48 protein-coding genes and 1 riboswitch (2 of these 49 cut by a window edge) are annotated in these 57,098 nt (G+C 72.0%); of the genes, 23 read left to right on the forward strand and 25 right to left on the reverse strand.

From position 1 onward, the window contains the following. Positions 1–368, forward strand: partial view of a glutathione S-transferase C-terminal domain-containing protein gene (locus ACZ5VC_RS11675; protein ID WP_469119879.1) — the final stretch only. It extends 484 nt beyond the left edge of the window; only the last 368 of its 852 coding nucleotides appear in the window; the start codon falls outside the window, past its left edge; it ends in the stop codon at positions 366–368. A gap of 186 nt (positions 369–554) precedes the next feature. Beyond that, entirely contained in the window at positions 555–1,226 is a 672-nt protein-coding gene (locus ACZ5VC_RS11680; RefSeq protein ID WP_469119880.1) for a transcriptional regulator, read from the forward strand. Positions 1,227–1,283: 57 nt separating this feature from the next. Here ACZ5VC_RS11680 and ACZ5VC_RS11685 read toward each other — a convergent pair whose 3' ends face one another. From ACZ5VC_RS11685 to ACZ5VC_RS11700, 4 genes are all read right to left on the reverse strand, one after another. After that, complete coding sequence (locus tag ACZ5VC_RS11685; RefSeq protein WP_469119881.1) at positions 1,284–2,750, reverse strand: nucleobase:cation symporter-2 family protein; 1,467 nt, start codon at positions 2,748–2,750, stop codon at positions 1,284–1,286. 327 nt (positions 2,751–3,077) lie between these two features. Then, a complete protein-coding gene (locus ACZ5VC_RS11690; protein ID WP_469119882.1) occupies positions 3,078–3,992 on the reverse strand; it encodes a glutaminase in 915 nt (304 codons plus the stop codon). Positions 3,993–4,006: 14 nt separating this feature from the next. After that, positions 4,007–5,428 (reverse strand): aspartate ammonia-lyase, encoded by a 1,422-nt coding sequence (aspA, locus tag ACZ5VC_RS11695; protein WP_469119883.1) that lies wholly within the window; start codon positions 5,426–5,428, stop codon positions 4,007–4,009. Positions 5,429–5,514: 86 nt separating this feature from the next. After that, on the reverse strand, positions 5,515–6,585 hold the full coding sequence (locus ACZ5VC_RS11700; protein ID WP_469119884.1) for an asparaginase: 1,071 nt from the start codon (positions 6,583–6,585) through the stop codon (positions 5,515–5,517). A 179-nt stretch (positions 6,586–6,764) separates the two neighbouring features. Here ACZ5VC_RS11700 and ACZ5VC_RS11705 point away from each other — a divergent pair, with 179 nt between their 5' ends. From ACZ5VC_RS11705 to ACZ5VC_RS11745, 9 genes are all read left to right on the forward strand, one after another. After that, positions 6,765–7,220 (forward strand): Lrp/AsnC family transcriptional regulator, encoded by a 456-nt coding sequence (locus tag ACZ5VC_RS11705; RefSeq protein WP_469119885.1) that lies wholly within the window; start codon positions 6,765–6,767, stop codon positions 7,218–7,220. A 102-nt stretch (positions 7,221–7,322) separates the two neighbouring features. After that, positions 7,323–7,721 carry a TOBE domain-containing protein gene (locus tag ACZ5VC_RS11710; protein WP_469119886.1) on the forward strand — a complete coding sequence of 133 codons (399 nt, stop codon included), beginning with the start codon at positions 7,323–7,325 and terminating at the stop codon, positions 7,719–7,721. 110 nt (positions 7,722–7,831) lie between these two features. Further along, the gene (gene modA / locus ACZ5VC_RS11715) at positions 7,832–8,647 is read left to right on the forward strand and encodes a molybdate ABC transporter substrate-binding protein (protein WP_469119887.1); all 816 of its coding nucleotides are present in this window, start codon (positions 7,832–7,834) and stop codon (positions 8,645–8,647) included. Positions 8,648–8,859: 212 nt separating this feature from the next. Next, on the forward strand, positions 8,860–10,821 hold the full coding sequence (locus tag ACZ5VC_RS11720) for an ABC transporter permease (RefSeq protein ID WP_469119888.1): 1,962 nt from the start codon (positions 8,860–8,862) through the stop codon (positions 10,819–10,821). A 707-nt stretch (positions 10,822–11,528) separates the two neighbouring features. Beyond that, positions 11,529–12,485, forward strand: a complete 957-nt coding sequence (gene ligD, locus ACZ5VC_RS11725; protein WP_469119889.1) for a non-homologous end-joining DNA ligase — start codon at positions 11,529–11,531, stop codon at positions 12,483–12,485. A 76-nt stretch (positions 12,486–12,561) separates the two neighbouring features. Next, positions 12,562–12,750, forward strand: coding sequence for a DUF6381 family protein (locus ACZ5VC_RS11730; protein WP_468707758.1), 189 nt, complete (start codon positions 12,562–12,564; stop codon positions 12,748–12,750). Positions 12,751–12,911: 161 nt separating this feature from the next. Next, complete coding sequence (locus ACZ5VC_RS11735) at positions 12,912–13,169, forward strand: DUF5133 domain-containing protein (RefSeq protein WP_468707938.1); 258 nt, start codon at positions 12,912–12,914, stop codon at positions 13,167–13,169. 121 nt (positions 13,170–13,290) lie between these two features. Further along, positions 13,291–13,677 carry an STAS domain-containing protein gene (locus ACZ5VC_RS11740; protein WP_469120212.1) on the forward strand — a complete coding sequence of 129 codons (387 nt, stop codon included), beginning with the start codon at positions 13,291–13,293 and terminating at the stop codon, positions 13,675–13,677. 12 nt (positions 13,678–13,689) lie between these two features. Beyond that, entirely contained in the window at positions 13,690–14,157 is a 468-nt protein-coding gene (locus ACZ5VC_RS11745; RefSeq protein ID WP_469119890.1) for an ATP-binding protein, read from the forward strand. Between the two features lie 81 nt (positions 14,158–14,238). On the opposite strand, the gene ACZ5VC_RS11750 is transcribed toward ACZ5VC_RS11745, so the two are convergent. Next, complete coding sequence (locus tag ACZ5VC_RS11750) at positions 14,239–15,123, reverse strand: SigB/SigF/SigG family RNA polymerase sigma factor (RefSeq protein ID WP_469119891.1); 885 nt, start codon at positions 15,121–15,123, stop codon at positions 14,239–14,241. 134 nt (positions 15,124–15,257) lie between these two features. Between ACZ5VC_RS11750 and ACZ5VC_RS11755 the strand changes: the two genes are divergently transcribed. Further along, positions 15,258–15,692 carry an ATP-binding protein gene (locus ACZ5VC_RS11755; RefSeq protein WP_469119892.1) on the forward strand — a complete coding sequence of 145 codons (435 nt, stop codon included), beginning with the start codon at positions 15,258–15,260 and terminating at the stop codon, positions 15,690–15,692. A gap of 174 nt (positions 15,693–15,866) precedes the next feature. Continuing rightward, entirely contained in the window at positions 15,867–18,809 is a 2,943-nt protein-coding gene (locus tag ACZ5VC_RS11760; protein WP_469119893.1) for a hybrid sensor histidine kinase/response regulator, read from the forward strand. A 101-nt stretch (positions 18,810–18,910) separates the two neighbouring features. Here the strand turns inward: ACZ5VC_RS11760 and ACZ5VC_RS11765 are convergent, their stop codons facing one another. Beyond that, positions 18,911–21,178, reverse strand: coding sequence for a SpoIIE family protein phosphatase (locus ACZ5VC_RS11765; protein WP_469119894.1), 2,268 nt, complete (start codon positions 21,176–21,178; stop codon positions 18,911–18,913). Between the two features lie 237 nt (positions 21,179–21,415). Next, a complete protein-coding gene (locus ACZ5VC_RS11770; protein ID WP_469119895.1) occupies positions 21,416–22,642 on the reverse strand; it encodes a D-alanyl-D-alanine carboxypeptidase family protein in 1,227 nt (408 codons plus the stop codon). Between the two features lie 217 nt (positions 22,643–22,859). Here ACZ5VC_RS11770 and ACZ5VC_RS11775 point away from each other — a divergent pair, with 217 nt between their 5' ends. The 5 genes from ACZ5VC_RS11775 to fxsT all read left to right on the forward strand — a co-directional run bounded on the left by ACZ5VC_RS11775 (position 22,860) and on the right by fxsT (position 34,714). Beyond that, positions 22,860–24,782 carry an NAD-binding protein gene (locus ACZ5VC_RS11775; protein WP_469120213.1) on the forward strand — a complete coding sequence of 641 codons (1,923 nt, stop codon included), beginning with the start codon at positions 22,860–22,862 and terminating at the stop codon, positions 24,780–24,782. 355 nt (positions 24,783–25,137) lie between these two features. Beyond that, entirely contained in the window at positions 25,138–26,355 is a 1,218-nt protein-coding gene (locus tag ACZ5VC_RS11780; RefSeq protein ID WP_469120214.1) for a cytochrome P450 family protein, read from the forward strand. Between the two features lie 632 nt (positions 26,356–26,987). Further along, entirely contained in the window at positions 26,988–29,294 is a 2,307-nt protein-coding gene (locus ACZ5VC_RS11785) for an FxsB family cyclophane-forming radical SAM/SPASM peptide maturase (RefSeq protein ID WP_469119896.1), read from the forward strand. Between the two features lie 112 nt (positions 29,295–29,406). After that, positions 29,407–30,738 carry a TIR-like protein FxsC gene (locus ACZ5VC_RS11790; protein WP_469119897.1) on the forward strand — a complete coding sequence of 444 codons (1,332 nt, stop codon included), beginning with the start codon at positions 29,407–29,409 and terminating at the stop codon, positions 30,736–30,738. 1 nt (position 30,739) lies between these two features. Continuing rightward, positions 30,740–34,714 (forward strand): FxSxx-COOH system tetratricopeptide repeat protein, encoded by a 3,975-nt coding sequence (gene fxsT / locus ACZ5VC_RS11795; RefSeq protein ID WP_469119898.1) that lies wholly within the window; start codon positions 30,740–30,742, stop codon positions 34,712–34,714. 126 nt (positions 34,715–34,840) lie between these two features. On the opposite strand, the gene ACZ5VC_RS11800 is transcribed toward fxsT, so the two are convergent. The 6 genes from ACZ5VC_RS11800 to ACZ5VC_RS11825 all read right to left on the reverse strand — a co-directional run bounded on the left by ACZ5VC_RS11800 (position 34,841) and on the right by ACZ5VC_RS11825 (position 40,738). Further along, positions 34,841–35,704, reverse strand: a complete 864-nt coding sequence (locus ACZ5VC_RS11800) for an alpha/beta fold hydrolase (protein ID WP_469120215.1) — start codon at positions 35,702–35,704, stop codon at positions 34,841–34,843. 109 nt (positions 35,705–35,813) lie between these two features. Then, positions 35,814–36,047 (reverse strand): hypothetical protein, encoded by a 234-nt coding sequence (locus ACZ5VC_RS11805; protein ID WP_469119899.1) that lies wholly within the window; start codon positions 36,045–36,047, stop codon positions 35,814–35,816. Between the two features lie 56 nt (positions 36,048–36,103). After that, on the reverse strand, positions 36,104–36,583 hold the full coding sequence (locus tag ACZ5VC_RS11810) for an NUDIX hydrolase (protein WP_469119900.1): 480 nt from the start codon (positions 36,581–36,583) through the stop codon (positions 36,104–36,106). A 92-nt stretch (positions 36,584–36,675) separates the two neighbouring features. After that, positions 36,676–37,881 carry an FAD-dependent oxidoreductase gene (locus ACZ5VC_RS11815; protein ID WP_469119901.1) on the reverse strand — a complete coding sequence of 402 codons (1,206 nt, stop codon included), beginning with the start codon at positions 37,879–37,881 and terminating at the stop codon, positions 36,676–36,678. Beyond that, the gene (locus tag ACZ5VC_RS11820) at positions 37,878–39,275 is read right to left on the reverse strand and encodes an FAD-dependent oxidoreductase (RefSeq protein WP_469119902.1); all 1,398 of its coding nucleotides are present in this window, start codon (positions 39,273–39,275) and stop codon (positions 37,878–37,880) included. Before ACZ5VC_RS11820 ends, ACZ5VC_RS11815 begins: the two co-directional genes overlap by 4 nt. After that, positions 39,272–40,738 carry an FGGY family carbohydrate kinase gene (locus tag ACZ5VC_RS11825; protein ID WP_469120216.1) on the reverse strand — a complete coding sequence of 489 codons (1,467 nt, stop codon included), beginning with the start codon at positions 40,736–40,738 and terminating at the stop codon, positions 39,272–39,274. The genes ACZ5VC_RS11820 and ACZ5VC_RS11825 overlap by 4 nt, the downstream gene beginning before the upstream one ends. Before the next feature lie 354 nt (positions 40,739–41,092). On the opposite strand from ACZ5VC_RS11825, the gene ACZ5VC_RS11830 reads away from it, so the two are divergent. Beyond that, positions 41,093–42,079 (forward strand): hypothetical protein, encoded by a 987-nt coding sequence (locus ACZ5VC_RS11830; protein ID WP_469119903.1) that lies wholly within the window; start codon positions 41,093–41,095, stop codon positions 42,077–42,079. Positions 42,080–42,263: 184 nt separating this feature from the next. Continuing rightward, positions 42,264–43,688, forward strand: a complete 1,425-nt coding sequence (locus tag ACZ5VC_RS11835) for an amino acid permease (RefSeq protein WP_469120217.1) — start codon at positions 42,264–42,266, stop codon at positions 43,686–43,688. A gap of 25 nt (positions 43,689–43,713) precedes the next feature. Here ACZ5VC_RS11835 and ACZ5VC_RS11840 read toward each other — a convergent pair whose 3' ends face one another. The 11 genes from ACZ5VC_RS11840 to dhaK all read right to left on the reverse strand — a co-directional run bounded on the left by ACZ5VC_RS11840 (position 43,714) and on the right by dhaK (position 54,190). Then, positions 43,714–44,460: a GntR family transcriptional regulator gene (locus ACZ5VC_RS11840; protein ID WP_469119904.1), complete on the reverse strand. Its 747-nt coding sequence runs from the start codon at positions 44,458–44,460 to the stop codon at positions 43,714–43,716. Between the two features lie 211 nt (positions 44,461–44,671). Continuing rightward, positions 44,672–46,093: an FAD-dependent oxidoreductase gene (locus tag ACZ5VC_RS11845; RefSeq protein ID WP_469119905.1), complete on the reverse strand. Its 1,422-nt coding sequence runs from the start codon at positions 46,091–46,093 to the stop codon at positions 44,672–44,674. A 242-nt stretch (positions 46,094–46,335) separates the two neighbouring features. Further along, positions 46,336–46,881: a PadR family transcriptional regulator gene (locus ACZ5VC_RS11850; protein ID WP_469119906.1), complete on the reverse strand. Its 546-nt coding sequence runs from the start codon at positions 46,879–46,881 to the stop codon at positions 46,336–46,338. Between the two features lie 24 nt (positions 46,882–46,905). Further along, the gene (locus ACZ5VC_RS11855) at positions 46,906–48,921 is read right to left on the reverse strand and encodes an NADPH-dependent 2,4-dienoyl-CoA reductase (protein WP_469119907.1); all 2,016 of its coding nucleotides are present in this window, start codon (positions 48,919–48,921) and stop codon (positions 46,906–46,908) included. Between the two features lie 100 nt (positions 48,922–49,021). Next, complete coding sequence (locus ACZ5VC_RS11860) at positions 49,022–49,915, reverse strand: energy-coupling factor ABC transporter ATP-binding protein (protein ID WP_469120218.1); 894 nt, start codon at positions 49,913–49,915, stop codon at positions 49,022–49,024. Positions 49,916–49,923: 8 nt separating this feature from the next. Then, on the reverse strand, positions 49,924–50,673 hold the full coding sequence (cbiQ, locus tag ACZ5VC_RS11865) for a cobalt ECF transporter T component CbiQ (RefSeq protein ID WP_469119908.1): 750 nt from the start codon (positions 50,671–50,673) through the stop codon (positions 49,924–49,926). A gap of 6 nt (positions 50,674–50,679) precedes the next feature. Next, positions 50,680–51,147, reverse strand: a complete 468-nt coding sequence (locus tag ACZ5VC_RS11870; protein WP_469119909.1) for an energy-coupling factor ABC transporter substrate-binding protein — start codon at positions 51,145–51,147, stop codon at positions 50,680–50,682. Then, positions 51,147–51,857: an energy-coupling factor ABC transporter permease gene (locus ACZ5VC_RS11875; protein WP_469119910.1), complete on the reverse strand. Its 711-nt coding sequence runs from the start codon at positions 51,855–51,857 to the stop codon at positions 51,147–51,149. Before ACZ5VC_RS11875 ends, ACZ5VC_RS11870 begins: the two co-directional genes overlap by 1 nt. A 29-nt stretch (positions 51,858–51,886) precedes the next feature. Continuing rightward, positions 51,887–52,096, reverse strand: a riboswitch (cobalamin riboswitch). A gap of 65 nt (positions 52,097–52,161) precedes the next feature. Further along, entirely contained in the window at positions 52,162–52,563 is a 402-nt protein-coding gene (locus ACZ5VC_RS11880; RefSeq protein WP_469119911.1) for a PTS-dependent dihydroxyacetone kinase phosphotransferase subunit DhaM, read from the reverse strand. Then, entirely contained in the window at positions 52,560–53,174 is a 615-nt protein-coding gene (dhaL, locus tag ACZ5VC_RS11885) for a dihydroxyacetone kinase subunit DhaL (protein WP_469120219.1), read from the reverse strand. Before dhaL ends, ACZ5VC_RS11880 begins: the two co-directional genes overlap by 4 nt. 23 nt (positions 53,175–53,197) lie before the next feature. Then, a complete protein-coding gene (gene dhaK, locus ACZ5VC_RS11890) occupies positions 53,198–54,190 on the reverse strand; it encodes a dihydroxyacetone kinase subunit DhaK (protein ID WP_469120220.1) in 993 nt (330 codons plus the stop codon). A 266-nt stretch (positions 54,191–54,456) separates the two neighbouring features. On the opposite strand from dhaK, the gene ACZ5VC_RS11895 reads away from it, so the two are divergent. Continuing rightward, complete coding sequence (locus ACZ5VC_RS11895; RefSeq protein ID WP_469119912.1) at positions 54,457–54,732, forward strand: isoamylase early set domain-containing protein; 276 nt, start codon at positions 54,457–54,459, stop codon at positions 54,730–54,732. Positions 54,733–54,961: 229 nt separating this feature from the next. Continuing rightward, positions 54,962–56,146: a zinc-dependent alcohol dehydrogenase gene (locus ACZ5VC_RS11900; protein WP_469119913.1), complete on the forward strand. Its 1,185-nt coding sequence runs from the start codon at positions 54,962–54,964 to the stop codon at positions 56,144–56,146. Positions 56,147–56,159: 13 nt separating this feature from the next. Here the strand turns inward: ACZ5VC_RS11900 and ACZ5VC_RS11905 are convergent, their stop codons facing one another. Next, complete coding sequence (locus ACZ5VC_RS11905) at positions 56,160–56,759, reverse strand: TetR/AcrR family transcriptional regulator (RefSeq protein WP_469119914.1); 600 nt, start codon at positions 56,757–56,759, stop codon at positions 56,160–56,162. Positions 56,760–56,891: 132 nt separating this feature from the next. Here ACZ5VC_RS11905 and ACZ5VC_RS11910 point away from each other — a divergent pair, with 132 nt between their 5' ends. Next, positions 56,892–57,098, forward strand: partial view of a class I SAM-dependent methyltransferase gene (locus ACZ5VC_RS11910; RefSeq protein WP_469119915.1) — the beginning only. 639 nt of this gene lie beyond the right edge of the window; only the first 207 of its 846 coding nucleotides appear in the window; the start codon lies at positions 56,892–56,894; its stop codon lies off the right edge, out of view.

Consider the following 57,098-nt stretch of genomic DNA (forward strand, 5'->3'; position numbering starts at 1 on the left):
GCGCCGGCCACCGGGCCCATCTCACCACCCTGCTGGACGCGTTGGGCTCCTTGGAGAAACGGCTCGGGCGCGACGCATACGTGCTCGGCCCGGAGCTCACCGCCGCCGACGTCCATGTCTGGGTCGCCCTGGTCCAGCTGGACACGGTGCACCGCCTGCACCTCGACGCCGCCGCGGTCCAGCAGGTCGCCGCCCATCCCGCCCTCTGGGGGTACGTCCGCCGGCTCGCCGCGCACCCCGCCTTCGGCCCCCTTCTCGACCCCGAGGGCATCGCCCGCCGGCACCACGCCGACTGCCGGGGAGTCGAGGCGGCCGGGGCGGCGCTGCCGATCGTCGACTGGAACGCCTGCCGCCTCGATCGCCGATGACGCCTTCGGATCAAAGGGACGTTGGCGCTTACACCAACTGAACATCTGTTAATGTGCCCGCTCCTGGATGTTCATCCACCAATCCGTCTCCCTCGGGCGCCGTGCGGCCGAGGGGTGCTGCGAGGTGTCTTGTACGTGTACAGCACTCCGTTCTCCCCGGCAGAAGCCAGGTCCGCGCGAGCCCGTATGGGTTTGAGCACGGCCCAGGTCGCCCACTCCATGGCGGCGTGCGGCGCACCGGTCCACCCCGACCTGGTCGCCGCCTGGGAGCAGGGCTCCCATGTGCCGACGGAGCAGCAACTCTTCTCGCTCGCCGATGTCCTGTGGTGCGACGCGACCACCCTGATGGGCGTGGAGCCGCGCACGCTGGCCGAGTACCGACTGGCGCGTCAGCTCAGCGTGGAGCGGCTCGCGTACCGCATCGGCATGGACGCGGGCGAGTACCGCGCGGCCGAGGCCGCGCAGACCTGGCACGGCGACTCGTGGCAGACCAGGGCGCTGGTGGATGCCCTGGGGCTGTCCCTGCGCAAGCTCATCGGAATCATGGGACGCGTCGACGAGTTGGCCGGCCATCTGCGCGCGGCCATCGACGGGCGCTGGAAGACGCATGTGGAACCGGTCGCGGAGATCGTCGTCGTCGACGAGACCAGCGTGAGCGACGCGCTGCGCACCATGCACGCGGAGTTCCAGGAGTTCTCCGAGCGGTACATGGGGCACCTGGTCGCCCGCAACGACGACGCGCGGCTCAAGGAGGTCACGGCGGAGCGGGCCGCCTATCTGCGCCGACTCGTCGACCACTTCTGGGAGCTGATCGGCGAGGTCGGCGAAGCGCCGCCCTCCCACACCGCCCACCCCTGACGCGGTACCCGAGGGCCGGGAAGGCACTGAGCCCTTCCCGGCCCTCGGCCGTCCCGGTCAGCGGGCGGCCGCACCCGCCTCGGAAGCCGCGGAGCCGTCCTCCTCCAGGACGTCCCAGTCGATCTCCACCGCGGCGCGCCTGGTGAAGACGTTGAACAGCAGATTCAGCGTGATGGCGGTGAGCCCGCCGAGGGTGATCCCGCTGTCCAGTACGGCTCGCACATCGTCCGGCATCCGGTCGAAGAACGGCTCGACGGCCGTCGGCAGCATCGCGGCGCCGAGACTGACCGCGAGGATCAGGGCGTTGCGCTCCTCGCGCAGATCCACCTTGCCCAGGATCTGGATGCCCACCGCGGCTACCATGCCGAACATCGAGATCGCCGCACCGCCGAGCACCGGATGCGGGATGGCGGCCACCAGGCTGCCCGCCTTCGGCAGCAGCCCCAGCAGGATCATGAAGACACCCGCGGCGACGACCACGAACCGGCTCATCACCCTCGACATCCGCACCAGGCCGATGTTCTCGGCGAAGGCCACGTACGGGAACGAGTTGAGGATTCCGCCCAGAACCGTCGCCGCGCCGTCGGCGCGCAGTGCCCGCGCGACCGTGTCGCTGTCGACTCTTCTGCGGGTGATCTCCCCGATGGCGTACACATCACCGGTGGTCTCGACCATGGTGATCAGCATGACGACGAGCATGGCGATGACGGGGAGCAGCTCGAACTTCGGCATGCCGTAGTGGAACGGCGTGCTGATCCCGAACCAGTCGGCGTCCTTCACCGCGTCGAACCGCGCGTCCCCGAAGAGCCAGGCGACCGCCGTGCCGACGACGAGACCGAGGAGGACGGCGAGGCTGCTGAGGAACGGCTTGCCGATCCTCACGACGGCCAGGATGAAGAGCAGCGTGCCGCCCGCGTAGGCGAGGTTCTTGGGGTCGCCGTATGAGGGGCCGCCCATCAGGTGCGCACCACCGGCCGCGTCCTGCAGGGCCACGGGTATCAACGTCATGCCGATGATGGTGAGCATCGTGCCGATGACGATCGGCGGGAAGTACTTCACGAGCTTGCTGAAGAAGGGCGCCAGCAGGAACGTCGCGATACCGGCGGTGATCACCGCGCCGTAGACCACGAGCAGGCCGGCGGTGCCGCCGCCCGCTCCCAGGCCGATGGCGACCATGGGGGAGACGGCGGTGAAGGTCACGCCCTGAACCAGCGGTAGCCGGGCGCCGATCTTCCAGATGCCGAGAGCCTGGATGATCGAGGCGATACCGCAGGTCAGGAGGTCCGCGTTGATGAGATGGACCAGATCCTGATCGGAGAGCCCCAGGGCGTTTCCGAGCAGGATCGGGACGATCACCGCGGCCGCGTAGAACGCGAGAATGTGCTGGAAACCGAAGAGGGCGAGCTGGGGGAGCGGCAGCAGCTCGTCGACCGGGTGGCGCTGGGAGCGCGAGGGCTGCCGGGAGGGTTGGGGGGACGGCTGCTGAGGGTGCTGCCAGGAGGGCTGTCGGGGGACCCGAGTCATCTCTGCCTTGCCTTCGCGAGGTAGGTGAATGAGAGAACGCCGCCGTCCTCGAGTCCCGGATGACAGGACGAGGCTGATCGGCTCATGCGGAGCCGACGTCGGGCGGTGTTGCCGTCACCACGTCGCTCTGTGCTACGGATTGCGCCCCGGATTGACAGGGCGTCCTTCGATCGATACAGCGAAGCCCGGATTGTTCATGGGATCCGAAGGGGGAGTCGATCGGGAGCGCTCACCATAGCCAAACGCCGTGTTTCCTCGCGAGTAACCGGACGGCCGGAAGCCGGACGGTGGAGAGGCCGGACGTCAGAAGACGGAAGGGCCGGACGGTCAGAAGATGGACAGGCCGGTCAGCGTCGTGAACCGGTCCAGTGCCTCCACCCCGGCCACCGAATTGCCCCGGGCGTCGAGCCCGGGACTCCAGACGCACAGCGTGCATCGTCCGGGCACCACGGCGATGATGCCTCCGCCGACACCGCTCTTGCCAGGCAGACCCACCCGGTACGCGAACTCCCCCGCCGCGTCGTAGGTGCCGCAGGTCAGCATCACCGCGTTGATCTGCTTCGCCTGGCTGCGGGTGAGCAGCCGCGACCCGTCGGCCCGCAGCCCGTGCCGTGCCAGAAAACCGGTGGCCCGGGCCAGATCGGCGCAGGACGCCTCGACCGAGCACTGGCGGAAGTACTGGGCCAGCAGCACGGGCACCGGGTTGGTGATGTTGCCGTACGAGGCCATGAAGTGCGCCAGCGCCGCGTTGCGGTCGCCATGCGCGGACTCCGAGTGGGCCACCTCCTCGTCGAAGGTGAGCAGGGGGTTGCCCGACTCGGCGCGCAGGAACTCCCGCAGCGTGTCGGCCGCGTTGCCGGTGAGCGCCTGGAGGCGGTCGGTGACGACGAGAGCGCCCGCGTTGATGAATGGATTGCGTGGAATGCCCCGTTCGTACTCCAGCTGGACCAGGGAGTTGAACGGATTGCCGGAGGGTTCGCGCCCGAGGTGCTCCCACAGCGTCTCGCCCTCCCGGGCGAGCGCGAGGGCGAGCGTGAAGACCTTGGTGATGGACTGCGCGGAGAACGGCTGCTGCCAGTCGCCGATCCCGTAGACCGTTCCGTCGAGCTCCGCCACGGCCATCCCGAAGCGGTGCGGGTCGGCCGAGGCGAGCGCCGGAATGTAGTCGGCAGGCCGGCCCCGGCCCAGCGAGCCGTGGATCTCGTCCTCGATGCGGTCCAGGACCGGTTGGAAGTGATGCATGGCGCAAGCCTGACTCAGGCGGGCAGCGGAGTGTCGCCGCGGGTGCCCGCGACACGTTCCGGCGTGAGCAGCGCGGCGAGCCGGTCGGCCGGCAGAAGGCCCTTCTCCAGGACCAGTTCGGCGACACCCCGGCCGGTGGTGAGGGCCTCCTGGGCAATGGCGGTGGCGGCCGTGTAGCCGATGTGCGGGTTCAGCGCGGTGACCAGACCGATGGAGTTCTCCACGCTCGCCCGCAGCACCTCGGTGTTGGCGGTGATGCCGGTGACACAGCGCTCGGCGAGCGTCAGGCAGGCGGCCCGCAGCGAGGTGATGCTCTTCGCGAGCGAGTGCAGGATGACCGGTTCGAAGGCGTTGAGCTGGAGCTGCCCCGCCTCGGCGGCCATGGTGATGGTGACGTCGTTGCCGATCACCTCGAAGGCCACCTGGTTGACGACTTCCGGGATGACCGGGTTGACCTTGCCCGGCATGATGCTCGAACCGGCCTGTACGGGCGGCAGGTTGATCTCGTTGAGCCCGGCGCGCGGCCCCGAGGACAGCAGCCGGAGGTCATTGCAGCTCTTGGAGAGCTTGACGGCGATGCGCTTCAGCACGCCCGACAGATGCACGAACGCGCCGCAGTCCTGGGTTGCCTCCACCAGATTCGCGGCGGTGACCAGGGGCAGTCCGGTGATCGCGGCGAGATGACGCCGGGCCGTCTCGGCGTAGCGGGGAGGCGCGTTGAGGCCGGTGCCGATGGCGGTCGCGCCGAGATTGATCTCATGGACCAGCTCGACGGCCTCCGCGAGCCGGCTGCGGTCCTCGTCCAGCATCACGGCGTACGCGGAGAACTCCTGGCCCAGCGTCATCGGCACCGCGTCCTGCAACTGCGTACGGCCCATCTTCAGGACGTCCCGGAACTCGACGGCCTTGTCCGCGAACGCCTTCTGCAGCACGGCCATCGCGTCCAGGAGGCCCCGTACGGCGGTGATCGTCGCCAGCTTCACGGCGGTCGGGTAGACGTCATTGGTGGACTGGCTGAGATTGACGTCCTCGTTGGGGTGCAGATGCTCGTACTCACCCTTGGCGCGTCCGAGGAGCTCCAGCGCGCGGTTGGCGACGACCTCGTTGGCGTTCATGTTGGTCGACGTTCCGGCGCCGCCCTGGATGACGTCGACGACGAACTGGTCGTGCAGGCGCCCGGCGCGGATCTCCTGGCAGGCCGCGATGATGGCTGCCGCCTTGGTGGCGGGCAGCAGCCCCAGCTCCTCGTTGGTGAGGGCCGCGGCTTCCTTGACCGCGGCGAGCGCGCCGATCAGCTGCGGATAGACAGAGATGGGCGTTCCCGTGATGGGGAAGTTCTCCCGGGCGCGCAGGGAGTGGATGCCCCAGTACGCCTCGGCGGGGACGTCTCGGTCCCCCAGCAGATCGTGTTCGCGGCGCACGGCGGCGGCATTCATGGAGCGAGGTCCTTCAGGCAGGGGGGATCGCGGAGTGAAAGGCGGAGAAGGGGAACGGCGGAGAAGGGGGACGGCGGAGGCGGCGGTCAGGCCGACATGGCCGCCGGCGCGTTGGCGCCGACGCGCTCGGCGCGCTGACCGAGCAGCCGGCGAAGCACCTCGGTGCGCTCCTCGGGGCCGGAGCCGGTGAGCAGGGCGGCGAGTACGGCGATCCGTGCCTGGCCCGCACGCAGGGTGCCCGTCAGGACCGCGCCGGCGGAGACGAGGTCCACGGCCCCGCCGAGGGTGTAGATCTCGGCAACGGGCCCGGCGGGTACGCGCGTGGTGAGCGCGACGAGGACACCCCGGTCGACGGCGGCGGCGACCGCGTCGACGAACTGCGGGGTCGCGTTGCCCGCGCCGGTGGCGACCAGCACGATGCCCTGGGCGCCCGCCTCGACGGCCGCGTTCAGGAGCAGAGGGTCGGCGTCGACATGGTGCATGACCATGTCGATGCGCGGCAGCCGGGTGGATCCGGCCGGCGTGGGCAGGTCGAGTGCGGCGGGGCGCTCGGGCCGACGGCGTATGGCGACCTTGCCGAACCCGACCTCGCCGACACGCGGCCCGGAGGGATCGGCGAACGCGTCCGCGTCCAGGGTCTGCGTCTTGATCGTGCCGCGCGCCGCGTGCACCTTGCCGTCGAAGACCACCAGGACCCCGAGGTCCCGGACGGTCGCGGCGGTGAGGAGGGCGTCGTAGAGATTGCCCGGCCCGTCGCCGTCCGTCGTGCCGAGCGGGCGCTGGGCACCGGTGAGGACGACCGGGCGCGTGTCGCGGTGGTAGAGGTCGAGCAGGAAGGCGGACTCCTCGAGGGTGTCGGTGCCGTGCGCGACGACGATGCCGTCGACGGAGGGGTCGGCGAGGACCTCGTGGACGGTCCGGAGCAGCGTCAGCTGCTGGGCGGAGGTCAACCGGGGGCTGTTGACGCTGAAGAGGTCGACCACGTCCACGGAGATGTCGGCGGGGAGGTCGGCCGTGGCCATGACGTCCCGGCCCGAGGCGTCGGCGGCGAAACCCGTACCCTGCCAGCGACTGGCGATCGTCCCGCCCGTGCTGATGACGACGATCCGCCGGGCGTGCCGCTCCGATGCCTGTATCCGCTCCACGTGTTCCCTCACAAGAAAAATCGTTCCGTTCAGCGGGTACGCGGTCCGGTGTCGCTCTTGGCCCTGCCGGCCCGCGTGCCCCGACGGCCGCGGATGGCGTCCCGTCTCACACGCAACGATAGGGTGATCCACGCGCAATTTGGTTGCCACTATCCGGCGGCTTTGTTTCATGTGTGGTGGATAATTGCGCCATGGATGGAATCGACCGCAGCATCTTGCGTGAGCTTCAGAACGACGGTCGGCTGACCAACCAGGAGCTCGCCCTGCGGGTGGGCCTGAGCCCCTCGCCCTGTATGCGCAGGGTGAGGCAACTGGAACAGGACGGAGTCATCCAGGGGTACCGCGCGGTCGTCGACCCCGACTCCGTCGGACGCGGCTTCGAGGTGCTCGTCTCGATCGAGGTGAAGCGGGACAGGGAGACGGTCGAGGCCTTCGAGTCGGCGCTCCAGGACATCCCCGATGTCATCGAGGCGTACCGGCTGTTCGGCAGCCCGGGCTGCCTGCTGCGCATCGCGGTCGCCGACCTCGCCGCGTACGAACGGCTCTGGATCGAACGGCTCACGACGCTTCCCGGCGTCTCGGAGGTCAACTCACAGATCATCATGAAGCGGATCAAGCAACCGGGCGGCCTGCCCGTCGAGCGGTGACCGACCGGGCCTTGGGCCTTCCTCCATGTGTTCCCGCAATTGCTGCCACCATCCGACGAACTTGATTGCACATGAGAGCCTGACAGTCCTAACGTGTCGCATATGCAGTCCTACACCATCGGGCAGGCGGCCCGTCTGCTCGGAGTCAGTCCCGACACGGCGCGCCGCTGGGCGGACGCCGGCCGGGTCGCGACCCATCGCGACGAAGGCGGCCGCCGTCTGATCGACGGCAGGGATCTGGCCGCCTTCTCGATCGAGGTCGCCCAGAGCGGCGGCCAGGGCGAGGAGGAGCCCTCGTACACCTCCGCCCGCAACGCCTTCCCCGGCATCGTCACCGGCATCAAGCTCGGCGACGTCGCGGCGCAGATCGAGATCCAGGCAGGACCGCACCGGCTCGTCTCCCTCCTCACCCGTGAGGCCGTGGAGGAGCTGGGACTGGAGGTCGGCATGCGGGCCACCGCCCGTGTGAAGTCGACCAGCGTGCACATCGACCGCACCTGACCGCTCCCGCGCACCACCACAGCGGCGTCGCCCGTCACCGGCGCGGCTCTTCACCATCCGCTCGGACCGGCACCCGCGGTCGGCCACCTTCCGCAAGGAGCACCACCCCCATGTCCCACGTGAGACGCCGCACCGCCGCCGTCGTACTGACGGCCGCGCTCCTCGTTCCCCTCGCCGCCTGCGGCGCGGACAGCACCGGGAAGGCGGAAGGCACCAGGAAGAACGACGGCGCCAGGGCGTCGGCCGGCGGCTCCGCTCCCGCGGCGAAGCTGACCGTGCTCGCGGCCGCCTCCCTCACCGACGTCTTCAAGACCGCCGGCGCGGCCTACGAGAAGTCCCACCCGGGCACCACGCTGACGTTCTCCTTCGCCGGCTCGCAGGAACTGGCCGCCCAGGTCGAGCAGGGCGCCCCCGCCGACGCCCTGGTCACCGCCGACACCAAGACGATGGACGGGCTGGGGGCCGACGTCGGTGCGCCGACGGTCATCGCCAAGAACCGGCTGGTCATCGCCACCGGCAAGGGAAATCCCTTCAAGGTGGACGAGCTCAAGGACCTCGCCGACACCCAGCTGAAGGTGGTCCTCGCCGCGCCCGAGGTGCCGGTCGGCCGCTACAGCAAGAAGATCCTCGACGCCCAGAAGATCGTCGTGAAGCCGGTCTCCGAGGAGCCGAACGTCCGCGCCGTCCTCAGCAAGGTCGAGCTGGGCGAGGCCGACGCCGGCCTCGTCTACAAGACGGACACCACGAAGGCGGCCGACAAGGTCGAGGCCGTCGAGATCCCCGACGCCCAGAACGCGGTCGCGTCCTACCCGGCGGCCACGCTCAAGACGTCCAAGAACGCCGACGCCGCGGCCGCGTTCGTCGCCTGGCTCTCCACTCCGGAGGCACAGAAGATCCTCCAGGATGCCGGCTTCCAGAAGCCGTAATCGCGCCCGTCGCGCACAGGAGCTGCCCGGCCGGGGGACCGGCAGCCCCTCACCCTTCCGACCGGGGTGCCTCAGGACCGCTGGGCTTCCGGCCGGAAGACACCCAGGACCGCGGGGCTTCCGACCGGAGGACCCGCAGGACCGCTGGGCCGACCGGCGAACGCCCAGGCCTGCCGCCCGACTTCCGCAAGGCGAACACCCAGGACCTTCCGATGAGACGACTCCGCACCCGCGCAACGGGCCCCCGCACCCCCCTCGCGCTCGCGATCCCCGCACTGCTCGCCATCGCGTTCCTGCTGCTGCCGCTGATCGGCGTGCTCGCCCGCACCTCCTGGGGCGAGCTGGGCGAGCACCTCACGAGTCCCGGCGTCACCGAAGCCCTGCGGCTCTCCCTCGTCGTCTCCTTCTGGGCTCTCGCGCTGTCGCTCCTGCTCGGGGTGCCGCTGGCCTGGCTGCTGGCCCGGGTCGACTTCCCCGGCAAGGCGTTCGTGCGCTCCCTGGTCCTGCTCCCGATGGTGCTGCCACCCACGGTCGGCGGCGTGGCCCTGCTGCTGGGCTTCGGCCGCCGGGGACTGCTCGGCCCGTTCCTGGAGAGCACCTTCGGCGTCACCCTGCCCTTCCACACGTCGGGGGCCGTGGTCGCCGCCACCTTCGTGTCGATGCCGTTCCTCGTGATCAGCCTCGAAGGAGCGCTCGGTGGGCTGCGGCCGCGCTACGAGGAGACCGCAGCCTCGCTCGGGGCCTCTCCGGTACGGGTGTTCCTCACCGTCACCCTGCCGATGGTCGCCCCCGGCCTGATCGCCGGAGCGGCCCTCACCTGGGCGCGGGCACTCGGCGAGTTCGGCGCCACCATCACCTTCGCGGGCAACCTCCCCGGCACCACCCAGACCCTTCCCCTCCAGGTGTACCTGCTCCTCCAGGACGAGCCGCAGGCCGCGACCTCCGTCTCCCTGCTGCTGCTCGCCATCGCCATGCTGGTCCTCGTCGCCCTGCGCGGCCGCTGGACCGGGGCACCGGCCGGCCGCTCGTACGCGCCCAAGGCGCCGGGGGGCGACCCGGACCCGGCCGGCAACGACGCGAAGGACGCGAAGGACACGGCAGACCGGTCGGGCGGGGCGGGCGTCCCGGACCCGGCCGAGCGCTGGGGTCTGTACGCCGAGGTCACCGGTTTCACCCGGCTCACCCTGGACGTGGAGCCGGGCACCACCATCGCCGTCGTGGGCCCCAACGGCGCGGGCAAGACCACCCTGTTGCGCGCTCTCCTGGGCCTCACCCCGCGCGCCCACGCGGACCTGCGGCTCGGCGACACCGACGTCACCGCCCTGCCGCCGCACCGCCGCGGCGTCGCCTGGGTGCCGCAGGACGGCGCCCTCTTCCCGCACATGACCGCCCTCGCCAACACCGCGTACGGATTGCGCGCCCACGGCGTCCCCCGCGCGCGGGCCCGCCGCAGCGCCCAGGAGTGGCTCGACCGGCTCGGCGTCGGCCCCCTCGCCCATCGCCGTCCGAGCCAGCTCTCCGGAGGTCAGGCCCAGCGCGTCGCCCTCGCCCGGGCGCTCGCGGCCCGTCCCCGGCTGCTGCTGCTCGACGAGCCGCTCGCCGCACTCGACCAGACCACCCGCGCCCATGTACGGCACACCCTGCGCACGCACCTCGACGGATTCGGCGGTGTCTGTCTGATCGTCACCCACGACCCGGTCGAGGCGGTCTCGCTGGCCGACCGGGTCCTCGTATTGGACGACGGCCGCGCCCTCCAGGACGCTCCGCCCGCCGAGGTGACCCGCCACCCCCGCTCGCCCTGGGTCGCGCGGATGCTCGGCCGCAACGCCTGGCCGGGCACGGCCACCGCCGACGGTCTCCAACTCGCCGCCGGCGGGCTGCTGGTGGCCGCCGATCCGCTGCCGGCCGGCACCGACGCCCTCGCGATCATCGCGCCCGAGGCCGTCTCCGTGCACCGCGAGAAGCCCGGCGGGAGTCCTCGCAACGTCTGGCCGGGCACCGTACGGGAGATCACCGCCAGCGGCAGCCGCCTGAGGGTTCTGGTCACCTCCGACCGGGCGCCCGACCTCGTCGCCGAGATCACCCCGCAGGCCGCCGTGGAACTGGGCCTGGTAGACGGCGCCGCCGTATGGACCAGCGTGAAGGCGACCGAGGTGACCGTCGTGAAGCTCTGACGCCGGAGCCCTCAACACCGGTCCCACGGGTCGGGATCGGACGGGCGGGTCGGTGCACGGCGCCACTGCCGGGCCGCGCCCCGCCCCTCGTCGCGTGAGTCGCATCCGCCGCCGTGGCCCTGCCGCCGATCGCCGCTGCGTCGCCCGTCGGCTGCCGCCGCCTTCCCGCTTTCCACGCATACGGACCGCACGCCCGGGTACGCGCCAGGCGGAGCAGCCGGGTCGTGCGCCGCCTCGTCGCATGAGTCGTATCCGCCGCATGAGCCGTATGACCGTATGAGCCGTACGGGTCGCGTGTGGCAGGCGCGCGGAGGCCGGTACGCCAGGCCAGGGACAGGACAGAGAACGGAGGTCGTCACTCGTGTGGTGACGGCCGAGGACGCGACAGGGGAGCCATGACCGAGCCGGAAGCCACGACCGTGCAGCCGACCGCAGTCCGCCCGCTATGGGAGTCCACCATGGGCACGCCTCCGAACGACCCCGTCCCGCCGAGTCCGACGCCCGCGCCCGGTCCCGGGCCCGGTCCGCAGCCCGGTCCCGTCCCGGGACCCGTGCCCGCGCCGGGCGGGCCCGACCCCGTACCGCCGGCGCCGCCCCAGCCCGAGCCCGACCCGCCGCCGCCCGCTCCTCGCCCGGATCCGCAGCCGAAGCCCGGCCCCCTGCCGGGGCCCCTTCCCGCGCCGGAACCGGCCACCTGAGCGGCGCCGATGACGACCACGAAGGATGTCACCGCGATCAAGGCAGGGCGGCGCACCGTCGAGATCAAGCGCCCGGACAAGGTGCTCTTCCCCGACGACGGGATCACCAAGGCCGACCTCGCCGACTACTACCGGAGGATCGCCCCGCGGATGCTGCCTCATCTGCGGCAGCGTCCGCTGATGCTGGAACGGCACCCCGACGGCATCGACGGCCCCGCCTTCATGCAGAAGGACGTGTCCGACCACTTTCCCGACTGGATCCACCGCGCCGAACTGCCCAAGGAGGGCGGGACGGTGACCCACGTCCTGTGCGACGACACGGCCACGCTCGTCTACCTGGCCGGTCAGGGGTGCGTCACACCCCACCGCTGGCTCTCGAAGGCGGACCGCCCCGACCACCCCGACCGGCTGGTCTTCGACCTCGACCCGCCCGGCGACAGCCCCGACAATGACCTCGCCGAGGTGCTGGCGGCCGCGCGGTGGCTCCACGAACTCCTGGATGAGCTGGAACTGCCGTCGACGGTGATGACCACCGGTTCACGCGGGCTGCACATCCTTGTGCCGCTGGACCGGAGTACCCCCTTCGACGAGGTCCGCGCCTTCGCCCGGCGCGCCGCGGACGTCCTCGCCGACCGCCATCCCGAGCGGCTCACCACCGAGGTGAGGAAGCAGGTCCGCCGGGGCCGTCTCTACCTCGATGTCCAGCGCAACGGCTATGCCCAGACCGCCGTCGTGCCGTACGCGGTCCGCGCCCGCCCGGGGGCGCCCGTGGCGACCCCGTTGACCTGGGACGCCCTCGACGACGCGGCGGCGGGCCCGCTGAGTGCCGCAATCGGGGACGTGGACCGGCTCCTCGCGGAGGACCCGTGGAGCGACGCGGTGTCCCGGGGCCGCTCGCTCGGCCCGGCCGTCCGCCGTCTGGAGGCACTGGAAACCTCGTCGAACGGCGATGATGACGGTCGGTGACGGTTCGAGATGCGAGCGTGACGGAGCCCTGCTTCGCTGAAGAAGTCCCGCTCTTCCCTCGTCACAAGGAGTGACTATGAGCGTCGCAGGTGAGTCCGGCAGCCGTGCCCAGCAGATGCGCGACAAGGCCCAGCAACTGAACGAGGCGGCCGAACGCGCGTCCGACCCCCAGGAGCGTCAGCGGCTCCAGGAAAAGGCCCGCAAGCTGCAGGAGCAGAGCGAGCAGAGCGAGAAGGGCGGCCGAAGCGACGAACGCTTCATGTAGCCCCCGCGCGACCGCGGTCGCGCCTGCTCGACCGGTGGCCTCCCACGCGACGGCGTGGGAGGCCACCGGCCTGTTCGTCACACAGCGTGTCCCTACAGCTCGCGGAGGAGCCCGACGCCGGGCAAGATGGGCTGGCTGGCCACATGTGCAGGGAGGACATGATGTTGCTGCCCGACAAGGCCACCGTCGACCGACTGCTCTCCCACTACCGGGCGCAGGAGCGTGCGGTGCTGTCGAACCCCCATGACCCGGCCGTCCGCCGACGATTCGAGGACACCGCGTACACGCTGTGCGTGCTGATGGGGGAGCGCACGGCGCGCGAAGCGGTGTGGGCGGCCGAGCGCTATCTCGGCCGCGGACGCCCGGTCGGGCGGCGGACCTCGCCGTTCGCGCCGGCCAGTCCGCCGTCTTCGCGATAGAACGCTCCCCGTGGGGTACGCGCCCCGCATGAGCATCACTCGGGCGCGTGCCGCGTATCCGGAGGACTGTCACCACGAGCGCACGCATCCCATGAAGGCGGGTGGACCCATGGCGTCGGACATGACCGGGGATTCGGAGGAACGGTTGACCGCCGGAAGGAGAAGATTCGCGGTCGCGACCCGGCGGGCGCCGAACGCCGCCGTGGTGACCCTCACCGGTGAGCTGGACCATGACACGGCCGCACCGCTGCGGACCGCCCTGGAGGAGCAGATCGGGACCGCGCCGGAACGGATCGTCGTCGACTGCGCCAACCTGAGCTTCTGCGACTCCACCGGCCTCAACGTCCTGCTCCGGGCCCGCCTGGCGGCCCAGGAGGCGGGAGGCCGGCTGGAGCTGGCCGCGTTGCAGCCGCCGGTGGCCCGGATGTTCGACATCACAGGCGCGCACGCGGTGTTCCGTGTCCACGCCGATCTTGACGAGGCGCTGGCAGGCCAGGCCCCGGGATAGCGGAGAGGCCCCATGGGCGAGAGCGTGACCGGGCGGAGCCAGATTCGTCGGCTGGAACTGTTCGGGACCAGAGGAGTGGTGACCCGCTGCCGGGACTTCACCGCCCGTGCACTGGCCGACTGGGGGTGGACGCCGCCGGTGGACGAGGAGGACGAGCAGCGCGTCGGGGACGTCCTGCTGCTCGTGTCGGAGGTCGTCACCAACGCCTGTCTGCACGCGGGCGGGCCCAGTGAGCTGGTCCTCAGACACACGGACGGCCACCTGCGGGTGGAGGTCGCCGACGGGAGTTCCGATGCCCCTGTGCCCCGGGCGCCCAGGAATCCGGCCCTGCCGGGCGGCCACGGCCTGATGGTCATGGAGCGGCTCGCCGGGAGCTGGGGGGCGGTGTCGCGGGACGCGGGCAAGGTCGTGTGGCTGGAGGTGACGCTGCCCTCGCGTACGGAGCGCACGGAGCGCACGGACGAGCCAAGGCCCACGTGAGCCTGCGCCTTTGGGGCGTTACGTGCCGGGCATGGCCCTCGGGCCGTGCGCCCTCGGGCCGTACGGTGTCGGGGCGCGCTCTCAGGCCGGGGGTTCGTCCTCCAGCAGGCCGTTGCGCAGCCGCCCGAGGATGTCCGCCAGAAGCCGGGAGATGTGCATCTGCGACAGGCCCAGCCGGGCGCCGATCTCGGACTGGGTCAGCTCCTCGCCGAAGCGCAGCGTCAGGATCGTCCGGTCCCGCTCGCTCAGGCGCGCGATGAGCGGCTTGAGGGATTCCAGGGACTCGATGACATCGAAGGAGTGCTCTTCGGCGCCGAGCCGCCGGGCGAAGCCGGTGTCGCCCGTCTCGTCGTCGAGGGGGGCGTCGAGCGAGCGCGCCACATACCCGTTGGCGGCCTGCTCGCCCTCGATGATCTCGGCCTCGGTGACGTGCAGATGTGCGGCGAGCTCGGCGGTGGTGGGCCGGCGGCCCAGCTGCTGCTCCAGTACGTCCAGGGCCTTCGCCAGGCCGATCCGCAGCTCCTGGAGCCGGCGGGGCACCTGGACGGCCCAGCTGGTGTCCCGGAAGAAGCGCTTCATCTCGCCGACGATGGTCGGCAGTGCGAACGACGCGAACTCGACCTCGCGCTCCACGTCGAACCGGTTGATCGCCTTGATCAGGCCGATCGTGCCGACCTGGATGATGTCCTCCAGGGGTTCGGCGCGGTTGCGGAACCGCCGCGCCGCGAACTTCACCAGGCTGAGATTCAGCTCGACCAGGGTGTTGCGGACGTAGGCGTGCTCGGGTGTGCCCTCCTCCAGCGCGGCGAGCCGGCGGAAAAGGGCCACCGAGAGCTTCTGGGCATCGCTGGTGGTGACGTCCTGGGGCTGTGAGATCTCGGGGAGACCGCCCAGGGCGCTGCGCCGTACCGCGGGCCTCGCGGGGGACCGTGTGGCGCGGACGGCTTGGTTCCGGGTACTGGACATGCGGCTCCTTCGACGGGGCGGGGCCTGCGCTGCCACGCGGCAGCGGGGGTCCGTCGTGAGCGTCCTGTCACGAAAGATGCCCGTTTGAGGGTATTAATAACCTTTCTGCCGGGAAGTCGCCTTCCATGGATCGCGTGAGTGCGGAGGGTCGTGTGGCGCACAGCCGCCGCTTTCCGCTGCGTGCCGGGCCCGGCGTCGTGGGGCAGTGCCGGGACCTGACGCGCCAGGTCCTGGACGAATGGCTCACCGCGCGTGGGCCGGGGGAGAGGACAGCCGTGCAGGACGTCCTCCTGCTGGTCTCCGAGGTCGTCACCAACGCCTGCACCCATGGCGGAGCCCCGTACGAGCTGCGCTTCGACCTGGCCGACGGGCGTCTGTTGGTCCAGGTGAGCGACAACAGTCCGGCACGCCCCCGGTCGCGCGCCCCGCACCGGCCCGCCCAGGCCTCCGGGCACGGCCTCTATCTGCTCCAGCGCCTCTCCGCGGGCTGGGGCTGGGTGCGCCGGGAGCGAGGGAAGGCCGTCTGGTTCGAGGTTCGCCTGCCCAGGGTCCCGCCGGCGCCTTCGTGAGCTGCGCGCCCTCGTGTCCGGGCCTCCTCCGCGGCAGGTGTGCGGCGCCCCGGCAATCCGTCCGCGTGAGGATGTCGGCGCCGTCCCCCCGTGCCAGAGTGGAAAACGCCGTTACGAGCGCGCCGACGCGGCGTGCCGTCACGGCGCCGTGCGTCCCGACAGCGCGAGGTTGCGATGGATGTGTCTTCCCGCACGCCCGGCCCCGACCCGTCGCGGCCCACCCCGGAGCTCGGGGAGGAAGGGCTCCGCAAACTGCTGGCCGGACTCACCGCCGTACGGGACGGTGACCTCTCCCAGCGACTCCCCGACGACGCCGGAGGGCTCCTCGGAGAGATCGCGACCATCTACAACGGCATGGTCGAGCAGCTTTCCCTGGTCACCTCGGAGGTCACCCGCGTCGCCCGCGAGGTCGGCGGGCAGGGCCTCCTCGGCGGTCACGCCCGCGAGCCGAGGGTGCGGGGCGTCTGGCTGGAGCTGACCTCGGGCGTCAACACCATGGCCGACAACCTCACGTCCCAGGTCAGGTCCATCGCGCAGGTCGCCACCGCCGTGGCGCGCGGCGACCTGACCCAGAAGATCAGAGTGGACGCGCGCGGCGAGATCCTGGAGCTCAAGGAGACCATCAACACCATGGTCGACCGGCTCTCCTCCTTCGCGGAGGAGGTCACCCGCGTCGCCCGTGAGGTGGGCACCGAGGGCAAGCTCGGCGGCCAGGCCACCGTGCGCGGCGTGTCGGGCACCTGGAAGGACCTCACCGACAACGTCAACTCCATGGCGAACAACCTGACCAACCAGGTCCGCAACATCGCGCAGGTCACCACGTCCGTCGCCAACGGTGACCTCACCCGCAAGATCGACGTGGACGCGCGCGGCGAGATCCTGGAACTGAAGACCACCATCAACACGATGGTGGACCAGCTGTCGTCCTTCGCTGCCGAAGTCACCAGAGTCGCCCGCGAGGTCGGCAGCGAAGGGCGGCTCGGGGCCCAGGCCGAAGTGGAAGGCGTCTCCGGAACCTGGAAACGGCTCACCGAGAACGTCAACGAACTGGCGGGCAACCTGACCCGGCAGGTCCGTGCCATCGCCGAGGTGACCAGCGCCGTCGCCGAAGGCGATCTGACCCGCTCCATCACGGTCGACGCCACCGGTGAGGTCGGCGACCTCAAGGACAACATCAACGCGATGGTGGAGTCCCTGCGCGCCACCATCCACGCCAACGAAGCCCAGGACTGGCTCAAGACGAACCTCGCACGCGTCTCCGGCCTCATGCAGGGCACCGGCAGCCTTCCCGCCCTGGCCGAACTGATCATGGCCGAGGTGCCACCACTCGTCTCCGCGCAGTACGGCGCCTTCTTCCTCGTCCAGGAGGGTGAACACGGCACCGAACTCGTCATGACCGCCGCCTATGCGTCCCCCGACGACCCGTCCTCCGAGCCCCGCCGCTTCCGCCTCGGCCAGTCCCTCGTCGGCCAGGCCGCCCGCGACGGGCGGACCATCGTCGTGGACCGGCTCCCGCACGGCTACGCCACCATCGCGTCGGCGGCCGGCTCGGCCGAACCCGGCCAGCTGATCATCCTGCCGGTCGTCGTCGAGGGACAGGTGCTGGGCGCCGTGGAACTGGCCGCGCTCCGCCCCTTCACCGACATCCACCGGGACTTCCTCGACCAGTTCATCGAAACCGTCGGTGTCAACGTCAGCTCGCTGATCGCCAGTGTGCGCACCGACGAACTCCTCGGGCAGTCCCAGCGCCTCACCTCCGAACTGCGCGCCCGTTCGAAGGAGTTGCAGGCCAGGCAGCGGGAACTGCAGCGCTCCAACGCCGAACTCAAGGAAAAGGCGGCCCTCCTCGCCGAACGCAACCGGGACATCGAGAGCAAGAACCTGGAGATCGAGCAGGCCCGGCAGGAGCTGGAGGCCCGCGCCCAGCAGCTCTCCCGGACCTCGATGTACAAGTCCGAGTTCCTGGCCAACATGAGCCATGAACTGCGCACCCCGCTCAACAGCCTGCTCATCCTTGCCCGGCTGCTCGCGCAGAACCCCGAGGGAAACCTGACGGACAAGCAGGTCGACTACGCGGAGGTCATCCACTCCGCCGGATCCGACCTGCTCCAGCTCATCAACGACATCCTCGACCTCTCCAAGGTCGAGGCGGGCAAGATGGACATCCACGCCGAGCCGTTCCCGCTGCACCAGCTGCTGGACCATCTGGAAGCGACCTTCCGGCCCGTGGCGGGCGAACGCGAACTGGACTTCCATGTCGTCACGGCACCCGACATCCCGGACGAACTCACCACCGACGAGGGGCGGCTGCGCCAGGTCCTGCGCAATCTGCTCTCCAACGCGCTGAAGTTCACCGACCGGGGAAGCGTCGAGCTCGGCGTCCACAACGCCACCGCCGAGGAACTCCCGCATGCCCTGCGGGACTCCGGCCCCACCCTCGCCTTCCAGGTCACCGACACGGGCGTCGGCATCCCCGCCGACCGCCTGGAGAGCGTGTTCGGGGCCTTCCAGCAGGGCGACGGCACGACCGCCCGTCGCTACGGAGGCACCGGTCTCGGCCTCTCCATCAGCCGCGAGGTCGCCCGGCTGCTGGGCGGTGTGATCGTCGCGGAGAGCTCGGTGGGCCGCGGGAGCAGGTTCACGCTCTACCTTCCCCTGCGTGAGCGGGCCGACCTCCACCCCGCGGCGGAGGACGACACCCGGCACGGGGCGGAGGCCGGCGACCGGGACGTACGCCCGTCCGGCGCCACGGTCCTCGTCGTCGACGACGACGCCCGCAACGTCTTCGCCCTGACGCAGGTGCTGCAACGCGAAGGACTGCACGTGCTCACCGCCGACAGCGGTCGGGCCGGAATCGAGCTGCTCGCCACCCACGAGGAGGTCGACCTCGTGGTGATGGACGTGATGATGGCCGGCCTGGACGGGTACGCCACCACGGCGGCGATCAGGGAGATTCCGCGCTTCGCCAAGCTGCCCATCATCGCCGTCACGGCCAAGGCGATGCCGGGCGACCGCGCCAAGGCGCTGGCGGCGGGAGTCAGCGACTACGTCGCCAAACCGGTCGACGCGGACCATCTGATGGGCATGATCCGCGGCTGGCTGACGGAAGAACACTGAACCCGCCGGGACGTGTGAACGTCCGCCGGTTCGCGGGGCGTCGGCCCCAGTACGGCGCGGAGGCCCGGGCTCGCGGGATCCCGGGACGGCGCGAGGCCCCGTCACTCCCGGATACGGATCGCGATGATGCTCGTATCGTCGTCCGTGTCCCCCGTCGCCGCCTCCAGCAGCCGCTCCACCTGCTCCTCCACCTCGCAGTCGCTCAGCCGCTCCGCGACCGCGAGCAGACTCGTCAGTCCCTCGTCCAGGCCGTCGTGCCGCCGCTCGACCAGCCCGTCCGTGTAGAGCAGAAGCGTGTCGCCCGGCCGCAGCGGAGTCCGTATCTCCCGGTACGTCACCGAGGCCACCGCGCCCAACAGCAGGTCACGCGGCGGGTCGAGCAACCGGGCGCGCCCCTCGCGCAGCAACAGCAGCGGCAGATGCCCGGCGCTCGACCACCAGAAGGAGCGGTCGTCCGGGTCGTAGAGTGCGCACACCGCGGTCGCCGTGGGGTGGCCGCTCGTCTGGAGAGTGACCTCGTTGAGCCACTCCATCAGCCGCCCGGGCGTGTGACCGGTGAAGGCGAGGCCGCGCAGCGCGTTGCGCAGGGCGACCATCCCGGTGGCCGACTCGATGCCGTGCCCCGCGATGTCGCCGACCGCGACCAGGACCCGGCCGCTGGGCAGCGGCAGAACGTCGTACCAGTCACCGCCCACCCGGTATTCCTCGACCGCCGGCCGGTAGCGGGCCGCGACGAGCAGTCCGGGCAGCTGCTGCAGATCGGGCGTCTCGGGCACGATCGCCTGCTGGAGCCGCAGCGCCAGCTCGTGCCGCACCGCCGCCTGCTTCTGCACGGCGGTGAGCTGGTCGAACGTCGCGGTCAGCGCCGCCTCCGTGTGCCGGTACGCCGAGACGTCCTGGTAGACGCCGGTGATACCGGTGACCACGCCCTCGTCCAGCAGGGGTTCGGCGGCGACGCGCACATGCCGCAGCGTGCCGTCGCCCCGCACGATCCGCAGCACCGACACGGCGCCCCGCTGGCGCTCTGTGAGCGTCGTGATCAGCTCGGTCAGGGCCTGGCCGTCGTCGGGGTGCACCCGTGAACGCATCGCCAGCAGCGGCACCGGCGAGGCGTCCGGGTCGATGCCGAAGATCCGGTACGCCGTCTCGGACCACACCGAGCCGCCGCCCGAGACACTGTCCCGGAAGGGCGCCACTCCCTGGAGATGGCCCACGGCCCGGGTGGCGGACATGCCCCGGTTGCTGCTGGCGTGCCACAGCACCACGGTCCGTTCGGTGCCCGCCGGAAGCACCCGTACGTCGAGCAGCGGGGCGGGCGCCTCGGCCCGCGCCACCCGGGGCAGCCGCGGGGCGATCTGGCGGCGCGCCGCGGCGTGGGCGCGCCTGGCCAGCCGCGTCAGTTCGACGTGAGCGAGCGGAAGGGCCAGCTCCAGCGGCTCGCCGACGGGAGGCGCCGTACCGCCGAGGGCTTCGACGGCCGGCTCGTTGAGGTGCTCCACCGACAGCGCCGAGGAGGCGGGCTCACCCCGCAGCATCATCGCCGGATGCGCGAGGGCGTCCAGTACGTCCACCAGCGCGGGCGCCCCCGACGGTACGGAGTCGTCCGCGTCGAGCACGGTCCCCGCCACCTGGATCAGTCCGGTGAGCGCCCGGCGTACGGGCTCCTCGAACTCCGTCCGCGCGGGCCACGCGGTGAGCGCGAGACCGACCGTCGTGCCCCTGATCCGCAGCGGGAGCAGGGCGCGGCCGGCGTGCGGCCCCGGCCCCGGGAGCACCTGGTCCGGCGCCGGACCGGCCGGCAGCCAGCGCGGGGTCCCGTCGGACACCACCGCGTGGAACAGCGCCGGCGCCCCCGGCGGGATCCACTGCCACACCGCCGCCTCCGCCGCGCTCACCCCGGCGTGCCCGGCGAGCCGCAGACAGCCGGAGTCCGTGCACCGCCACAGCCACAGGCTCTGCGCGCCCAGCGGGCGCAGACCGCCCTCCAGCAGCGCCTCGGCGGCCTCACTCACGGTGTCGTGCGCCTCGGCCTCCGCCGCCACGCGCCGGGCCCGCCTCGCCTCGACCGGGCTCGGACCCTCGGGGCCGACCTGCGGCGCGACATCCGGCGCGCCGGCGACCCCGTTCACGATGTCCGCGGCGAGATCCTCGGGGCTCAGACCGGTCACCTGGGAGAGGTTCCGCAGATGCTCACCCGCCTCGGAGGGCGGCGCGCCCAGCTGGGCCACCAGGATGCCGGTGGCCAGGTCGAGCAGCCGCCGACGCCTGGAGGCGTCACGGAGGCGGTTGATCTCGGCGGTCAGCCCCACGATCGTCGAAATCGTCTGGGCGTTGTCCACGCCCGAGGGCCCCGGCGCGGATGTGATCACGGCACCTCCCGTCCCGAGCGGTCGAAGGAGTGAGCGAGCGTGTCCCTCAGGATTTTACCCGCGCGTAGCTCCACAGGGAGGGGTGCGAGGCACGTGGACGACCGGTACGCCGGGGGGCGTCGAGGGCACGGCTCCGGTTGGGATCGGGCACGCTCCGCCAGTCGGATCACCGGCTCGCACGAGTCGCGAGCCAACCGGCCGGGCGCAGACGTCAACGCCGCCGCCCGGCCCGCCCGGTCACCGCAGCGGTCCCCACGGCCCCCGCACCACGCTCTGGCGGCGGTGTCGCCACCACAGTGCCACCGCGCCGGCGCAGGCCGCTCCGAGGAGCGACAGGGGAAGGCCCGCGTCGGGCGTGGTCGCGGCCTCGGCGGCGACGTCGCGGTCGCGCCCGTGCTCGGGCGGGCGGGGGGTGGCCGCCTTCTGCGCCCGGGTCGGGAGGGCGGCCCTGGCGGCTCCCGGCGCCGGGGCCCTGCGCCGCGGAGCCGGCGCGAGGGACCCCACGGGACGGACCCGCCCGGCCGCCTTGAACCCCCAGTCCAGGAGCGCGCGCGCCTCCTCGTACACCGCGTACCCGCCGCCGGACCGCGGGTTCATCACTGTCACCACCAGCGTCCGCTTCCCGCGCCGCGCCGCGGCGATGAGCGTGCTTCCCGCGCCGCTCGTGTAGCCGTTCTTGACGCCGATGACCCCCGGGTAGCGCAGGACGCCGTCGGCCCCGGTCAGCAGCCGGTTCGTGTTCTTGATGTCGTACGACCAGCGACCCGAGGGGAACCGCGCGTGCGCCGTCGACGCGTACCGGACGAAGTCCGGGTTCTGGAGGCCCACCCGGCCGAAGACCGCCAGGTCGTACGCGGACGAGACCTGCCCGTCCGCGTCGTAGCCGTCGGGGGAGACCACCCTCGTGTCGCGGGCGCCCAGCGCCCGGGCCTTGTCCTGCATCCGGCGGGCCATGCCCTCCCAGCCGCCGTTCATCGCCGCGAGCACATGCACGGCGTCGTTCCCGGAGCTGAGGAAGACGCCGTTCCACAGGTCCGACACCCGGTACGTGTACCCGGCCTGGACACCGACGAGGCTGGAGCCGGCGCCGATCCCCTCCAACTCGGCCTCACGGACCGTGTGCCGGAGCGAGGGGTCGAGACGGGGCATCGCCGTGACCGCGAACAGCGTCTTGAGGGTGCTGGCCGGAGGCAGCCGCCGATGGGCGTCACGGGCGGCGAGCACATCGCCCGTCACCGCATCCGCCACCAGCCAGGACAGGGCCGAGACGTCCTCCGGCGCTCCGGGACCGCCGGGAAGGGCGTCCACCTGCGTCCCGGGCCGGTGCAGCCGCCCTCGGTCGAAGGAGGACCCAGCGGGCGGCGTCGGCTCGGTGACACAGGCGGCCGCGGCCGGGGCGGGCGCCAGGAGCAACAGCGCTGCCGTACCGGCCGCGGCATGACGGACAGCTGACATGACGATCATTCAGCCACCGTAGGAACAGCTGGACTCCCGCGCAGGTGGAGTGCGCCGTCCGGACTAGGGCTTGTCCCCGTGACGCCGACCCGTGCCCGGCGGCCGGGGCGCGGCCCGAGCAGGGCATTCTTGGGGCGTGTCCTCACTTCCGCACCAGAGCCCACCGGCCGCCCCGAACCCCGAGGGCCCGCCCGGCAGGCAGCCCCCCGCCGAGCCGCCGGGGCACATGATCGTCTGCGGTGACGACGTCCTCGCCCACCGGCTGGCCGGGGAGCTGCGCGAGGTCTACGGGGAGCGGGTGACCCTCGTCGTACCCTCCCCGAACGAGTCGCCGCGGGCACCCGCCCAGCGCGCCGGCCGGGCCATGGCCCTCTTCGGGCGGGTGTCCGCCCTCGGCCGGGTGTCGGCGGCGATGACCCGCGCGCCCGCTGCCGACCAGCGCGCCTCCGGAGCCGTGCGGCCGGTGCGCGTCATGGAGGCGCCCGAACTGCACGACGGTGTACTCGCCGATGCCGGGGTGCAACGGGCCGCCGCCCTCGCGCTCGTCCACGACGACGACGAGACCAATATCCGTACCGCGCTGATCGCCCGCCGGCTCAACCCCCGCCTGCGGCTGGTCATCCGGCTCTACAACCGCAAGCTCGGCCAGCACCTCGAGGAGCTGCTCGACCAGGCCGCGGCCGTCGCCGAACCCGGGCTCGACCCCGCCGCCCTGGACGCCTCCACGACCGTCCTGTCCGACGCGGACACCGCCGCGCCCGCGCTGGCCGCCACCGCCGTCGCGGGCACCAGCAAGGTGGTCCAGGCGGACGGGCTGCTGCTGCGCGCGGTCGAGCGCACCCCGCCGGGGCGCGGCGAGGTCGCCGATCCCGGTCTGTGCACCCTGGCCCTGCTGTCCGCCACCACCAACGACCCGGCGGGCAGCGAGGGTTCGGAGCGCAGCGGCGACCTGGGGCCCCAACTGCTGCCCGACGACCGGGCCGTGGCCGCCGCCACCGGGCGCGGAATCGTGGCCCTGGAGGCGATCACCTACGCCGGGCCGACCCTCGCGTCCAACCGGCTCGGCGCCACCGCCCTGCCCGTCGGCTCCCTCTTCTCCCGCCGACTGCGCTGGTCGCTCGCCGGCGTGGTCGCCGCGGTCACCGGAATCACCGTGGCGACCTGGCTCTCCACCGACGACCATCCCCTGCACGCCGCCTATCTGACGCTGCTGGACATCTTCGCGATAGGCGACCCGGCCGTCGACGCGTCCGTCGGCCGGCAGATCCTGCAGATACTCGCCGGCTTCACGGGCCTGCTTCTGCTGCCCGTCCTCATCGCCGGCCTCCTGGAGGCGATGGGCACCTTCCGCACCGCGACCTCCCTGCGCCGGCCCCCGCGCAGCCTCTCCGGGCATGTGGTGCTGCTCGGACTCGGCAAGGTCGGCACCAGGGTCCTCGCCCGGCTGCGCAGGCTGAACATCCCCGTCGTCTGCGTGGAGTCCGACCCGGAGGCGCGCGGCGTCGCGCTCGCCCGCCGGCTGCGGGTGCCGACCGTGATCGGCGACGTCACCGAGGAAGGCGTCCTGGAGGCCGCCCGGGTCCACCGCGCCCACGCTCTGCTCGCGCTGACCAGCGTCGACATCACCAACCTCGAGGCGGCGCTGTACGCCCGCTCCCTCAAGCCCGGCCTCCGGGTGGCGCTGCGGCTGTACGACGACGACTTCGCGACGGCCGTCTACCGGACGCTCAGGGCCGCCCACCCCGACGCGCTCACCCGCAGTCGCAGCGTGTCCCACCTCGCCGCGCCCGCGTTCGCCGGAGCCATGATGGGGCGCCAGATCCTCGGCGCGATCCCGGTGGAGCGCCGGGTCCTGCTGTTCGCCGTCGTCGACGTGGCGGGCCATCCTCTGCTCGAGGGCCGCACGGTAGGGGAGGCCTTCCGCCCCGGCGCCTGGCGGCTGATCGCCCTCGACACGGCGGCCCCCACCGACCGCCGCCCGGACCTGGCGACCGTCCGCCCCCGCGCCGACGGCCGCGGCGAGCTCGTCTGGGACCTGCACCCCGGCTACGTACTGCGCCCCGACGACCGGGTCGTGGTCGCCGCCACTCGCCGCGGTCTGGCGGAACTCCTCGGCCGCAGACCGCTCCAGCCGACTCCGACGGAGTAACGGTGCCTCCGCTTGCGTCCCTGCCCCCGCCCCCCGCCGTCGCACGCCACCCACGGCGCCCCGCCTCGGAGCCGGGTGGGCCCCGGCGGCCCTGAGGGGGCGGTGGTTGCCTTCCCTGGCTGCCCCTGCCACTGCCCCGCCGTCACCTGGCCGGGCGAGGCAGGGGGACCTGGGCGGGCGGGCCGGTCGACGCCGCCGGTGTCGCCGGGTGCGTGACAGAAGGCCGAAACAACTGCGGTCCGCCGGTGCCCCGTTGGCCGTAGGATCCGAACGGCGTCGCCAACGGGGGCGGGTCGCCGTCGGGTCGCAGTCAGGAGACGCGCAGTTGACCACCTCGCCGTTCCCGCCCCACCGCATGGACCCGGCGGGCGGCTGCCCGCACGCGGACAACGCCCGGCTCCTCGCCCAGGGCGCCGTGGCCCCGGTCGTGCTGCCCGGGGAGGTGCCGGGCATGGTCGTCCTCGGCCACGAGGCCCTGCGCGAGTTCCTCTCACACCCGGAAGTCGCCAAGGGAGCACGGCACTTCACCGCGTTGACGGAGGGGCGCATACCCGACGGCTGGCCGCTGAGGACCTTCGCCACCGTCAAGGGCATGACCACCGCCGACGACACGGACCACCGGCGGCTGCGGTCCCCGGTGAGCCGTGCCTTCACCGTCCGACGGGTCGAGGCGCTTCGTCCCCGCATCGAGACGGTGACCGCCGAACTCCTCGACGCGCTCGCCGGAGCCGCCGCCGGCGACGGCACCGCCGATCTGCGCCGCCACTTCGCCCTGCCGCTGCCGATGGGTGTCATCTGCGAACTGCTCGGCGTCGATGCCGCCCACCAGGACCGGCTGCACCACCTCTCCAGCCAGGTCGTCTCCACCGACACCGGACCGGAGCAGGCCGTGGCCGCCAACCGGGAACTCGTCGCGACCCTCGCCGCGGTGACCGCCGCCCGTGCCGGGGATCCGGGCGACGACCTCACCAGCGCCCTGATCGCGGCCCGGGACGACGACGGCGACCGGCTCAGCCGGCAGGAGCTGATCGGCACCCTGCTCCTGCTGATCGTCGCCGGGCACGAGACCACCCTTAACCTGATCACCAACGCCGTACGGGCGCTGTGCACCCACCGCGACCAACTCGACCATGTGAGGTCCGGCCGTGCCGGCTGGTCGGACGTGGTCGAGGAGACCCTGCGCTGGGACAGCCCGGTGAGCTACTTCCCCTTCCGCTATCCCACCCGGGACCTGACCCTCGCCGGCACGGTGATCCCCAAGGGGACGCCCGTCCTTGCCGGTTACTCGGCCGCGGGCCGCGACAAGGCGGCCCACGGCCCCGACGCCGACCGCTTCGACGTCACCCGCGCCCCGGTCGCCCCGCACCTCTCCCTGGGACACGGACCGCACTACTGCCTGGGCGCCCCGCTGGCCCGTATGGAGGCGACGATCGCCCTGGAGCGGCTCTTCACCCGCTTCCCGGATCTGGACCTCGCGGTCGCGGAAGCGGACCTGGTCCGGCACGCCGGTTTCGTGGGCAACAGCGTGCGCGAGCTCCCGGTGCGACTCCACTCGGCCCGAGAACACCCCTGACTCGCCCTGAAACCGGCCAGGAGGCACGTGAATTCAGCCGAACCGCTGGTGCCCCGTGCGCCGTTGGTGGAGGCTGAGCGCGTCACTCGTTCTGCCCTCGGCGCACCGGCAGGACACTTGCGGGGCGGGGTCGAACAAGCGAGGGCGTAGTCCGAATGAGGCGCGCGTTCTCGCCCGAAGGAGTGGCAGCCAGGGGGCTGCCGACACTCCCTGTCGTCCGCGCCGTTGGAGGCTCCGGGGGAAGTTACGGCGTGCGGCGGGTCCGCCTTCGAGGTGCTCATACCTCGGGCGCGAGGCCGGCCGCACGTGCGCGATCCGCCCGATTTGCCCGAGGTGCTGCACTATGGGAGTGGGCGGGGCGCACAGTGATGGCAGGTTCGCGCCTGTCATATATCACTCATACTCGAAAGGCACTCCATGGCTACCACTCTCGTCTCCGCGGCCGCCAGGCCAGAGACCGTGTCCCGTCGGCACTCCACTCCCCGAGTGCCGCTGGCGAACCGGATCGCCGTCCGGAGTGGAGGGGATCCGAGTGCCCCCCTGAGCCGCCTGTTGCCGATCGCCGCTGCTTCAGCCGCCCAAGTGGACCGAGCTTTCCAGTCGGCGCTCTGAATCACTGAGAGTTTCCCACCGTGGACCGGCCTCCTCCCTCTCTGTCCCAGTTCGTCGTCAAAGTGCACAGCCGCTGTGATCTGGCATGTGATCACTGCTATGTGTACGAACACGCGGACACGAGCTGGCGAGGCCGGCCCAAGGCCATCAGCCGGGCCATCCTGGCCCGTACCGCCGACCGCATCGCCGACCACGCCCGTACGCACGGCCTGGACCAGGTCCATGTCGTCCTGCACGGCGGCGAACCACTCCTCGCCGGCCCCGCGGGACTGCGGATGGCCGCCCTCGAACTCCAGCGGGCCCTGCGCCCAGTGAGCGCCCTGGACCTGCGCATCCACACGAATGGCGTCCTGCTCAGCGAACGATTTCTGGACCTCTTCGCCGAACTGGACATCAAGGTCAGCGTCTCCCTCGACGGCGATCAGGTGTCCAACGACCGGCACCGCCGCTACGCCGACGGCCGCAGCAGCTACCGCCAGGTCCTGCGGGCCGTTGAGCTGCTCCAGCGCCCCGCCCGCCGTCACCTCTTCGGCGGGCTGCTGTGCACCATCGACATCGAGAACGACCCGGTCGCCGTGTACGACGCGCTGGTCGCCCTCGACCCTCCCCGGATCGACTTCCTGCTGCCGCACGCCACCTGGGACGAGCCGCCACCGCGGCCGGACGGATCCGCGACCCCGTACGCCGACTGGCTCGATGTCGTCTACGCCCGCTGGGACGCCGCGGGACGCCCGGTTCCCATCCGCATGTTCGAATCCGTTCAGCGCACCCTGCGCGGCGAGAGCAGCCTCATCGAATCCCTCGGCATCACCCCGGCGGACCTCGTCGTGATCGAGACCGACGGCACCTTCGAGCAGGCCGACAGCCTCAAGACGGCCTACGACGGAGCCCCGGCCACCGGCATGGACGTCTTCACCCACTCCCTCGACGACGTCATCGACCACCCCGGCATGGCGGCCCGCCGCCAGAGCGTCGACGAACTCAGCGCCCAGTGCCGCGCCTGCCCCGTCGTGACCTCCTGCGGGGGCGGCCTCTACGCCCACCGCTACCGCTCCGACAGCGGCGGAAGCGGATTCGACAACCCCTCCGTCTTCTGTCCCGACCTCTTGGCCTTGATCACTCGGATCCAGGACCGTGAGGTGGCCGCCGCCCGGGCGGCGGACGTCTGGCCGTCGGCCACCGGAGAGGACCTCGCCGCCTTCGACGAACTCGCCTCGGGCCGGGGCTCCGAGGACACCGTCGTGGCCCTCGCCACCGCCCGGCTCGAGGCCGACCGGGACCTGCTCGCGGCCGCACAGCGGCTCAGCGGCCCCGCCGACCGCGTCGCCGCGGCCGCCTGGGAGCTGGTCATCGCCCTCGACGCCGACGCCCCCGACGCGCTGGACACCGTACTGGCGCACCCCTGGACCCGCCCCTGGGCCGCGAGGGTCCTCGCCGGAGAAGCGTCCCCCACCACCGGCCTCGCGGAGATCGCCGCGGCCGCCGCCCTGCGCGCCCGCCGGGCCGACACCGTGACCGTCCCGCTGCGCGGCCGGATGCTGAGGCTGCCCGGACTGGGATCCGTCGAGCTCGACGAACCCGGAGGCGAGGCCCAAGTCACGGCGGGAGCCAGGGACTTCACGGTACGCGCGGGCAGTCAGGTCCTGCGCTTCGGCCGGGACGAGGGCATCGACGGCTGCTCGCCGTTCTGGAGCCCCGTGCGCGTCGTCGAACTGCACGGCTGGGCGCCGTCGTTGGAGGACACGGACCCCCTCCGCTCACACGGTGGCCGGCCGGTGGCAGGGCGACTGACGGAGAGCGACACCAAGGTCTGGGCCGAGGACCTCACCGCCGCCTGGGACCTGATTTCCAGTCAATTACCCTTACATGCACCAGGCATGGCGGCCGGATTGCGCGCTCTGGTGCCCCTCCTTCCGCCGGACGGGCTCGACGCCCCGGACGGCGGTCTCGTGGGCAGGGCCTCCCGGGAGGCCGCCGGGGCCGTGGGTGTCGCGCTGCCGTCCTCCCCCGAGCTGCTGGCCCTGCTGCTGGTGCGCGAGTTCCAGCGGGTCAAGCTCGGCCTGATCCTCGACCGGTGCCGGCTGTACGAGGGCGGGACCGTGCGCCCCGGGGAGTACGGGCCCATCGCGGACGCATACACCGCGATGGCCGTCACCGATTTCTGGCGCGTCCGGAGTCGGACGGACCGCACGGGGGTCGCGGAGGCCGAGTTCGACGCCTGGCGCGCGCGCACCACCGAGGCGCTGGCGCAGCTCGCGAGGGATGGTGGCCTGTCCCCGCTCGGGGCGCGGTTCGTGGCCGGAATGCGCGACGCGGCCACGGCGTGACATCCGTAAACTGATCAACTCGTTGGTTTATTCGGTCCGTTCACGCTATTCCATCAGCGAATTGGCGTTTCCTACACTGAGCTTCCATCTGCATGGACGGGGGGAGTCGTTCGTGTCCGGAAGCGTGTCGTCGGGCAGTGGTGGGCCCAAACCGTACTTCTTTCTCAGCTACGCGCATACACCAAAGAACCATCCCAAGGACCGCGACCCCAACATCTGGGTGGAGCGCTTCTACCGTGACCTGTGTGATCACGTCCTACAGATGACCTCGCTCCCGGCCGGAGTGCCCGCCGGGTTCATGGACCAGGAGATGCAGCCCGGCGAGGGATGGCAGGAGCGGCTCTCCGAAGCCCTCGCCTACTGTCGTGTCTTCGTGCCGCTCTACTCGCCGCGCTATTTCCTCAGCGAGCAGTGCGGCCGCGAATGGTTCGCGTTCTCCAAACGCGCGGTGCACCACCAGTCGCGCAGCAACAGCACCTCGGTGAGTGAGATCGTCCCGGCCCTGTGGGTGCCCGTACCGCTCAAGCAGCTGCCCCAGCCTGCCGAAAGGCTCCAGTTCAACCACGCCAGCTTCGGCGACGACTACGCCGACGAGGGCTTCTACGGACTGATCAAACTGAGATATCTGCGCGAGCAGTACGAGCGGGCCGTCTACCTCCTCGCCAAGCGCATCGTGAGCATCGCCGAGGAGACCCGGATAGCCGACGGCGATCCGCACCAGGACTATCTGTCCGTGCCCAGTGCCTTCGGGCCGCCGGGGCCGGTACGGGAAATGGACGTCTCGGTCCTCGCCTGCTCCCGCTCGGACCTGCCGAGCGACCGGGGTCCGGACTGCTACGGCACACACGCCCGCGACTGGAACCCCTACCAGGGTGAGTCGTCCCGGCCGCTCGTGGAGCACGCCGCCGACCTCGTACGCAACCTCGACTACCGGGTCCGTGTGGGGGAGTTCGACGCCGACGCGGCCCGGATGCTGGCCCCGGGACCGCCGCGCGCCCCCGGACTGCTGCTGCTCGACCGCTGGTCGCTCGCCACCCCGCACGGCCAGGAGCTCGTACGGCGGCTGAGCGCGGAGGACCGGCCCTGGATCAGCGTGATGGTGCCCTGGAACCGGGACGACCCCGAGTCAGGTCCGCGCGAGCACGAGTTACGGGCGGCCGTCGACGAGGTGCTGGCCCCCCGCCGGGAGGAGAGTTCCGGCCACCGCTCGCCCAGTGGCGGCCTCCATACCTTGGAGGCCTTCAGCCAGGAGCTCCCGGTCGCGGTGAAGGCCGCCGACAAGCACTACGCGGCCCACGCCCGCACCTACCCGCCCGAAGGATCGGGCGGCCCCATTCCACGGGTACTGCCTACGGGCATCGGCTACGGTGCCGATGCGCCCGTACTTCCCGCTCATGGCACGGACCACCCGAAGAGCAACGGTGAGAAGGCGGAGGGCTCATGACATGACCGAGAACCGTGAAGGAACCGTCGTCACCTTCTACTCCTACAAGGGCGGCACCGGGCGCACCATGGCCCTGGCCAACACCGCCTGGATCCTGGCGGCGAACGGCTACCGGGTCCTCGCCGTGGACTGGGACCTGGAGGCCCCCGGTCTGCACCGCTTCTTCCACCCCTTTCTCGATCTCGCCGACCTGGAAGCCACCCCCGGCCTGATCAACCTGATCACGGAATACCAGGAAGAGGCCCGCCGGCCCGCCGACCGCGAGCCGGACTGGCATCGCGACTACGCCCGGGTGCGGCCGCACGCGACATCGCTCAACTGGGCGTTCCCGTACGGGGGAAGCCTCGACTTTCTTTCGGCCGGCCGACGCAATCGTGACTACTCGTCGACCGTCGGACGCATGGACTGGGACGACTTCTACGAGCGGTTCGGCGGCGGGCAGTTCTTCGACGCCATGCGCTCCGATATGCGACGCCACTACGACTACACACTCATCGACAGCCGCACCGGCCTCAGCGACATCGCCGACATCTGCACCGTACAGATGCCCCAAGTGCTGGTCGTCTGCTTCACGCTCAGCGATCAGAGCATCGACGGCGCGTCCGCCGTGGCCCGCGATATCGAAGAGCGATTCCATGACCGGAACATTCGCATTCTGCCCGTACCGATGCGCATCGACGACGGAGAGAAGGAGAAGGCGGACGCCGGCCGCGCCCTGGCCAGAAAGAGCTTCCCGGGGCTGCCGAGCGGCATGAGCGGCGAGGAACTGGCGCACTACTGGGGCTCCGTGGAGATTCCCTACCGGCCGTTCTACGCCTATGAGGAGATTCTCGCCACCTTCGGTGACGCCCCCAATGTGTCGAGCTCCCTGCTCACCGCCTGCGAGCGGCTCACCTCCGTCCTCACCGACGGCACGGTCAACGCCCTCCCACCGATCGACGAGGCGGAACGGCTGACCTATGTGGCGGCCTACACCCGGCGCCGCCCGGTCCCGCCGTCCAATGTCGTTCTGTCCTATGTCGCCGAGGACCAGATGTGGGCCGACTGGCTCGGATCGGTCCTCACCAGGGCCGGATTCCATGTCGTCCCCGTCGACGTGCACACCACACCGCTGGCCGGAATCGAGTCGGAGTTCGCGGCCGCCGGCGGCTACCGGGTCGTCTCCGTCGTCTCCCAGGGTTACCTCAACTCCCACCGCGCCAGGGCCCTGTGGGAGTCCGTGGTCAGCCTCGACCCGTCCGGCGGCCGGCGCCAGCTCGTGCCCGTCAGGGTCGGTGACGTCCGGCTCGGTCTGCCGCTGACCAGCCGGGGCGTCGTCGACCTGGTGCGGCTCGACGCCGAGGACGCGGCCGCCGCGCTGCTGACCGCGCTCGACCGGGAGGAGGCGGTCGGCACGACCCAGGTCGCGGCGGGGAGCCCCCGCTTCCCCGGAGCCGTACCGCAGGTCTGGAACGTCCGCCCACGGCACGCCTGGTTCACCGGGCGCACCTCCATGCTGGAGCGCCTGCGCGACCAGCTGCGCGGCGACACCCGTGCGGGCCAGCGCTTCCCCCAGGTGCTGTACGGGCTCGGGGGAGTGGGCAAGACCCAGGTGGCGCGCGAGTACGCCCACCGCTTCCGGGCCGACTACGACCTCGTCTGGTGGGTCGAGGCGGAACAGCCCGACCGGGTCGTGTCCTCCCTGGCCGAACTGGCCGTGGAACTGGGACTCGCCGGCGGCGGTAATGTCGCCGAGGCGGCCACGGCGGCACTGCAGGCCCTGCGCTCGGGAGAGCCGTACTCCCGCTGGCTGTTGATCTTCGACAATGTCGAGGACCTCGACCGGACCCTGGAGATGCTGCCCGACGAGACCGGGCCGATCTCCCACGGCCTCTACGGACACATCCTCGCCACCTGCCGCAACAAGCCCGTCTCCACCCGGGTCGAGGCCATCGAGGTGGATGTCTTCACCCGCGCCGAGAGCGTGGAGCACCTGTGCCGGCGGGTGAACAAGCTTCCGGCCCAGGACGCCGACCGGGTCGCCGAGGCCGTCGGAGACCTGCCGCTCGCCGTGGAGGTGGCCGCCGCCTGGCTGGCCGAGACCGCCACTCCCGTGGACGCATATGTCGAGCAGCTCAGGGAGCAGAGCACCAAGGTCCTCTCGCTGGGCAAGCCAGAGGACTACGCCCAGCAGATCGGAGCCACCTGGAACATCTCCATCGCCCGGCTCCGCAACGAGTCCAAGGCGGCCGTACGCCTCCTGGAACTGTGCGCGTTCTTCTCCGCCGAGCCGATCTCCATGAGCCTCATCGGCAGCGACTCGATGCTGGAGTCCTTACTTCCCTACGACCCCGATCTGCGCGAGCGGTACATGCTGGGCAAGGTCATCCAGGCCCTCAACCGGTTCGCGCTCGCCAAGGTCGACCCGGCCGACAGCAGCATCCAGGTCCACCGCCTCGTCCAGGCGGCCGTCCGCTCCGGGCTCACACCGGAGGAGCGGGACAAAGCGATGCACGAGGTGCACCGCATCCTCGCCGAGGCACGCCCCTCGGACAGCATCGACAAGGACAACCCGGTCAACGACCCCAAGAGCTGGCCCAGTTTCGAACTGATCTGGCCGCACCTCGGGCCCTCCGGAATCGTCGACTGCTCGGAGGAGAAGGGCCGCCAGCTCCTGGTCGACCGCGTCCGCTACCTCCTCAAGCGCGGCGAGCTGGAGAGCGCCCGCGTGATGGGCGCCCAGCTCAACGAGACCTGGACCCGGGAGCTGGGCGAGAACGACCTGCAGACCCTCAACCTGCGCTTCGAACTGGCCAACGCGCTGCGCTCGCAGGGCAAGTACCAGGAAGCCCGGGCCATGGACGAGGACACCCTCGCCCGGCAGACCCAGGTCCTGCACACCGACCACCCGGACGACGACCACCCGAGCATCCTCATCACCTCCGGCAGTCTCGCGGCGGACCTGCGCGGACTCGGCCGGTTCGACGAGGCACTCGCCCTGGACCAGCGGATCTACCAGGGCTTCCGGCAGATCTTCGGCGAGAACCACCCGAGGACCCTGATCGCCGCCAACAACCTCGCCATCGACTACCGCCTCACCGGCGACAGCGAGGAGGCACGCCGGCTCGACGACGAGACGGTGGACCGGCGCAGCGCACTGCTGGGCGACGACCATCCGTACACCCTCACCACCAAGGGGCACCTGGCCCGCGATCTGCGCGACTCGGGCGACTACCGGTCGTCGGTGCAGGTCCTGCGGGAGGTCACGGCCTCCTTCGAACGCGTGCTCAACGCGGACGTGCCCGAGGTGCTGAGGACCGCCAAAAGCCTGGCCGTATCCCTTCGGAAGGCCGGATTCCCGCACGAGGCGAAACGCATCACCGAGAACACCTACAGCCGCTACCGGGAGCGCTACGGCGTCAAAGTGCCCGACGCGCTCGCCTGCGGGCTCAACCTGGCCGCCGACTACTCGGCGGCGGGGGACAAGCAGGCGGCCCTCGATCTCGCCCTGACCATCCTCGACGGTTACCGCGAACAGCTGGGGGAGAGTCATCCCTTCACCCTGGCCTGCCGCAACAACCTGGTCATCTACCGGCGCGGCGTGGGAGCCGCGTCCGAAGCCGCGGAGGAGGGAGAGGCGGTACGGGCCGAACTGGAGGAGGCCCTCGGACGGCAGCACCCCTACACCCTCTGTGCCGCGATCAACCTCGCCAACGCCTATGGCGACATCGGCCGCGCCGACCTGGCCGAGCGCTGGGAACGCGCCGCTCTCGAGGGTCTCCTGGAACGGTACGGACCCGCCCACCCGGACGTCCTGGTCTGCCAGTCCAATCTGGCGGTGACACTGCGCTCGACCGGACGCGAGGAGGAGGCGCAGAAACTCCGCTCGAGGGCCCTGGAGCTTTCCGCGAAGCAGCTGGGCGCGGACCATCCGATCACGGAGGCATCCCGGGCATGGCGGCGCATCAACCGGGATCTGGAACCGCAGCCCGTGTGAGGTTCCGGCGGGCCGGGGACCGAGGGGCGGGAAGCGAAAGGGGCGGGAGTCCACCGGCCGGTGGACTCCCGCCCCTCACGTCATCGGCGGCCCTGTCCTCACCCGCATGTCCTCACCTGGATGTCCTCACCAGGACGCCCAGCTCAGGACCCGGGTCAGCACCCGCAGCGCCCCGAAGTGGGCCGCGCCGCGCTCCACCACCATCTCGGCGCGGGGAATCCGCTCGGCCAGCCACCGGGTGTGCTGGACCGGGGCGAACACGTCCTTCTCGCCGTGCCAGAGCAGGACCGGGCCGTCGATGTCCTCGGGCCGGAAACCCCAGTCCGTGCTGAAGGCCATCACGTCGTCGACCCAGCCGCCGGCCGAACTGCGCAGTCCCTCCGCGAAGTTCCGTACGAGCATCTCCCGGATGCCGGTGTCCGCGACGATCACCTGGTCGGACACGGGAAGGCCCGCGCGCATGTCCGCGAGCAGCGCGGCCGGGTCGGCCCGGATCGCCAGCGTCCTGAACTCCAGCGCCGCCGTGAGCTGGTGGTGCCCGGCCGCCGCGTTGACGTACTCGCGGACATTGGACTCGGTCATGCCCTCGAACCAGTCGAGCCCCTTCGCGTCCCGTGGCGCGAGCCCGACCAGCGCCGCCGCGCGGACGGTCCGGTCCGGCAGCAGGGCCGCGCAGGCGAGAGCGTGCGGAGCGCCACCCGACCGGCCCACCACGGCGAACTCGGTTAACCCCAACTCGTCCGCGATGGCTTCCACGTCGGCTGCGGCGTCCGCCACCCGGCGCCCCGGGAGGCGGTCGGAATCGCCATAGCCGGGGCGGTCGAAGGTGATCAGATGGACGCCGAGGCGATAGAGCACGCCACCGCGCGGGGCGGGTCCGAGTCTGCTGCCGGGCGTTCCGTGCAGCAGGAAGACGGGTCTGCCCTGCGGATCGCCGTAGTGCTCGACGGCAAGAGCCCGGCCATCCGCGGTGTGTATCAGCTGCCCCAACTGGTGCCTCCCCGCGCCTCCCCGTATGACGGACACGCGGCAAGTATGCGGGCCGGATCGGGCGCCGGAACATACGTACACAAGCCGAAATACCAGCCGTCAGGGCGGGCTACGCATGGGTTTTCGGTGTGCTCCGCAGCGCTGACACGAGGCGGAGCAGATGGGCCTCGTTCCCGCAGAGGCCGGCCGCGCGCAGCGCTTCGTCCGCCTCGGCCATGGGATTGCTCAGCACCACCCCGGCCATGGGTGCGAGGCCCGGATCGGAGAGAACGGCCTGTGCGGTCTCCATCAGACGGATGTAGGCCTGGGCCGCGGCGCGCTCACGGGCGGTAATGGTCGTCATGTCGGGCTCCCTCTCGACAGGTTGGCGCCTCCCACCCTCTCGCACGGGTCTGACAATCAGCCGTCACCGGCCCCGGCGAGGTGTGCGGCGAGCCGTTCGAGGAACACACGCTGCCCCGCGACGAGCAGCGGCGCGGCGGCCTCCGGAGGGAACCAGCCGACCCGGTCCACCTCCGGGAACTCCCGCAGTGTCCCGGAGCCGCGCGGCCACTCCATGGTGAAGGTGCCCGGCACCACCGCGGCGGGGTCGAGGTCACCCTCGACCGCCCAGACCGTGACGGCTTTGCCGCCGGCCTGCCGGACCTCCCCCAGCGGCACGGCCTCCCCGTCGGGCGGCAAAAGCCCCAGCTCCTCCTGGAACTCACGGCGCGCGGCCGCCTCGGGCGTCTCGTCGGCCGCGTACTCACCCTTCGGGATCGACCAGGCGGCCGCGTCGCGCGACGACCAGAAGGGCCCGCCCATATGGGCGATGAGCACCTCGAATCCACCGTCCGTCTCGCGGTACAGGAGCAGGCCCGCGCTTCGCTTGTACGGCATGTCGTCAAGTCTCGGCGAGCACGGACGGGCGCGCCACCGGCCGCCCGCCCTCCCACGGACGGACCGGCGCGTCCCGCCCGGCGCACGGACGCTCAGACGACATCGACCACGACGGGTCCGCCCGACAGGTCCACTTCGCTCGCCCACCCGGCCGGTATCCGGACGGACCTGGACGGCGAAGCCGGGGCCCGGAGCCGGGCGCGGTGCAGCACACGGCCGTCCTGGCTGAACGTCACCGTTCCGCTCGCTCCCTGACGGCCGGCTCGCACCAGGAACGCTCCGGCGTCCGGCCCGGTGATCCGGTTCGGCGCCACCCAGGCCAGCGGGTCCCGTGCCACCAGCGCCACGCCCGGGGCGGGCCAGTCGGCGCCCCCCAGGTGACGCAGGACCGAGGCGGCGACCGCCCGGCCCTCGGCGGCCGCGGTGCCGGCCCGCTCGATGCCGTGGAGGGCGTTGCCGACCGCGAAGACGCCCGGGCCCGTCGTACGGAACGAGGCGTCGACGGACGGGCCGCGGGTGCCGGGATCGAGGGCGAGGCCGCCGTACCGGGCCAGCTCGTGGTCCGGGATCCAGTCGCCGGTGAAGACGACCGTGTCGCAGTCGAGGGTCCTGGTCCGGCCGTCACGGTGACGCACGCGCACCCCCGACAGACGGCCCCGGCCCACCAGTTCGCCGATGGTCGCGCCGGTCAGCACGGGGAACGGCAGACGCCGGAGCAAGGGAGTGCCGCGGTATTCGCTGATCACCGCCGCCACCGTGACACCCGCCCCGGCGAGCGTGTGGGCGGCCCGGTGCGCGACCGGCTCTCCGCCGACCACGACCGCGCGGTGACCGACGGCCATGCCGTGGAGGTGGACGGTGCGCTGGAGCTCGCCGGTGGTGAGCACACCCGCCGGGCGTGAGCCCGGCACCAGACGGGCGCTTCGGGGCCGCTCCCGGGCGCCGGTGGCCAGGACGACCGCGCGGGCGGTGATCCGCTCCAGACCGGCCGGGCTCGTGGTGTCCAGGGTCAGGGGGCCGGCCCACCCGGTGGCCGTGACACCGGTACGGACCGCCGCACCGGCCCGTACGGCCGCGTCCACGAGCCGACGGGCGTAGACGGGCCCCTGTCCCGTCCCGCCCAGCTCCCGCAGCCCGAAGCCGCCGTGGTGGCACTGGTGGGGCACGCCCCCGGCGACGGGGTCGCGTTCCAGGACCACCACCCGCCCGGCGCCCGCGGCCGAAAGGCGCGCGGCGGCCGAGAGCCCGGCCGGTCCGGCGCCGACGATCAGCACGTCGACGGTGACGGCACGGTTCACGGCGCACCCCCCTCGAACAGCGCCCGGACCGCCGCCCCGCAGGAGAACCCCTGGCAGCGTCCGCCGCGCGCGCGGGTACGGCGGCGCAGCCCCTCGAGCGAGCCGGGCGGGATCGTACTGGTGAGCGCGTCGCGGATCTCGCCACGCGACACGCGCTCGCAGTGGCAGACGAGCGTGCCGTACTCCGGGTCCTCGGCGATCAGTTCGGCGCTGCGGTACGGGCGGGGGAACGCCTCGCCGATGTTGGGCATCCGCACCGGGGCCAGCCGGCCCGGCGTACGTGCCTCCAGGCCGCCGTCGCGCAGCAGCTCGACCACATGCGCGGCGATCGCCATCGACGCCGTCAGCCCCGTCGAACGGATCCCGCCCACCGTCACGTACCTCTGCTCCGGGTGTCCGGTGATCCGGTAGTCCTCGTGTCCGGTGGCCGCCCGCAGTCCCGCGTACACCGCGGTGACCTCCTCGTCCAGCAGCTCGGGCACGATCCGCCCGCCCCTCTCCCGCAGCAGCGCCAGTCCTTCCGCGGTCGATCCGGTGGCCGTCCTGTCGTCCAGGTCCTCCGCGGTCGGCCCCAGCAGCACTTTGCCGTACACCGTCGGCGCCACCAGAACCCCCTTGCCGAGCGCCCCGGGCACCGGCAGCAGGATGTGATTCACCAGGGAGCGGGCGAACGCGTCGAAGACGATCAGCTGGCCGCGCCGGGGCGTCACGGTGAAGTCGTGATGGCCCAGCAGCCGGTCGAACACGTCCGCGTACAGCCCGGCCGCGTTGACGAGATGACGGGTCCGCAGCCGCCCCCGGCCGGTGACGAGGGTGTGCGGCTCACCGGCCACCACGGACTGCACCCGGCAGTTCAGATGGAGGTCGACACCGCTGCGGACGGCTTGGGTCGCGTAGGCGAGCGTCGTCGTCCACGGACAGATGACGGCCTCGCCCGGTACGTCCAGCGCGCCGAGGACGCCGGGACCGAGGTGCGGCTCGCGCGCCCGTACCTCCTGGGAGCCGATGATCCGGGCCTCCCGGTAGCCGTTGCGTCCGGCCTTCCGTGCCAGGCCGTCGAGCGCCGCGAGCTGTTCCTGGTCCCAGGCGACGAGCAGGGCGCCGAGCGGCTCGACCGGGATGCCCGCCTCGGAGGCGTACGCGGCAAGCCGCCGCTGTCCGTCCCGTACGAGACCGGCTTCGAGGGACCCGGGGACGGCGTCGAAACCCGTGTGCAGGATGGCGGTATTGGCCTTGGACGTCCCGTCACCGACGTCGTCGGACGCCTCGACGAGCGCCGTGCGCAGCGGGTACCGGGCCAGTTCACGGGCGATCGCCGAGCCCACCACTCCCGCGCCGACGACCGTGACGTCGTAGACCTCGCCGGGGAGGCCGCCGGCCGTGGTGAGGGTCATGCCGGGCCGGGGAAGACCGGGGCTTCGGCGGCGGGGCCCTCGACGAGCGTCGCGACCGCCGCCCTGAACCGCGCGAGCCGCTCCGCCGCCCGCTCCGCCGGGACACGTGGCTCGTAGACGGCCGAGGGCTTCCACTCGGGTACGGCCTCTTCCACGGCGAGCGAGGGGTCCTGCCCCAGCCGGGCGACCGCCGCCACGCCGAGCGCGGTGACATCCGGCAGCGCCGACACCTCCACCGGGATCTGGAGGAGGTCGGCCTGGGTCTGCATCAGCAGGGCGGACCGGGTCAGTCCGCCGTCGACCCTGAGCGTGGTGAGGGGCGCGCCGAGGTCGGCGGCGACCGCGTCGGCGAGCCCGACGACCTGCGCGGCGATTCCGTCGCACAGCGCGCGGACCAGATGTCCGGCGGTCGTGTCGAGCCCGAGGCCCGTCATCGATCCCCGCACGTCGCCCCGCCACCAGGGCGCGGCCAGACCGGCGAGCGCGGGTACGAACGTGACACCGCCCGCGTCCGGTACGGCCCCGCCCACGGCGTCGATGTCCTCGGCGCCCGACAGCACCCCGAGGTCGGTCAGCCAGCGGACGGCGGACGCGGCGGTGTACACCTGCCCGTCGAGGCAGTAGCGGGTCTCTCCCCGCAGCCGCCATGCCACACAGCCGACCAGCCCTGAGCCGCTGCGGCGGGGGAGCGGTCCGCTCTGCGCGAGCAGGAACGCCCCTGTTCCGTACGTGCACTTGGCCGTTCCGGGCTCCGTGACGCTCTGCGCGAGCAGCGCGGCCTGCTGGTCCACGAGCAGTCCGGTCAGCGGGATCTGGGGGCCGAACGCGGTCGTGGCACCGACGGGGGTGTCCGCGTCGACGACCTCCGGCAGCCGCTCGTCCGTCAGGCCGAAGACGTCCAGGGCGGCCCGCGACCAGGCTACGGTGTCCAGGTCGAGCAGCTGGGTGCGGCCGGCGGTGGCCGCGTCGGTGACGAACGCTCCGGTGAGGCGGTGGACGAGCCAGGCGTCGCTGGTCGTCACCACGCCCTCGCCGGTGAGATGGCGGCGGATCCAGGCCATCTTGGGCGCGGCGAAGTAGGGGTCGAGGGGCAGGCCGGTGAGGTCGCGCAACGCGTCCGCGTGCGGGGCGAGTTCGGCGCAGAGCGGTTCGGCCCGCCGGTCCTGCCAGACGATCGCGTCGGTCAGCGGCTCACCGGTGGCCGGGTCCCAGGCGAGCACGGTCTCGCCCTGGTTGGCCAGACCGAGGGCCGTCACGGGTTCCCCCGCGGCGGCGAGCGCCTCGCGCCCGGCGTCGACGACCGAGGCGAGCAGTTCCCGGGGTTCGACCTCGACACGGCCTCCCGGCAGGTAGCGGGGCCGTACCGGCGCGGAGCCCGAGCCGATCACCCCGCGCTCCGGACAGACGACCAGAGCCTTCGTCCCCGAGGTGCCCTGATCCACGGCCAGCACGGGACCCGCCATCGTCCACTCCTGTCCGGCCCCCGGGAATCCGTCGAGGCCTTGATCGTCGACCGAAGCCTTCATCAGCCGACTCTGCGGCGTCAAGGTTCCACCGGTGTCAACGCCGCCACTGACACCTAGTCAAATTCCGGCCGTGGCCGAATAGTTGTGTTCGAACAGAAAAATGGATCGCCGGCGTCCGGCGGCCTCTATAGTGATCGCCGATCAACGGCACGTGACCAGGCCGGGGGCCCAACGGCGGTTCTGCAGCGTCGCAGTCACCGCCGGGCCGCCCCACCCCAGTGATCGAGGACCCATGACCACGACCGTCGCAAGACCCGCGCCGCCGGGCCGCCCGCCCACCTGGGCGGGGTGATGGCGGGCAACGACTTCCGGCCCGTCTACCACCCGGCAGGACACGACAACGCGCTGCGCGTCGCCGTGCAGGACCTGCGGACCGGCCGCTGGGTGTCGATGGCCCAGCTGCTCGCCGACACCACCGACTGGGCGCAGTGGACCCAGCGCACCCAGGTGCTGGCCGCCGTCGCCGCCGGCTCCGACGTCGTGCAGGCCTGGCAGGCCGAGGAACCCGACAGCGTCGCCGCGACCGTGATGCACACCCGCGTCGCCGTCGAACGGGCCGTGCGCGCCCACCGCGCCGCGCACCCGCGCACCCGCGAGCTGTGGCAGGAGGCCTGGTCGGCCTGCCGCCTCGCCGCCCACACCTCGCCCGCCGACCCGGTGCCGTGGGTGTGTCTCCTCGCCCTCGCCGTACTCGACGAACGCCAGCGCATGGAGGAACACCGGCTGGCGCCTCCGGGGCCGATGCTGCCGCCGGGCCCCTGGGGCCTGCTCGCGGAGGCGGACAAGCGCGACCCGTACAACCGCGAGGCCTACCACCGGATGCTGCAGTTCGTGTACGGGCGCAGCGCCGGACCGCTCTCCGAAGCGGTCAACTTCGCCCAGTGGGCGGCTGGTTCGGCTCCCGTCGGCTCGGCCCTTCACGTCCTGCCGCTCTACGTCCGGGTCGAGCGCTACCGCCGCGAGGGCGGCCAGGAAAGGGCGCTCGATCTGCACTGGGTCGCGGAGGACGCCACCCGCGACGCCCACCGGGCCCTCGACACCTGGTTCGCGTACACCGACCTGTCGGAAGCGTCCCTGCTGGATCTGAACCATCTGGCCCACGCCCTGTGGGGGGCGCTCCACTTCGACGACGCGGCCCGGGTGTTCAAGGCCCTCGGACCCTACTGGGCCACTCTCCCCTGGGCGTACCGCACCCGTGACCCGGCCGACCAGGCGCTGGCAGAGGAGGTGTTCCTCCGGGCGCGCAGCCGCAGCCTGGGCAACGACCGGTACCGCTGAACCGCACCCCCCCCGGCACCACCCCCGCACCGCCGCACCGCCCCGTCCCCCTGCTCCACCGTCTTTCGGAGGTACCGCCTTGTCCCGTACCGCATGGGCCGCCGGTCAGGATCGGCACGTCCCCCAGCACGACGAGGAGGAACGGCTGAGGGAACTCGGCTACCAGCCCGTCCTCGCCCGCCGGATGGGAGGCTTCGGGAATTTCGCGATCAGCTTCTCCGTCATATCCGTCCTCTCCGGCTGCATGACGCTGTACGGCTTCGGTCTGGGTACGGGAGGCCCGGCCGTGATGATGTGGGGATGGGCCGGCGTCGGCCTGTTCGTCCTGTGCGTGGGTCTCGCGCTCGCCGAGGTGACCAGCGCCTATCCCACCTCCGGCGCGCTCTACTACATGGCCGACCGGCTCGGCGGGCGGCGCTGGGGCTGGTACACCGGATGGCTCAACCTGCTCGGCCTGCTCGGCGCGATCGCCGGAATCGACTACGGCGCGGCCCTCTTCACCGGTGCGTTCCTCAATCTCCAGTGGGGCTTCGAGCCCACGGCCGGCTCCACCTTCCTGATCTTCCTGTGCATCCTGCTGCTGCACGCCGTCCTCAACCTGTTCGGCGTCCGGCTCGTCAGCGTCCTCAACTCGATCAGCGTGTGGTGGCACCTGGCCGGTGTCGCCGTGATCGTCGGCGCGCTCGCGATCGTCCCGGACCACCACCAGACGCCGAGCTTCGTCTTCACCGAGTTCGTCAACGACACCGGGTGGGCGAACCCCTTCTACGTGGCGGCCGTCGGCCTCCTGCTCGCGCAGTACACCTTCTCCGGCTACGACGCCTCCGCCCACCTCTCGGAGGAGACGTCCAACGCCTCCGTCACCGCCGCCAAGGGCATCGTCCGCGCCATCTGGGTCTCCTGGATCGCCGGCTTCGCCCTGCTCGCCGGACTGACCTTCGCGATCCAGGACTATACGGCCACCCAGGGCAGTGCGACCGGCGTCCCGCCCGCCCAGATCTTCCTCGACGCGCTCGGCTCCGGCGGCGCCACCGCCCTGCTGCTCGTCGTGATCGTGGCGCAGCTCTTCTGCGGCAACGCCGAGGTCGCGGCCGCCAGCCGTATGGTCTTCGCCTTCAGCCGGGACAACGCGCTGCCCGGCTCCGCGCTGTGGCGGAAGGTCAGCAGCCGCACCCAGACACCCGTCCCGGCCGTCTGGCTGTCGGTCGTCGTCGCCGGTGTACTCGCCGTGCCGTCGCTGTACTCCGCCACCGCCTACGGCGCGGTGACCGCCATCAACGTCATCGGAATCACCCCCGCCTACGCCATCCCGATCTATCTGCGCCTGCGCGCCGGCGACCGCTTCCAGCCCGGCCCGTGGAGCCTGGGCCGCTGGAGCAGGCCCATCGGGTGGACGGCCGTGATCTGGGTGGCTCTCGTGACGGTCCTCTTCTGCCTGCCGCAGAAGTCACCGGTCACCATCGACTCCATGAACTACGCCGTGATCGCACTGGCCGTGGTGCTGGTCCTCGCCAGTGTGTGGTGGTACGTCGCCCGTCGCTCGTACGGAACTCCTTCGGCGTACGGCAACGTCCGGGAGCAGGCGGAGATCGCCGAGGGCATCGTCTGACCCGCCGCCCGCGCCGCGGGGGTGCTCAGCCGGAGAACTCGTAGGTCCAGTCGGCCGAGTGCCCGGCGAAGTCGATGTCCGTGATCTCCAGCGCGTGCCCGTGCTGGTCGCTCACCACACGGTGGACGGCCAGCCGGGCGGCCCCGTCCTGGTCGTAGGGCGCCGGCTGCTGGACCCCGATCGTCTCCCGCCGGGTCAGTCGCAGGCCGGCCTGGTGCATCCAGTGGTAGAGCAGCCGCAGATCGGGTTGCTGCCCGCAGTCGTTGCCCTGCCGGTAGCGGCGCAGTTCGGGGATCTCCGCCAGCGCGTGGGCGGAGAACCGGGAGACGGACCGCTGCACCGGAGTCCCGTTCGGCGTCAGGACCCGATGGTGGTGGACCAGGGTGGGCTCGTCGGGCGCGAGGGCGAGCCGTGCGGCGAGGTCGACGGCCGGGGCCTCCCAGGTGAGCCCCGCGCGGACCAGCGCGCCGGTCGCCTCCGTGCCGCCCGGGAAGTACTGCTGACCTGGCGTCAGCACCGGCGCCTGCGGTTCCTGTTCGCCCGAGGCGGCGAAGGTTCCGCGCCGGTCGGTGACGACGAGCCGCTGGTCGCGCAGGAGTTGCAGCGCGCTGCGGACCGTCTGCCGGTTGACGCGGAAGCGGTGCGCCATGGACCTTTCCGACGGGAGTCGGCTGCCCGGGGCGATACGCCGGTGGGTGAGGTCGTCCGTCAGTGCGGCGGCGACGCGGAGGTAGAGCGGAAGCTCGGTCAGGTCGCGATCGGGCTCAGCCATGATCAACCCTCTCTTCGGTCTCTTCGCTCAGTGTGACCGGATGGCCCGTATGGGTGATCAATCTCTATCATTGGTCTAAACCTATAGGGAAGAGAGGTCCCGGAGTCTGGCCGAAACGGGGTAGCGCCGCCGCGGCGGGGAGTCCTCGCGGCCCATGAACTCCGGGCCCGGCCCGTGCGCCCCGGGCCGGGGGCGCACGGAGATGGCCGGATCAGCGGGCCTCTTCCACCGGTTCGGGCTTCAGCGGCGGCTCGTGGGGCGTCCTCGGTGCCGGTCCGAACAGCACCGCGCGGGCCACCCTCGGCGCGAACAGCGAGGTCAGCGGAGCGCTCAGGGTCAGTACGGAGCGGAACGCCGCACCCACGACCGGGTCGCCGGAGTACCGCTCCTGGACCCGCTTGAGGTACCAGCCGGCCGGCTTGTCCGCCATCTTGACCCGCGCCGCGTCCCCCTGCGCGCCCGGCATGTTCTTGTCCGCTCCCGCGGAGATGTCCCACGCCTGTCTCGACGCGTCGAACAGGGCCCGCTGCACGCGGCGGGTGGTCGGGGTGCGCCGCGGGTCGGCCAGCGCCCGGCGCAGCGCGACGGCGCTGATCGCCGCGACCGCCATGCCCTGTCCGTAGATCGGGTTGAAGGCGCAGAGGGCGTCGCCCGTCGCCAGGAAGCCGGCGGGGCGACGGCCCGGACGGTCGTAGCGGCGGCGGATGTTGGCCGTGTTGCGGAAGCCGTGCACGGCCGAGTCGGGCTCGGCCCCGGCGATCCACTCCCGCAGGATGGGGTGCGGGAGCCTGCCGGCGAACTCCTCGAACCCGGCCGCGTCCGTGGGGGGTTCGCAGCCCCGGAGACCCGAGAGGGTCACGAGCACCCGGCCGTCCTCGATGGGCAGCGCCACACCGCCGTACACCTGCCGGGGGTTGGGGACGATGTAGTAGCCGCGCACGTCGGGGCCCAGGGTGCCCTTCGTGTCCTTGTAGACCCGGGTGGCGTAGGCGAGGCCGGTGTCCAGGGTCTCCTCGTGCGGCGCCTCGGCGCCGATGGCCGCAAGCCAGTCGGGCGCGCGGGTGCCCCGGCCGGAGGCGTCCACGACCAGATCGGCCTCCAGCGGGCGGGATCCCTTCGGGGCGTCCGCCCCCCGCTCGCGCAGCAGCACGCCCCGCACGCGGGAGGAGTCGCCCAGCAGGCCCACGACCTCCGAGCCCTCGACCGTCCCGATCCGCGGGTCCGCGAGCACCCGCCGGCGCACCAGCGCCTCGAACTGGGGGCGCGAGCCGGTGAAGAAGTGCGAGGTCGCGGGCATCCGGCGGAACCAGCGGCCGTTCTGCCACTGGATGACGTCCCGGGGCACGCCGACCCGGGGCGCGCCCTGTTCGCGCAGTTCGTCGACGAGGCCCGGGAGCAGCTCGTCGAGCGCGCTCTGGCCGCCCTCGAGCAGCACGTGGAGGTGGCGGCCCTGAGGGACGCCGGGCCGGGGGTCGGCGCCCTCGGGCAGACGGTCCCGCTCGACGATCGTCACGCGCTCCGCGTGCTCGGCGAGCACCCGGGCCGCGAGCAGCCCCGCCAGGCTTCCCCCCACGACCACCGCGTGCCGTGTCCGCATCCCCGCCCCGTGTGCCGTCCCCAACTGCTCGCCCATGCCCGCCCCTTCACGCTCTTGATCTAGGACTGACCAGTATCCACGGTCCGTGCGGGAACGTCGCGGGCGCCGAGCCGCAGATGCCCCATGGGTGGACGGCCTCGTCCAGGCGCTGGGCGACATGTTGCCGTGGAGGCCGTACTCGAACCGGCGGCCCGGGCGTACGCCGTTGACGCGGCTCGGGACGCGGCTCCCCGCCCGCCCGGCCTCGGGGACGCCACCCGCCCAGGCGCGGCCCCCGTCTACTCCACCTGCTCCAGCTCGTCCAGTTCCTTCAGCGCATGGGTCAGCCACTCGATCCAGAAGCGTTCCATGTCGATCCCGCCCCGCAGGACCACGTGGCGCAGCCGGTCCTCCGTGGTGTTCCGCTCCGGTGGGAAGTGCCGTTCCTCGATCGCCAGATACTCGTCCAGCTGGCGACGGTGCAGCCCGAGGTGCCGGTTCAGTTCGTTCCGGAGGCCCTGCGTGCCGACCACCGCCGCCGCGCGCATCCGCAGCAGCAGGGCGTCCCTCACCGGCTTGGGGTCCTCGCGGGCGGCCACCCACTCGGTCAGTTCGGCGCGCCCGGCCGGCAGGACCTCGTACTCCTTCTTCTGCCCACGGGCCGGTGCCTGGAACGGCAGGGCACGGATGTGCCCCGCCTGCTCCAGCTTTCCCAGCTCGCGATAGATCTGCTGATGCGTGGCCGACCAGAAGTAGCCGATCGACCGGTCGAAGCGACGCGTCAGTTCGAGACCCGACGAGGGCTTCTCGAGCAGGGCGGTCAGGATCGCGTGCGGGAGTGACATGACCCGCATCCTAGGGACAGCGGGTCACAGCGCCGCCGCCAGCCGGGTGCCCTGGTCGATCGCGCGCTTGGCGTCCAGCTCCGCGGCCACGTCGGCGCCGCCGATGAGGTGGACGGAGAGCCCGGCCGCCGACAGCTCGTCGAACAGCTCGCGGCGCGGCTCCTGGCCGGTGCAGAGCACGACGGTGTCCACCGGCACGGTCTGCCGCTCGCCGTCGACGGTGATGTGCAGGCCCTGGTCGTCGATCCGGTCGTAGGACGCGCCCGCGACCATCGTCACGCCCCGGTGCTTCAGCTCGGTGCGGTGGATCCAGCCGGTCGTCTTGCCGAGTCCGGCGCCGACCTTGGAGCTCTTGCGCTGGAGCAGGTGGACCGTGCGCGGCGGCTCGGGACGCTCGGGCGCGCGCAGTCCGCCGCGCGTCGCGTACTCCGTGTCGACGCCCCACAGCCGGAAGTACGTCTCGGGGTCCTGGCTCGCTCCCTCGCCGCCGTCGGTGAGGAATTCGGCGACGTCGAACCCGATGCCGCCCGCGCCGATGATGGCGACGCGCTCGCCGACCGGTGCCCCGTCGCGCAGGACGTCCAGATAGCTGACGACGCTCGGGTGGTCGATGCCCTCGATGGCGGGAGTCCGCGGGGTCACGCCGGTGGCGACGACGACCTCGTCGAAGCCGGCGAGCAGCTCGGCGGTGGCCACCGTGTTCAGCCGGACCTCGACGCCGCGCAGGCCGAGCTGCGTACGGAAGTAGCGCAGGGTCTCGTTGAACTCCTCCTTGCCCGGGACCCGCTTGGCGACGTTCAGCTGCCCGCCGATCTCCGCGGCGGCGTCGAACAGCGTCACGTCGTGGCCGCGCTCGGCCGCCGAGACGGCGCAGGCGAGCCCGGCCGGGCCGGCGCCGACGACGGCGACCCGCTTGGCCAGCCGGGTCGGGGAGAGGACGAGCTCGGTCTCGTGGCAGGCGCGCGGGTTGACCAGGCAGGAGGTGATCTTGCCGCTGAAGGTGTGGTCCAGGCAGGCCTGGTTGCAGCCGATGCAGGTGTTGATGGTGTCGGCGCGGTCCTCCCGCGCCTTGGCGACGAAGTCGGGGTCGGCCAGGAACGGCCGGGCCATCGACACCATGTCCGCGCGGCCCTCGGCGAGCAACCGCTCGGCGACCTCGGGGGTGTTGATGCGGTTGCTGGTGACCAGCGGCACGGACACCGCGCCCATCAGCTTCTTCGTCACCCAGCTGTACGCGCCGCGCGGCACCGACGTCGCGATGGTCGGGATGCGGGCCTCGTGCCAGCCGATGCCCGTATTGATGATCGTCGCGCCGGCCGCCTCGATCTCCTTGGCGAGCGCGACGACCTCGTCGAGGGTCGAGCCGCCGGGCACGAGGTCCAGCATCGACAGCCGGTAGATGACGATGAAGTCCTCGCCGACCCGCTCACGGATGCGGCGGACGATCTCCAGCGGGAAGCGGACGCGGTTCTCGTACGAGCCGCCCCAGCGGTCCTCGCGCCGGTTGGTCGCCGCCGCGATGAACTCGTTGATGAGATAGCCCTCGGAGCCCATGACCTCGACGCCGTCGTAGCCGGCGGACTTGGCGAGCTCCGCGCACCGGGCGTAGTCCTCGACCGTCTGCTCGACCTCGTCGTCGGTGAGGGCGTGGGGGACGAAGGGGCTGATGGGCGCCTGGACGGCGCTGGGCGCGACCAGGGCCGGGTGGTACGCGTACCGGCCGAAGTGCAGGATCTGCATCGCGATCCGGCCGCCCTCGGCGTGGACGGCTTCGGTGACGACCCGGTGCTGGGCCGCCTCCTCCTCGGTGGTGAGCTTGGCGCCGCCGTCGTAGGGCCGTCCCGCGTCGTTCGGGGCGATGCCGCCGGTCACCATGAGACCGACGCCGCCCCGGGCCCGGGCCGCGTAGAAGGCGGCCATCCGCTCGAAGCCGTTCTCGGCCTCCTCGAGACCGATGTGCATGGAGCCCATGAGCACCCGGTTCGGCAGGGTGGTGAACCCGAGATCGAGAGGGCTCAGCAGGTGCGGGTACGGGGTCATGGGGGCGCCTCCTCGCGCTGGTCGTCACCCTGTTCTAGACGACCGGGAAGCCGTTATGCAACTAGTTGCACAAAAGCGCGAGGCGCATCACACCGCGCCGTCACCCCTCCCGCGCCGCCGCGGCCCAGCGGCCCAGCTCCTCCGGCGTCCTCGGCCCCTCCTCGTCCGCGCCCAGCAGGCCCTGCGCCCGGAGCGCCGCGGTCACCGCCATCCCCCAGGGGCGGCGCAGCCGCGCCGCGTCGAGCAGCGCGTCGTCCGCGAGCAGCTCCGCGATCGGACCGGTGCGCAGCCCGGAGGGGGAGAGCACCGCGGCCTCGTCCGCCCAGCGCAGCGCCAGATCCACGTCGTGCGTCGCCATCACCACGGTCGTCCCGGAGTCCCGCAGCCGCCCGAGCACCTCGAGAAGCCGCTCCTGCCCGTGCGGATCCAGACCTGCCGTCGGCTCGTCCATGATCAGTACCCGGGGCCGCATGGCGACGGCGCCCGCGATGGCCGCGCGCTTGCGCTGCCCGTACGACAGCAGATGCGTCGGCCGGTCCTCCAGGGCCACGATGTCCAGCGCCTCCAGGGCCTCCCGCACCCGGACCCGTACCTCCTCCTCCGCGAGCCCCAGATTCATCGGGCCGAAGGAGACGTCCTGCCCCACCGAGGCCGCGAACAACTGGTCGTCGGGGTCCTGGACGACCAGCTGCACGGTCGTGCGCAGCCGGGTCAGGCCCTTCCGGTCGTACGACACGTCCTCGCCGTTCAGCCGCAGCCGGCCGCTGCCGCACTTCAGCCCCCCGCTCAGCAGCCGCAGCAGCGTCGTCTTGCCGCTGCCGTTGCGGCCGAGCAGCGCCATCGCCCGCCCCTCGGGAACGACGAAGTCGACGGACTCGAGGACGGGCGGCCCGTCCTCGTAGGCGAATCCCGCCCGGACGAGTTCCACGACGGGCGCCCCGGCGGCTCGGGCGGCCGACTCCGCGCCCGTTCCCGCCGCGGGGGGCGGGCTCATCGACGCGCTCATGGCAGAGACCTTTCGAGTACGAGAGTGAGGACGACGAGGCCCGCGAGCAGCGCCCCCGTCGCGGCGAGGAAACGACGGGACACGACGGCCTGCGGCACCAGCACCCGCAGCGTCCCGTCGTAGCCGCGTCCTGCCAGACCCGTCTGCAGCCGCTGGGCCCGGTCGAAGGCGCGGACGAACGCCGTCGCGCCCAGTCCGGCCAGCGAACGCCAGGTGGCCGACCGGGTGGTCAGACCCAGCCGCGCGGCCTGCGCCTGCCGGATCCGGGACATCGCGTCCAGCAGCAGAAAACTGATCCGGTACATCACCAGGGCCACGTCCACGACCGGTGCCGGGACACCCGCCCGCACCAGCCGGGGCAGGACATCGGAGACCGGAGTCGTGAAGGCGAACAACAGCACCCCGAGCGAGGCAGCCGACGTGCGCAACAGCAGCTCTCCCGCGTGCACCGGTCCGCCGGGCGCGAGCGTGACGAACCCGCCCTCCCCGCCGACCTGGAACAGCAGCGGTACCGCTCCCGTGACGCAGAAACCCAGGGGGATGCGGAACGCCCGCCACAACTGGCGCGGCGCGACCCCGGCGGGCCCGAGAAGCACGGCGAGCGTGGCGGCGGCGACCAGCACCGCGCCCGGCCAGGGCGGCAGGCACACGGCGCAGAGCGTCAGCCCGAAGCCCAGGACGGCCTTCTCGCACGGATGACGGCGGCGCCAGCGGCTGCTGTGCGCCGCGGCGTCGATCGGCAGCACCGGCGGTCAGGCGAGCGGATCGCCGGCGGCGGACGCGTCCGCGCGGGCGCTGCCGCTGTCTTCGGGGGCCTGGTCCTCGAGGGTCGGGCCTTCGAGAGCCTGGTCTTCGGGGGCCGGGGCGTCGTCTGCCGGCGTTTTCCCCTCGCCGGACCGGGTGGCGGCCCGGACGGCCGCGCGCTCCTCGCCCTGCCTGCGCCCCCTGTGCAGTCCGAAGTAGTACGCGAGGACTCCGGCGCCCAGGGCCGCCTGGAGCGAGAACAGCGCCGACTCGATCTCGCCCGACGGCGGCTCGTACAGCGGGCTGAACCAGGGCTCGTAGTCCGGCTCCATCTCGGTGATGGCCGCCTCGGCCTCACCGTCCGCTCCCGTGAACGGCTCCTGCTTGTGGTCGCCCAGGCCCAGGACCAGCGGCAGCACCGCGAGCGCCGCGACGACGACGAGGAGCAGGGTGTTGATTTTCGCGTTACGGGTCATCAGAGCGCCGCCTCCGCCTTCTCGTCGTTCTCGCGCCGGGCGCGCCCGCCCTGGAGCAGCACGCCGAGCCGGGTCAGTTCACCCTTGCTCGACTGGATGAGCAGCCGCATCACCAGCACGGTGAGCAGCCCCTCGCTGACCGCCAGCGGGATCTGGGTGACGGCGAAGATGCCCCCGAACTTCCCCAGCGCGCCGACGAATCCGCTGCTCGGGTCGGGGAACGCCAGCGCGAGCTGGATGCTGGTGACGCAGTACGTCGACAGGTCGGCGACGAACGCGCCGGAGAACACGCTGACCATCAGCGGCACATCGAACCGCCGGAGCAGCCAGTACACGCCGTACCCCGCCCAGGGCCCCACGATCGCCATGGAGAAGGCGTTGGCGCCCAGAGTGGTCAGTCCGCCGTGCGCGAGCAGCAGCGCCTGGAAGAGCAGGGTGATCGTGCCCAGGACCGCCATGATCGGCGGCCGGAACAGCATCGCCCCCAGCCCCGTCCCGGTCGGGTGGGAGCAACTCCCCGTCACCGAGGGGATCTTGAGCGCGGAGAGGACGAACGTGAATGCGCCGGAGGCGCCGAGCAGCAGAGTGGACTCCGGATTGGCCTTGACCTCCTTGGTCAGGGCCCGTACGCCGTGAACGACGAAGGGGGCGGAAGCGACGCCCCAGGCGGCGGCGTGCAACGGGGGCAGATACCCCTCGGCTATATGCATGGTTGGGAGACCCTCTCCAGCACCTCGTGGATGGACAGCGCACCTTGGCCGGTCTCCTGGCTTACGGGTGATGCCGTCCGGGCGCTCCGCCTTCCCGGAGACCGCGGTCCTCCGCGGCGTTCCAGTGGCTTCCCCGGGGGCGTTCCCCGAGTGGATGGAGCCGGACTTCCCGATCACAGTGGCGAGGGCCGCACCGGTACCGCACCGGTTTCCCGTACACCAAGGCGGTGTGACATTAGTGCTTTGACCAGGTACATCACAACCCGCGCACGGTCGCACCACCCGGCGCGACCCCTCACTGGTGTCACTGTTTGCGGTAGCCGTACGCCTCCGACGCCGCCGCCTCGACCGCGTCCAGGTCCCCGCCCGCCGACGCCGTCACCAGAGCCGCCACCGCGCCTTCGACGAACGGCGCGTCGACGAGCCGGGTCTTCTCCGGGAGTTCGTCGCCCTCGGCCAGCAGCGCCTTCACGGTCAGGACGGCGCTGCCCAGATCGACCAGGACCGCCACTCCCGCGCCCCGGTCGACCGAGGCGGCGGCGGCCGTGATCAGCTCGGAGCTGGTGCCCAGGCCGCCGTCGGGAGTGCCGCCGGCGGGAGCGATCGGGGCCGTCGCCGCGCCCGCGAGCCCCTGGGCCAGGGCGGCCACCGAGGCGGCGACGGCGGCGCTGTGCGACACGAGGACGATGCCCACCTGCTCGCTCACGCGGACACCCCCTGGTCCTGCGCGGTGTCGGCGAGCGTCGCGATCAGCAGCGCGGAGGAGGTGGCTCCCGGGTCCTGGTGGCCGATGCTGCGCGGACCGAGGTAACTGGCCCTGCCCTTGCGGGCCTGGAGGGGTACGGTCGCCACCGCGCCTTCCCGGGCCGCGTCCCTCGCCGCGGCGAACGACTCGGCGAGCCTCTCCGCGGCCGGCTCCAGGGCGTCCAGCATCGTCTTGTCCCCGACCGCCGCCCCACCCAGCTGGGCCACGGCCGCGACCCCGGCCCGCAGCGCGTCGGCCAGCTGAGCGCGGGTCACCTCGGGGGCGTCGCCGAGCGCCTTGCCCGTGCGTCGCAGCAGCGTTCCGTACAGCGGTCCGGACGCGCCGCCGACGGTCGAGATCAGCTGTCGTCCCGCCGCCGCCAGCACGGCTCCGGGCGTGCCGGGGCTCTCCTTCTCCAGGACGGCGACGACGGCGGTGAATCCGCGTCGGAGGTTGGTTCCGTGGTCGGCGTCGCCGATGGCGGAGTCCAGCTCGGTGAGGCGGTCGGCCTCGCGGTCCACGGCGGCCGCGGCGGTGGCGAGCCAGCGGCGGAAGAAGTCGGTGTCGAGCACAGTCACCGCGGTCATGTCCCCTCTCACCGGCCCCAGCGCAGGGCGGGGGTCTCCACCGGAGCGTCCCAGAGCCGCAGCAGCTGCTCGTCCACCTGGCACAGGGTGACCGAGCAGCCGGCCATGTCGAGTGAGGTCACATAGTTGCCGACGAGGGTGCGGGCCACCGGGACGCCCCGCTCGCGCAGGACGCGCTGCACCTCCGCGTTGAAGCCGTACAGCTCCAGCAGCGGGGTGGCGCCCATGCCGTTGACGAGGGCCAGCACGGGCCCGTCGGGGCGCAGATCCTCCAGAACGGCGTTGACCGCGAAGTCCGCGATCTCCCGCGAGGTCATCATGGCGCGCCGCTCCCGCCCGGGCTCGCCGTGGATGCCGATGCCCAACTCCAGTTCGCCGGGCGGAAGGTCGAAGGTGGGGCTGCCCTTCGCGGGCGTGGTGCAGGCGCTCAGCGCCACCCCGAAGCTCCGTGAACTCGTGTTCACCTGACGGGCGATGCTCTCCACCCGCTCCAGCGGCTGTCCCTCTTCGGCCGCCGCTCCCGCGATCTTCTCCACGAAGAGCGTGGCGCCCGTGCCGCGACGGCCCGCCGTGTAGAGGCTGTCCGTCACGGCGACGTCGTCGTTCACGAGCACCTTGGCGACCTGGACACCTTCGTCCTCGGCGAGCTCGGCGGCCATCTCGAAGTTGAGGACGTCACCGGTGTAGTTCTTGATGACGAAGAGCACCCCGGCCCCACTGTCGACGGCCGCGGCCGCGCGCACCATCTGGTCCGGCACGGGGGAGGTGAACACTTCGCCGGGGCAGGCGGCGGACAGCATTCCCGGCCCGACGAACCCGCCGTGCAGGGGCTCGTGCCCGGAGCCGCCCCCGGACACCAGGCCCACCTTCCCGGCGACAGGGGCGTCGCGGCGCAGCACGACCCGGTTCTCCACATCGACGACGAGCCCGGGGTGGGCGGCCGCCATTCCGCGCAGGGCGTCGGCGACGACGGTCTCCGGGACGTTGATCAGCATCCTCACGGGTATCTCCTCGGCCGGCGGGCTTGGGTCACTCTTCACGATACGGATCGTGGTGGAGGAATGTGCGGAAGCCGGCGCCGCTCCGGGCGGAGGGCAGTGCGCGCGGGCCGGCCCGGGTTGCGCTGCGCGCGTGGCGCTGCTGGCGCTGACCCCGCTCCGTCCGGACGCGCGGGTGGGGCGGACCCGCTCCGTCCCGACGTGCGGGTGGCCGGTGGCCGAACGAGAATGGGCCAGATCCCCCGTAGCCCGCCCGGCAGGAGACTTCCATGCTCGAACGCAAGCAGTGCCAGGACCGAGCCGAGATCACCTTCGTCCTCCCCGCGGACTCCCCGCCCGGGCCCGTCAGCGTGGTGGGCGATTTCAACGACTGGAAGCCCGGCGCCCACCCCTTGCGGACGAACGGTGACGGCACCCGCTCCGTCACCGTCGCACTGCCCGGAAAGGCCACGCACACGTTCCGCTATCTGGCCGCCGGGGACTACTGGTTCAACGAGGAGAGCGCGGACGGCCACGACGGCCCCAACAGCCGCCTCGAGACCTGAGGCGGCTGCAGGCGACGGCCACGGACGACAGCGCCGGAGGGGCCGGGGAGCACGTTCCCCGGCCCTCCGGCGCGCACGAACGGGCGCACGAGCGGGCGCGAGGACGGATGAGGGGCGGCGAGGGGCGGCGAGGGGACGGGGCGGCGGGACGCATGAGCCGGCGGTGTCGGGGGACCCGTAAGGCCGAGGGAGCCGGACGCATCGCTCACGCCGACCCGAGGAGGCCCCAATGCGCGCACTGACCTGGCACGGCAAGCGGGACGTGCGGGTGGAGACCGTGCCCGACCCCGTGCTGCGGGAGCCGACGGACGTCATCGTCGAGATCACGTCCACCGGGATCTGCGGCTCGGACCTCCATTTGTACGAGGTGCTCGGCCCCTTCATGGAACCGGGGGACATCCTGGGCCACGAGCCCATGGGCGTCGTGGCCGAGACGGGCCCGGCGGTCAGCTCGCTCAAGGCCGGGGACCGTGTCGTCGTGCCCTTCAACATCTCCTGCGGAACCTGTTTCATGTGCGCCCAGGGGCTGCAGTCGCAGTGCGAGACGACACAGGTCTCCGAGCAGGGAATGGGCGCCTCGCTCTTCGGATACACCAAGCTGTATGGCCAAGTACCCGGCGGCCAGGCGGAGTATCTCCGGGTTCCCTTCGGTAACACTCTCCCCGTCAAGGTCCCGCACGGCCCGTCCGACGACCGGTTCGTCTATCTCTCCGACGTCCTCCCCACGGCCTGGCAGGCCGTCGAATACGCGGCGATCCCGCCCGGCGGCAGCGTGACCGTGCTGGGCCTCGGCCCCATCGGCGAGATGGCGGCCCGGGTGGCCCTGCACCGAGGGGCCTCGCTGGTGGTGGGCGTCGACCTGGTGCCCGCCCGGCTGGCGCGGCCACGGGAGCGCGGTGTGACCGTGCTGGACCTCGGCGAATACGGCGACGAACTGGGTGACGCCATCCGTGACATGACCGACGGCCGGGGCACCGACGCCGTGATCGACGCCGTCGGCATGGAGGCGCACGGCGCGCCGCTGGCCAAGGCGGCCCAGTGGGCCACCGGTCTGCTGCCGGACGGCGTCGCCCAGTCGCTGATGGAACGGGCGGGCATCGACCGCCTCCAGGCCCTCTACACGGCGATCGACGTGGTGCGTCGGGGCGGCACGATCTCGCTGGCGGGCGTCTACGGCGGGATGACGGACCCGATGCCCCTGCTGACCATGTTCGACAAGCAGCTCCAGATGAGGATGGGCCAGGCGAACGTACGGCGGTGGGTGGACGACATCCTGCCGCTCCTCGTGGACGAGGACCCCCTGGGGGTGGAGGGGTTCGCCACGCACCACATGCCGCTGGAGCAGGGGCCGAAGGCGTACGAGATGTTCCAGTCCAAGGCGGACGGAATGATCAAGACTCTGCTGAAGCCCTGACGGCCGTCGCCGGTCAGCCCTCGGCGGCGCCGGCGGGGATCAGCGTGGTGACCAGCCGCCGCATCTGTCCGGCGGGGTCCGGCGCCCCGGTCCAGCGGGTCATCAGGAGGTGATGCACCGTGCCGACGAGGGCGAGCGCGACGGCCGCGGTGTCCGTGCCCTCCGGGAGGCGTCCGAGGCTCTGTTCGGCGTCCAGATAGGCGGTGATCCCGTTCTCGATGGTGGTGAAGCCGGGAGCGCCGGCCTCCAGGGCCTCGCGGATCCGCCGGGAGGCGTCGGGGCGGGTCAGGGCCAGTCCGGTGACCGTGGGGTCGAGGGAGTTCAGCAGCGCGAGCACGACCGTTTCCAGGTTGGCCGTCACGGTGGATCCCCCGGCCCGGGCGGGAAGCTCGTCGGCCTGCCGGGCGGTGCGCGCGAACCGGTTCAGGACCAGCTCGGCGACGAACTCGTCCAGGCCGTCGAAGTGGGCGTGCAACAGCCCTTTGGCGCAGCCCGCCTCGCCGGTGATCGCCCGGCTGGTCAAGGCCGAGGGCCCCTCCCGGGCGAGGACCCGCTCCGCGGCGTCGAACAGCCGCTCGTGGACGTCCGGTATGGCTACTCCGCGCGGTGACATGGGCCTCTCCTGGTACGGGATCGCGGCGCTCCCCGAGCCGGGGATTGCCAGTATGGGCGCGTGCCCATACTGTTTGGGCAGGCGCCCATACTATCGGCCGGGCGTCGCACCGGATCCAGTTGGGGGTATGCCGTGCAGCATGTCGTGAACACCGAACAGGCCCAGGCGTGGAACGGCTACGAGGGCACGCACTGGGCCGAGAACCAGGAGCGCTGGGACGCGGTGAACGCGGGCTTCAACGAGCCCCTCCTCGCCGCGGCGGCGATCCAGGAGCGCGACCGGGTCCTGGACATCGGCTGCGGCGCGGGGCGCACGACCCGGCTGGCCGCCGGGGCGGCA

Source organism: Streptomyces sp. NPDC033174 (assembly GCF_055577795.1).

What these genes read in the sequence shown, in the direction of transcription:
- ACZ5VC_RS11680 (WP_469119880.1), top strand. Translation starts at nt 555, where the DNA reads ATGGGTTTGAGCACGGCCCAGGTCGCCCACTCCATGGCGGCGTGCGGC.
- ACZ5VC_RS11685 (WP_469119881.1), bottom strand. Translation starts at nt 2,750, where the DNA reads ATGACTCGGGTCCCCCGACAGCCCTCCTGGCAGCACCCTCAGCAGCCG.
- ACZ5VC_RS11690 (WP_469119882.1), bottom strand. Translation starts at nt 3,992, where the DNA reads ATGCATCACTTCCAACCGGTCCTGGACCGCATCGAGGACGAGATCCAC.
- aspA (WP_469119883.1), bottom strand. Translation starts at nt 5,428, where the DNA reads ATGAATGCCGCCGCCGTGCGCCGCGAACACGATCTGCTGGGGGACCGA.
- ACZ5VC_RS11705 (WP_469119885.1), top strand. Translation starts at nt 6,765, where the DNA reads ATGGATGGAATCGACCGCAGCATCTTGCGTGAGCTTCAGAACGACGGT.
- ACZ5VC_RS11710 (WP_469119886.1), top strand. Translation starts at nt 7,323, where the DNA reads ATGCAGTCCTACACCATCGGGCAGGCGGCCCGTCTGCTCGGAGTCAGT.
- modA (WP_469119887.1), top strand. Translation starts at nt 7,832, where the DNA reads ATGTCCCACGTGAGACGCCGCACCGCCGCCGTCGTACTGACGGCCGCG.
- ACZ5VC_RS11720 (WP_469119888.1), top strand. Translation starts at nt 8,860, where the DNA reads ATGAGACGACTCCGCACCCGCGCAACGGGCCCCCGCACCCCCCTCGCG.
- ligD (WP_469119889.1), top strand. Translation starts at nt 11,529, where the DNA reads ATGACGACCACGAAGGATGTCACCGCGATCAAGGCAGGGCGGCGCACC.
- ACZ5VC_RS11730 (WP_468707758.1), top strand. Translation starts at nt 12,562, where the DNA reads ATGAGCGTCGCAGGTGAGTCCGGCAGCCGTGCCCAGCAGATGCGCGAC.
- ACZ5VC_RS11735 (WP_468707938.1), top strand. Translation starts at nt 12,912, where the DNA reads ATGTTGCTGCCCGACAAGGCCACCGTCGACCGACTGCTCTCCCACTAC.
- ACZ5VC_RS11740 (WP_469120212.1), top strand. Translation starts at nt 13,291, where the DNA reads ATGACCGGGGATTCGGAGGAACGGTTGACCGCCGGAAGGAGAAGATTC.
- ACZ5VC_RS11745 (WP_469119890.1), top strand. Translation starts at nt 13,690, where the DNA reads ATGGGCGAGAGCGTGACCGGGCGGAGCCAGATTCGTCGGCTGGAACTG.
- ACZ5VC_RS11750 (WP_469119891.1), bottom strand. Translation starts at nt 15,123, where the DNA reads ATGTCCAGTACCCGGAACCAAGCCGTCCGCGCCACACGGTCCCCCGCG.
- ACZ5VC_RS11760 (WP_469119893.1), top strand. Translation starts at nt 15,867, where the DNA reads ATGGATGTGTCTTCCCGCACGCCCGGCCCCGACCCGTCGCGGCCCACC.
- ACZ5VC_RS11770 (WP_469119895.1), bottom strand. Translation starts at nt 22,642, where the DNA reads ATGATCGTCATGTCAGCTGTCCGTCATGCCGCGGCCGGTACGGCAGCG.
- ACZ5VC_RS11775 (WP_469120213.1), top strand. Translation starts at nt 22,860, where the DNA reads ATGATCGTCTGCGGTGACGACGTCCTCGCCCACCGGCTGGCCGGGGAG.
- ACZ5VC_RS11780 (WP_469120214.1), top strand. Translation starts at nt 25,138, where the DNA reads ATGGACCCGGCGGGCGGCTGCCCGCACGCGGACAACGCCCGGCTCCTC.
- fxsT (WP_469119898.1), top strand. Translation starts at nt 30,740, where the DNA reads ATGACCGAGAACCGTGAAGGAACCGTCGTCACCTTCTACTCCTACAAG.
- ACZ5VC_RS11805 (WP_469119899.1), bottom strand. Translation starts at nt 36,047, where the DNA reads ATGACGACCATTACCGCCCGTGAGCGCGCCGCGGCCCAGGCCTACATC.
- ACZ5VC_RS11810 (WP_469119900.1), bottom strand. Translation starts at nt 36,583, where the DNA reads ATGCCGTACAAGCGAAGCGCGGGCCTGCTCCTGTACCGCGAGACGGAC.
- ACZ5VC_RS11820 (WP_469119902.1), bottom strand. Translation starts at nt 39,275, where the DNA reads ATGACCCTCACCACGGCCGGCGGCCTCCCCGGCGAGGTCTACGACGTC.
- ACZ5VC_RS11825 (WP_469120216.1), bottom strand. Translation starts at nt 40,738, where the DNA reads ATGGCGGGTCCCGTGCTGGCCGTGGATCAGGGCACCTCGGGGACGAAG.
- ACZ5VC_RS11830 (WP_469119903.1), top strand. Translation starts at nt 41,093, where the DNA reads ATGGCGGGCAACGACTTCCGGCCCGTCTACCACCCGGCAGGACACGAC.
- ACZ5VC_RS11835 (WP_469120217.1), top strand. Translation starts at nt 42,264, where the DNA reads ATGGGAGGCTTCGGGAATTTCGCGATCAGCTTCTCCGTCATATCCGTC.
- ACZ5VC_RS11840 (WP_469119904.1), bottom strand. Translation starts at nt 44,460, where the DNA reads ATGGCTGAGCCCGATCGCGACCTGACCGAGCTTCCGCTCTACCTCCGC.
- ACZ5VC_RS11845 (WP_469119905.1), bottom strand. Translation starts at nt 46,093, where the DNA reads ATGGGCGAGCAGTTGGGGACGGCACACGGGGCGGGGATGCGGACACGG.
- ACZ5VC_RS11850 (WP_469119906.1), bottom strand. Translation starts at nt 46,881, where the DNA reads ATGTCACTCCCGCACGCGATCCTGACCGCCCTGCTCGAGAAGCCCTCG.
- ACZ5VC_RS11855 (WP_469119907.1), bottom strand. Translation starts at nt 48,921, where the DNA reads ATGACCCCGTACCCGCACCTGCTGAGCCCTCTCGATCTCGGGTTCACC.
- ACZ5VC_RS11860 (WP_469120218.1), bottom strand. Translation starts at nt 49,915, where the DNA reads ATGAGCCCGCCCCCCGCGGCGGGAACGGGCGCGGAGTCGGCCGCCCGA.
- ACZ5VC_RS11870 (WP_469119909.1), bottom strand. Translation starts at nt 51,147, where the DNA reads ATGACCCGTAACGCGAAAATCAACACCCTGCTCCTCGTCGTCGTCGCG.
- ACZ5VC_RS11875 (WP_469119910.1), bottom strand. Translation starts at nt 51,857, where the DNA reads ATGCATATAGCCGAGGGGTATCTGCCCCCGTTGCACGCCGCCGCCTGG.
- ACZ5VC_RS11895 (WP_469119912.1), top strand. Translation starts at nt 54,457, where the DNA reads ATGCTCGAACGCAAGCAGTGCCAGGACCGAGCCGAGATCACCTTCGTC.
- ACZ5VC_RS11900 (WP_469119913.1), top strand. Translation starts at nt 54,962, where the DNA reads ATGCGCGCACTGACCTGGCACGGCAAGCGGGACGTGCGGGTGGAGACC.
- ACZ5VC_RS11905 (WP_469119914.1), bottom strand. Translation starts at nt 56,759, where the DNA reads ATGTCACCGCGCGGAGTAGCCATACCGGACGTCCACGAGCGGCTGTTC.